Origin of the sequence: Rufibacter roseus (assembly GCF_001647285.1) — a bacterium.
Lineage (GTDB): Bacteria > Bacteroidota > Bacteroidia > Cytophagales > Hymenobacteraceae > Nibribacter > Nibribacter roseus.
In genome coordinates this window covers 172,744-230,414 of sequence record NZ_LRML01000009.1, presented here as the reverse complement: position 1 = coordinate 230,414, position 57,671 = coordinate 172,744, and the positions used below count along the sequence as shown (strand labels likewise).

The window sequence follows — 57,671 nt, the reverse complement described above, 5'->3', positions numbered from 1 at the left end:
TTGACTGGTAAATTGGCTGAGAACACGTTGATCAAAGCAGACATCACCATCAACAAAAACATGGTGCCCTTTGATGACAAGTCTCCGTTTGTTACGTCAGGTATCCGGATTGGCTCGGCGGCTGTAACTACCCGTGGATTAAAAGAACAAGACATGGACCGAGTTGTAGAGTACATTGACCGCGTGCTTATGAACCACGACAATGAGACCATCATTTCTGACACGCGTAAAGAAATTAACCGCTGGATGCAGGAATTCCCGCTGTTCAGCTATTAAGCAACATAACCATACATGGCACAACGTTCTGAAGGGGTGACAGTGAATAGCGGCGAAGAACATGAAATGACCTTTTTGGACCATCTTGAAATTTTAAGATGGCACATTATCCGTTCTGTTATTGCCATAGTTGTTTTTACTGCCTTGGCCCTGTCTAACAAGGAGCTTGTCTTCGGGCAAATAATCCTTGGGCCTTCCAAGACAAGTTTTTTTACCTACCGTAAGCTCTGCGAGATTGGGGCTGCTATCAACTCGCCGGGCTTATGTATACAAGATTTACCTTTTACCCTGCAAAGCCGGGAGCTGTCTGCGCAGTTTACCATGCACTTGACAAGCTCTTTGGTAGTGGGGTTAGTTTTAGGTTTCCCTTATATGTTCTGGGAAATCTGGCGCTTTATAAAACCAGGCTTGTACCCAAGGGAGCAGAAAAACTCAAGAGGAGCTGTCTTCTTTGTATCATTCCTGTTTCTGCTGGGCGCTGTGTTTGGATACTTTATTGTTTCGCCGCTGTCAATTAACTTTTTAGCTTCATATCAGGTAGACCCCAGTATTAAGAATGACATTGATTTGTCTTCTTACGTGTCTATGTTGGTGACGCTGGTGCTTTCTTGTGGTTTAATGTTTGAGCTGCCCATGGTGGTGTTCTTTCTGTCTAGGGTGGGCATAGTTACACCTGAGCTTATGAAACTGTACCGCAAGCATGCTATTGTGGCCATAGCGCTAGTGGCAGCCATACTGTCACCGCCCGATGTACTGAGTATGACGCTGATGGGTATTCCGCTGCTCCTGCTCTATGAGGTAAGTATTCACATCTCCTGGATGGTGCGCAAGCGAGATTTAGCCCGTTTAAATGAACAAGCTTCTGAAGAAATAAGTCAACCATGAAAATAGCTTTAGGCGGCGACCACGCCGGATACCAATACAAAGAAGTACTGAAATCACAGTTAGAGCAGCTAGGTCATGAAATCAATGACTTTGGCCCTTTCTCTGAGACCTCGGTAGACTATCCTGATTTTGTACACCCACTCTCTACCGCCGTAGAAAAGAAAGAGTATGACTTTGGCATATTGATTTGCGGCAGCGGTAACGGAGTAGCTATTACCGCTAACAAGCATGCTGGGGTTAGGGCCGCCTTGTGCTGGAATGCTGAGCTGGCTGGCCTGGCCCGTTCTCACAACAATGCCAATGTACTGTGCATACCAGCTCGTTTTGTTTCAGATCAAGTAGCCCAAGACATGGTTGCCACTTTCCTGACCACTGAGTTTGAGGGTGGCCGTCACCAAAATAGAGTAGACAAAATAGCTTGCCGCTAGCCTTAGGCTGATTCTGCTGAAGAGCAAGAAATCTGTTTTTGGGTCTGTTTTGCTGAAAACAGGCCCAAAACAGATTTCTTGTTTACTATAATTCCAGTTAGTTTTTACCTTCTTCCATAGATTTCCTCTGGCGCAAGCGTCCGCTTGTGTCCGCACGCCTTTTAAATCAGGAATTCCTAAGGACACAAGCGGACGCTTGCGCCAGAAAGTTCTTCATTTTGGAAGGCTCTTTTTACTAGTTATCATAAGGGAATGGTTAAAAGCTTTTTGCTCTAGCGCGGAAGTTACTTCCGTGCCTTGCAAATCAGTAGCCGTTAGTCACGGAAGTAACTTCCGCGCCATAGAAATTCTACAAAAGCCGCTTTAGCCCTGTTTTCAGAAAAACAGAGCTAAAACATATCATTCATTGAGCTACCGTACTCTTTTGTAAAATGGCCCGTCATCTACTTTCTCATAGCGGTTAAAGACAATAGGAAGCTTGTATTGAAGTTCGGGCATGAGATTGACCTGATCTACAATGTAGGCAGGAGGATTTTTCCGGAGATCTTGGAAAATGGTGAAGAGAGAGTGGTATCGGTTTAACCGGCCAAAATAAGGCTGAGCTAGGTCCCAGCGTAGGTATGGTGAGCCCAAATGGTTTCGCTGGTAGAAATTCACGTCAGGACCCAGTACCAAAAGCTGTTTGTTTTGCAAAACCCTGTACTGCGGGGCATCTTTCACTTGTATTGCTTCAGGAGAAATACCTATAGAGGGATAGACCAAATTCAATGGGTTATACCGCATTACTACCACTCCGGCCACAATTACCAGAAAGAATATTTCGGCAATCCAGATCTTCTTGCTTTGCCATGAGAACAGGAACACCCCAAAATATGCCAGAAGCGGCAGCAGCATGATCAGTGTTTTGGCGGAACCATCGTGGCCGCTTAACAACACCAACCCAACTACCAACAACCAAATGAGCATGAACTGCAAAAATCGAGCTTGGTAATTAATGCCCAGGTTCACAAAAGGCAAACTCAGGAATGACAAAAACAGCACTCCCAACGGAATAGCCGCAATCTTCATTACCTGCCAGAACGGAAGCACAAAAGTAAACTTAAACTGCCACGACCATGCCAGACCAAATTCCAAGAACGGTACCAAGGCATCTTGATACATAAAAACAGTAAGCACCACTGAAAACGGGAAGGCAAAACCCGTCAGCATCAGCAAAACGCTTCGGAAGGCGCCGGAGGCAAAAAAGATAATAGCAAAAAAGCCCAGCACCAGAAACCACACCCACGGCAAGTAAAACAGAGCCGCCAAGCCCAACATAAAGCCGGCATTAAACAGACGCCTCACGTTAGAGGCCTCTTTAGAAATAGCGGTTAGAAAGTATACCGCCTGAATAATGAACGTGTAGCCCATAAGTAGCGGCGACAGCACATCCATTTCAAAAAAAATGCTGCCAAAAAGCATGTACAGCAAAGCCGGAACAAAACTTCTCTGGGCAAATACCTGATTCCGGTTGAAAATAGAATTGAGCAGGAATGCCTGGTACATCACCAGAAAAGTGGCAAGCAAGCGATAGGTAAGATAAGAACGGCCAAATAGCGCATCTACGAGCCAATACACCGCCCCTGAGAGCGGAGCCGTGGTGTCATACACATCACGGTAGAGCACAAAACCCTCTTGCAGGCGCTCACCCAGCAGAGCGTAGTGCAATTCTGAGAGCGTGGTGGGCATACCCAACCAAAGGAGCGGAAGCCGGATTAAGAGAAACAGCAGCACCAACACCACCCACCTGGACGGAAACAAACTGCGGAAGAATCGTATCAAAGGAGAACGCGGCTTAGCCACCACTTAAGGCAAAAGACCTAATCAGATGAACCAGTGTAGGCCTCAGCGGCTTTACACAAGCCTATCTGCAAAGTGCGCGGCGGTTTGTGGGGTAAAAATGTGAAATTAATGCGATATTTGCTGAACCATGGATAGTAAACGCCAACAAAAATTCTCTCGTCTTATTCAAAAGGAACTTGCTGAGATCTTTCAGCGTGAGTGTTCCCATTTGTTTCAGAGCACCTATATATCAGTAAGTGGAGTACGCGTGTCGCCAGACTTAGGGGTGGCCAAAGTGCATTTAAGCCTGTTGCTGAGTCCTCAGGGCCGCGATCTGCTCAAAGAAGTTCAGGTACATACCAAGACCATTCGGCATGAGCTGGCTAAGCGCATCAAGAACCAGGTGCGTGTTATTCCGGAGCTAATCTTTTATTTAGACGATACAGCCGAGTACGCCGCCAAAATGGATAAAATTATCTCTGAGCTAGATATTCCCGCCGAATCTAAAGAAGACCCCAGCAACCCGTTTAACCGTGCCGAAGAGGAAGACCTGCCAGAAGAGGAAGATTTTGGAAATGAAGAAGAGGAGGACGAAGACGAAGAAGATTTTCGCCGCCGCCGTTAGCCTTAACAAAGTCCGCTACTAAACCCACACATGCAATACGACCCTATTAAACGCGTATTGGGCGAAGCGTTCAACAAAACGCCTTTCCTGCGCAAGCTCTTTTACAACCTGCTAGACCTGTTGCTGCTGCGTACGTGGCATATTCACAAAGAGCTAAGAGCCTGGGCCAAAGGCAAGCGCCAGCAGCCTATGAGAATATTAGACGCTGGCTCTGGCTTCGGGCAATATTCTTACTACCTCTCTGGCATGAGCAAGCAATGGCGCGTGCTGGCCGTTGACGTAAAAGAAGAACAGATAGAAGACTGCACCAACTTCTTCCGGAAGATTGACCGCCACAACGTGCAGTTCCAGATTGCTGATTTGGTGCGGTTCCAGACACCTGAGCCGGTTGATTTAGTGCTGAGTGTAGACGTAATGGAGCATATTTTGGAAGACGTGGAAGTGTTCAAAAACTTTTATGCCTCTATGAACCCCGGCGGCATGGTATTGATTTCCACACCCTCTGACCAAGGTGGTTCTGACGTACACGGCGACGAGGAGAGTTCGTTCATTGAAGAGCACGTTCGCGACGGCTACAACATTCAGGAAATTCAGGACAAGCTGAAAAGCGCCGGCTTTAGCCGCACCGAAGCTCATTACTCCTACGGCACTCCTGGTAAAATCTCTTGGCGCCTGAGCATGAAGTACCCTATTTTGATGCTGGGGACTTCAAAATTATTTTTTGTGCTTTTGCCATTCTACTACCTAATTACGTATCCGTTCTGTTTGTTGCTGAACTACCTTGACACCCACGGCAAACACGCCACCGGCACAGGGCTTATTGTGAAAGCCTGGAAATAAAGGAAGAGCAGACAGAGCTTCAGCAGGAAATATAGCGTTTTAGGCATGTTTTCTGAAAACTAGGCTGGAAACGAATCTTGTTTTTCAGATATTTACTGGCATTAAAGATCACGCTCCTGGTCTGATAATATTTGTTTGCTTCATGTCTTATACCCATTTTCCATGATAGAGCTAATCAGAACAGATTCTACCCATCATGATTTTACTGAGCTGGTCATGCTGTTAGACGCCGACTTGCATGTGAGAGACGGAGATGACCACTCGTTCTTTGCGCAGTTCAACAAAGTGGATAGCATAAAGCACGTAGTAGTGGCCTATTACAAAGAGTGTGCGGCAGGTTGTGGGGCTATCAAAGCTTATGCAGAAGGCGTAGCCGAAGTAAAAAGAATGTTTGTGCTTCCTGAATTCAGGGGGCAGGGGGTTGCAAACCGTGTCTTGGCTGAACTGGAAGCTTGGGCTGCTGAGTTGAACTTCCAGAACTTGATACTTGAAACCGGAAAGGCAATGCCCGAGGCAATAAGGTTGTACACCAAAAACGGCTATCAGATCATACCCAACTACGGACAGTACAAGAACATTGAGACCAGTATCTGCATGACGAAAGCAGTAGAATCAGAGAAAGTACTGGAGCAGTAGTAGCATACTATTCTTGCCTCCTGCGCCTGCTCTTTCTCAGAAAACATAACCCTTTCGCCACAGAACAGTAAACCGAACCTGACGAATGGCTGGAGCGGAATTCATTCATCCACCCATTCACTCCATTACTCATTCACTCATTTGTATAGATGAACGTTGCCCTATTAATAGCCAAACGGTATTTCTTCTCTAAAAAGAAGCGCAACATCATCAATATCATCTCTGTTATTGCCATGATTGGCGTGGGCGTGGGTTCCATGGCTTTAATTGTGGTACTGTCAGTATTCAACGGTCTGGAGGATCTGATTAAATCTTTGTACGGCAAGTTCGATCCCGAAATCAAAATCACTGCTGTTGAGGGAAAATCTTTTGAAACCGACAGCGTTTTTCTGGCTAGAATAAGAAATACGCCGGGAGTTGCCCTGCTTACCGAGGTGATAGAAGACAATGCCCTGCTGCGCTACAACGACCGCCAGATGGTGGTGAAGGTAAAAGGCGTAAGCGACAATTTCTTTCAGCAGAACCAGATTGACTCTGCTATAGTAGACGGTCATTACCTGCTCAAGCGTAACGGGCAGCAGTACGCCCTTATTGGGCGCGGAGTGCAGTATCAACTTTCTATCCGGCCCGAGAACCCTTTTTCACCCCTACAGTTTCTTTACCCAAAGGCGGGCACCAAAACCATTATTAATCCAGAGAATGCATTCAGGCAGTTGGGCATACAGGCAGGTGGCGTATTTGCCATTGAACGCCAGTATGATGACCAATATGTGTTTGTGCCCATTGCTTTTGCGCAGGAGTTGCTGGGCTATGAGAACCGACGCACTGCCCTTGAGGTGAAAACCGAGAACCAAAAAAATATAGACAAGGTTAAAGCAGCGCTTCAAAAAACATTGGGCCAAGATTTTCAGGTGCTGAACAGTGAAGAACAGCACGTAAGCCTTTTAAGGGCAGTGAAAGTAGAAAAGCTGTTCGTTTTTGTCACCTTCACGTTTGTGCTGCTCATTGCCTCTATCAATATCTTCTTCTCGCTTTCTATGCTGGTGCTAGACAAGCAAAAAGACATTGCTATTCTAGCCTCATTGGGAGCTGACAGTAATACCATCCGGCGTATTTTCTTAACCGAAGGAGCCATCATAGCTTTTACCGGCGCTTTTGTAGGGCTAGCCTTAGGGGGAACCATTTGTTGGGTGCAGCAGACCTTTGGCTTAGTGTCAATGGGTATGTCTACCTCAGTTGTAGAAGCTTACCCCGTGCTCATGCGCCCATCAGATTTTCTGCTGACCGGGGCAGCCATTATTCTTATTACGCTTATTGTATCTATTCGCCCCGCCAGCCGGGCTGCCTCACTCTCAGTTAGAGATCATATCTAGCCGCAACTACCTATTGCACAACAGCGCAAGCTTTCTTCTCTAAACGCAAATGAACAAAAGTGGTAACTAAAACATAATGTTAGCGCTTTTAGGCTGATTTGCAGAAAACAAGGCTAAAACAGTAGGCATGGCAACGTGTGGCAGCTAATAATTTTACTATTTTTTTCGTGGGGTAAGGATTTTGTCGTATTTTCAAAGTTGCGTTAGAATTCCTGCAACATGAAAGTTTATACCACACAGCCTTTTCAAGTCATTTATTCTCTTTTTGAGCATGAATACTTGGGCTATCTGTTTGAGTCTTTTGTGGTTCAGGTAAATTCTAAAAAACAACTCACGCTCCAGCACCAGAACATCTCCAGCAAAAACGCTGATGAATTCGCCAGCCGCCTAGACAAAACTGATTATAAGCTGATTGTTCTCATAGATGAAATTCAGCAAGATGCGGTATTCAAGAAATTTGCGGTAAAAAAGTCTACTCTCTCTGAGTTCTTTTTCAAAACCTATGATCCTTTAAAAGGAGATAAAGCGCTGCAAGAGAACATTAGCCACTACATACAAGTGCGTATGGCTAAAATTCTGGAGCTGCTTAAGGGCAAGTACACCTTTATCATGGGTAAGGATGGCGAGCCCACCTGGAAGAGAATACACGTAGCCGAAGAAAGAGCTACCGTTTTGTTTCATTTCCGGCGTAACGATGACAATACCCACTATTTCCCTACCATTAAATATCAGGGCGAAAAACTGGAGTTCCAGTACCAGAACGCAGTGCTGGTTTGTATGGAACCTGCCTGGCTGCTCCTAAATGACAATCTCTATAGTTTTGAGAAGCAGGTAGACGGTAAAAAGCTGCAGCCTTTCCTGAACAAGAAGTTCATTATGGTGCCCCGCAACGTAGAGGAAAGCTATTACCGTAAATTTGTGGCGCCGCTGGTAGAACAGTTTGATGTGCATGCCAAAGGCTTCGAGATAAAAACAGAAAGGTACGCACCCCAACCGCAACTGCAGTTCTCAGAATTGCCCCTGTCAGAGCCATCGCCTGCGCTTTTTGCTACTAACAGCAGAGAAGCGGAAGAGGAGCCTGAACTACGAGCTCCCTCAGATGCTGATAAAATCGTATTCAAGCTGCATTTCAACTACGGTGATTTTACCGTGGGCGCGCAAGAGTCTAAAAAGATCAGCGTGAACGTGGAGAAAACACCAGACTCCTACGTTTTCCACCGCCTGCACCGCGATTTAGACCAAGAGAAGTTTTTCTTGAAAGAGCTGGCCAGCCGCGGCTTGGAAATCCGGAATGGCAAGGCTGTTCTGGACAAGCCCAATGCCTTTGGGTGGCTGAACAACTACGCCAAAGCCTTGGAAGAATTGGGCTTTACGTTGCTGCAGAACCAGTCTGAAAAGAACTATTTCATTGGCGAAACATCCGTAACCGTTGGCATCAACGAAACCAACGACTGGTTTGACATTTACGGTACCGTGCGCTTCGGACCTTATGAGATTCCGTTCATCAAGCTCCGGAACCACATTCTCACCAAGCAGCGCGAGTACAAATTGCCCAACGGCCAAATCGCCATCATTCCGGAAGAATGGTTTACGCAGTACCTGGAGCTCTTTGCTTTCTCTGAAGGCGATGATGAGCTGAAGCTGCGCAAGCACCACCTATCGCTGGTCAGTGACCTGCAGAACGGCAACTTGGCCAGCGTGACCATGAGCCGTAAATTGGAGAAGCTGCGCGAGTTTGAAACCGTAGAAGACAAACCCCTGCCCGCCGGTTTTAAAGGTGAATTGCGCCCGTACCAGAAGGCTGGTTATAATTGGCTGCATTTTGTGCAGGAGTTCCACTTCGGCGGCTGCCTAGCAGATGACATGGGTTTAGGGAAAACCGTACAGACGCTGGCCATGCTGCAGCACCGCAAAGAGAACGGTGCCCAAAGCGCCTCCTTGCTGGTCATGCCTACTTCTTTGATTTATAACTGGCTCGCCGAGGCTCAGAAGTTCACGCCGCAGCTGCGCATATTAACCTACACCGGTACGTACCGCAACAAAACCGTGTCGCAGTTCAAGCATTATGACCTGGTGCTGACCAGCTACGGCATTGTGCGCCTGGACCATGAAATTCTGAAGCGGTACATGTTTGACTACGTGATTCTGGATGAGAGTCAGGCCATCAAGAACCCTAACTCCAACACATCAAACTCCATCAGAGAACTGAATTCAAAGCATAGGCTAATCTTAACGGGTACGCCCGTAGAGAACAGCACTCTGGATCTTTGGAGTCAGATGTCGTTTATAAACCCAGGCTTGCTGGGCACCCAAAATTTCTTCAAAAAGGAGTTCCTGCGGCCCATTGAGAAACTGAAAGACGAGCATAAAACCAAAAGGCTCCACGCGCTCATCAAGCCCTTTATTTTGCGCCGCCATAAAAGTCAGGTGGCCACCGAACTGCCCGAGAAAATTGAGCATGTAACCTACTGCAAAATGACTGAGGAGCAGGAGCATGCCTATGAAGAAACCAAATCTTATTACCGCAACAAGATTCTGAAGAACATTGAGGAGCACGGGGCCGCTAAATCACAGTTCATGCTTTTGCAGGGCCTCATGAAACTGCGCCAAATTGCCAACCACCCCCGCATGGCCGATCCTACCTATGAGGCCGAATCGGGAAAGCTGGGAGAGGTGCTGCGCCTGACGAAGACCGTTGTCAATGAAGGACACAAAGTTTTAATCTTTAGCCAGTTTGTGAAGCACCTGGACATTGTTCGCGCCGCCCTGGATGAACGCAAAATTACATACGCTTACCTAGACGGTTCCACCAAAGACCGGCAGGCACAGGTGGAGCGCTTCCAGAAAGACCCAAATCTGCCCGTGTTCCTGATCAGCTTGAAAGCCGGTGGCGTAGGCCTCAATTTAACCGCCGCCGACTACGTGTTCATTCTGGACCCTTGGTGGAACCCCGCCGTAGAGGCCCAAGCTGTAGACCGTGCGCACCGCATTGGTCAGCAGAATACCGTGTTCACCTATAAATTCATTACCAAGAACAGCGTGGAAGAGAAGATTCTGGCCCTACAAAGCAAGAAACTCCAGCTGGTGACCGAACTCATCTCTACCGACGAAGCCGTGATCAAAAGCCTGACCAAAGAAGATATTGAGAGCTTGTTGAGTTAATGCGTTTTCATGCTGTTTTTGAGAAAGTAAGCGGGAAACGCAATAGCGGTTTGGCTAAAGCCGATAAAGGGGGTGAATCTTTAAAAATGGGTTGAAACCCATTCCTATTCAAATTGTACAGAATCACTACTATCTAATAGTGTTTTTGTGCTTTAACTGTGTCTGCTGCAAATTTCAATAGAGTGTAATTCATGAATAGAAATGGGTTTCAACCCATCAAAAGATTTGTATTTATATCCGGCTTTAGCCAAACAAAATCTTTACTAAATTCAGTTTTCAAATGCCGTTTATAAAGGTATATGTTCACTTTGTGTGGGGCACCAAAAACCGAGAGCCTCTGCTCGACAATAAAGATGTACGGCTAAAAGTTTGGAACCACATAAGAGAAAATGCTCAAGAAAAGGGAATCTTTATTGACTTCATCAACGGCCATGCAGATCACTGCCATTGTCTGATTTCATTAGGAGCAGACCAAACTATCCAAAAAGTGATGCAATTAATTAAAGGAGAGTCATCTTTTTGGATTAATAAGCATCAACTAATCTCATCAAGATTTGAATGGCAAGATGAATATTATGCCGTTTCTGTATCTGAATCTATGCTGGACAAAGTGCGTGAATACATTAAAAAGCAAGAGGAACACCACACCAGAAAAACATTCATGGAAGAGTGTGAGGAACTAATCTTAAGACACGGGTTTGTAAAAATACGTGATAACTAAATTTTTAAATTATTCGGCTAAAGCCTTTATTTCCACAATCTCCTAAATGGGTTGAAACCCATTTCTACTTATAAATATTTTCAACTATACATTGTAAAACGAATAGGAATCAATATAACATTAAATGAGTTTAGGTTCACTTTGGAAGTTCCTCTTTGGTATTACTAATTGCATCATCTCTTATAGAAGAAAAACCATTCATTGCATCTTAATCTGAAGCAACAACTTCTGTCAAAGCAAATAATAACCGCCTGTTTTAGCCCTCTTTTCCAGAAAACAGGGCTAAAACAGGCGGTTGTGGTAGAAACAAGGCTATTCCTCTTTCTTCCGGCCAATGGTAATCAGTTTGGGCAGCACCTCTTTGAAGTTTGGCACGCCAACTACCTGCCAATAATCACCTTTGTCAATCATTCTAAGATCTACCATGATAGACTCTGTCTGATTCACTGGCCTAACTTTTAAGCTGACTATAGCTACTGAGTCATCTTTCTCTACGTTTTCAATGCCCTCAAATTCAAGCTTAGGCAATGTTTTCTCATTGATCACTTTGCTGACCGGCAGGTGCTTTACCAAGTCTGACAGCTCAGGCACCTTTTGATCTGTGGCGGTTTCAAACCCGTTGATCAATTCCTGCCGCACGGCGGTAGTTACGCTACGGCGTAGTTTCAAGCCTTTCCCAATCAAGGAAACTGGGCCGCGCAATGCCTCTGGCAGAAAATCCAGCACCATGTTCTGGCTCTCTTCCACAATGCTTTGCGAGGTGCGCTTAAAGTCAATGTACTTCTGCAGCTTTTCGGTGTCACGGGCTTCCAGAGCTTCCCTTATTTGCAGAAGAGAGGCCTCTGGGCTTGTTTTAGAAAGTTGATAGTACCAGTAGCCGCCTGCCACCAAACCCACCAGTATTAATAGAAAAACAATTTTTTTCATAGGTTTTTTGAGTCAAGAAATTACTAAAATAAACTTAAAAGATCTTCCTGCTTTACCGCGGCACCTTTGCCTGTAGCTGGCCTGAGCGGTGTACGTGCCAAACAGCAATTTGTGCTACTTGCATGCAGGCCTACTATTAGAAAAAGGAACAGCTGCCAATAATAATTGACAGCTGTTCCTTTTTCTTTTGGCTTAATAAACGTTGTTATGCCTTAAGTCTTCTGTAAGGAAACTTCTTGGAAGCTTTGCGCATAATAGTGTTGATAATGCTGTTCGTATCACTTCCTAACCCTCTAGAGAGCGTTTTCTCGTACTTCCACAACAATTCTCCGGTGGCGCCATCATAAATGTTAATACCTGTTTTACCAGAGTTTGTAGCTCCGTAGAAGCCTACTGCCAAACCCAAAGCCAAGGCAGCACCATCAGACATTGGTTTGTCTGTACTGAAGGTACCCATAATCACACCGTCTACGCCTAAAAGTTTGGCTAACTCTGCCGGAGTAAAAGACTTTATAGTTTCAGCGGTAACATTGTTCTTTAACAGAATAGCGTTGGTAGTGTTGGCATCCTGAAAATTCACGAAGTAATCATCTTTGGAGCTAACTTTCAGAAAGTAAGTCTGCAGAGCGCTCTGCACCGCTAAACCTTCGTTTTTTTCCATTTCTTTTAGCCGCTCCGGGCTCATGTTCTTCATTTGGTTAGGTCTCAAGCCAATAGAAGCATCAAACGGAAGAATTGCCAATGTTTTGTGTTCTTTCGCCAGAGTATTGAAAGATGGATTGGTGTAAATTTCTCTGGTTTGGGCAAAGCCGGATACACTAATGAACAACGCCACTAGAAGTAGAAATGCGCCTCTGTTTTTCATAAATAATAAAGTTATAAAGGGTTTGTATGGAAAAGAATGTTTATGCGGTAATGCTAGAGCTAACAAACTAAGACACTGATCTTAACACCTGATCTGTTTTTCTTAAAGATAAAATAGCTCCTGCACCAAAAATAAAATAAAAAAGGATTTAATTGTTCTATTGAGCGAAATATAACTAAGCCTTCATCTTAGCATAAGGTATTTTTCTGGTGGCTTTACGGGTGATAGCCCTTACAATAGTATCTGTGTTGCTTCCCAAGCCTCTAGACAGTCTCTTGTCATAACTCCAAAGTAAGCTACCGGTGGCGCCGTCAAATATTTTTAAGGTAGCGTTACCGGCATTAGTAGGGCCGCCGTTGCTTATGCCGGAAGTGAAGAAGAAGGTGTACATCATCATGGCCATGGCAGCACCGTTAGACAAGGGCTTTTCAGTCACCATAGTGCCCGTAATTACAGCATCAACCCCAAGTAAATGGGCTAGCTCAGTGGGCGTGTGCTGAATTATCTCTTCGGGCGTAATCCCTTTCTCCTCCAACAGTGCATTGGTTACACGTACATCCTGCACAGTCACTACTTCCTCTTCACTGTTGATCTTGTTCAGAAAATGAACATGAAGCGAACTTTGCATAGCTCGGCCGTGGCTTTGCTCTAATTCAGCGTGCTGCTTGGGTGTCAGCCTCTCCATTTCCTTCGGCCGAAGGCCTAACCGTACATCAAAAGGCAGAATGGCAATAGTTTTATGTTGCTTGGCCACCACACCGAATGACCTACTGGTATAGATATGCCTTGATGCATGGTTGCAGCTTTGTAAGCTTGAAGCGAGTACAGCAACCATAATTAATAGAAAACTGGTGAACTTCATATGAGGTAATAATGAGTTGTTTCTACTACTTGATACAAAGGCGCTGCAAGTGGTTGCTTAGGCGTAAAAACTTTTCAGCCTGACCTTGCTACTTCTTTATAAAGTTTTGTTGTAGACCTGCATTACCTATGTTTACCCCTACTGAATTTTATTATTTTTCCAGAGCAGCTAAGCAAGAGAAGCCCTGAGGAAGGAACAGTGTACAAACCCAAAGCAGAGCTACCTGTTTCAGGCTTATTTTTCTAAAAACAGGCCTAAAATAAGTGCTCTGTATCTAGAAATGGCAAAACAATTATAGCTTAACAGAAGTTAAGTACCCAAAACAGTATGAATCTGTGTAGATTGGCACATGGCAAAAGCAGCAGTAATAGGTTCAGGCATAGGCGGAATAGCAGCAGCCATCAGGTTAGCAGTGAAAGGGTATGAGGTCACTGTGTTTGAGGCAAATGCAACGTTTGGCGGTAAAATGACGCAGTTCACGCTGCCCGGCGGTTACCGTTTTGATGCCGGCCCATCTTTGTTCACACTGCCGCACTTGGTAGACGAGCTTTTCTCTTTAGCAGGCCGCAATCCGCAGCAATATTTCCGATACCAAAAGCTACCCGTAGTCACGCAATATTTCTGGCCAGACGGTACACAGCTTACAGCCTATGCCAATGCCCAGGATTTTGCGCAGGAAGCAGAACAGAAACTGAAAGTACGCAAAGAGCACTTACTCCGTCACCTACAGAAAGTAGCGCGCCTCTACCACGCCACTGCCGATACCTTTCTCCACAAATCGTTGCACAGAGTAGGTACCTACCTTAGCTCAGATGTCTTGAAAACTTTGCCTGCCTTGCCGGAACTGGGGCTTATGACCACCATGCACGCGGCCAATGCTCAGGCTTTTGAAGATCCCAGGCTGGTACAGCTTTTAGACCGTTATGCCACCTACAACGGCTCTGACCCATACCAGGCGCCCGGCACCCTTAATCTTATCCCGCACCTGGAGTTCAACATTGGTGCGTTTTATCCTGAGGGAGGCATATACGCCATTGCCAAAAGTCTGGTAAAACTGGCGGAGGAGCTAGGGGTGAAGTTCAGATACCAGGAGCCCGTTCTGGAAATAGTTATCAGCGAAAAGAAAGCAGTAGCAGTTAAGACTCCCAAAGGAGATTTCCCTGCTGAGGTAGTAGTCAGCAACATGGACATTGTGCCTACCTACCGGAAGCTGATACCCACTCAACCAGCCCCCAAGAAAACATTGAACCAGCCCCGCAGCAGTTCTGCCCTCATTTTTTACTGGGGAATTGCGCGTGCATTCCCGGAGCTGGATTTACACAATATCTTCTTCAGCCAAGATTACTGGCAAGAGTTTGAGCATATTTTCAAGAAGAACACAGTTGCAGATGACCCTACGGTGTATGTCAACATCACCTCCAAATTAAGCCCCGCTGACGCACCAGCTGGACACGAAAACTGGTTTGTGATGGTGAACGTACCCCATAACAGCGGGCAAGACTGGGGAAAGCTTATTCAGCAAACACGGCAAAGCGTACTCAAAAAAGTGAGTAAAGTGTTAGGCACTGACGTAGAACAGCTCATCACAACAGAACGGGTATGGGATCCAAAAGGTATTGAGGCCGATACCTCTTCGTTTGCAGGCGCTTTGTACGGCAGCAGCTCTAATAACCGCATGGCCGCTTTTCTGCGCCACCCAAACTTTTCGGGTAAGATAAAGGGGTTGTATTTTGTAGGCGGAAGCGTGCACCCTGGGGGTGGTATTCCGCTCTGTCTGCTTTCCGCTAAAATAATGGGCGATTTAGTACCCAAGGTTCCAACAACAGTTTCAGCATGAGGTTAACGGCGTTTCCCGCTTCTTCTGACGTTCCATCCAGACACAGGTATTTGCCTTTGGCCATTGGGGTGTTACTTCTTTTTTATAGCGTTGGTTTTTGGGGCTTGGGTTTTAGCAGTTATAAAGCTTGGTTTCAGGCCTTAGTTCCGTTCAATCTGCTGTTGACCTACACGCTGCTGTTTCTTTTTCACCGAAGCTGGAACCGCAGCTTTTACTTATTTGCCGCCACCGCCTGGTTGGCAGGTATGGCCTTTGAGTGGGTGGGGGTACATACAGGGCTTATGTTCGGCGAATACGTTTATGGGTCTACCTTAGGCTGGCAACTGTGGGCGGTACCATTGCTGATTGGTGTTAATTGGCTTATGTTAGTGTACAGCTCGGGGCATTTATTAAAACGATTAAATATTCATTGGTTTTTCCGTGCCATTTTGGGTGCCGGTTTAATGGTGCTTTTAGATTATTTCATGGAGCCCGTGGCCGTTCATTTTGACTTTTGGCAGTGGCACCATGAGGTGATTCCCTTCTCCAACTTTATTGGGTGGTTTTTAGTGGCGTTATTATTACAAATCCACTTCCATAAAGCGAGCTTCCGGAAAAACAATGCCATAGCCCACTGGGTTTTTCTGGTACAGCTACTCTTCTTTGCCGGGCTCCACCTTCGCCTTTTAAGTTTATAGGCTCTCTTTGCTTTTATTATCTGGTTCTATCCTAGGTGCTGAATTGTATATTTTATACAATGAATCATATTTTTAACGGAATCCTCTACTTAACATAAGTGCGGTTAATACTGATTTTTAAATCATTGCCAGTAGAATAGCAGCTCTTTTCAAAAAAATATTATATTTGTTTAGAGGCTAGTGGATGGTATATGGAACAGGAACTGACACGGGAATCACTGCTGCGCGAGGCCATGGCAGTGTTCTGCACAAATGGGGTCAAAGATCTGACTGAACGGAGAATTATGCAGGAATTCAATCTGCTTCCGGCAGAGTTCCATGCTTGGTTTTCTGACAAGGAAGATTTTATCCGGCAGGCGGTAAGTTTATATTTAGAAGAGCAAAAGTCGGTTCAACTGTCGTTACTGGAACAAGCTAAACACCCCATTGCAGAGCTCATGCATGTGATTAAACACCACACCTCGCAGCTGCAGAAAATCAACCCCAACTTCTTTGTTCAAATTCAATACCTGTACCCGCGGGTCTGGACTCTGTACCTGCGCCACATCCAGATGCACTCATACCACTTGTTCTATGAGTTACTCAACAAAGGCATACGGCACGGCATCTTTCGCCCAGATTTGAATATTGAGATAGTGACCAAGGTTCTGCTGGAGCAGATAAATGTACTGCTGAACCACTCATTGTTCCCGCCTCAACGGTACAACATGGCAGAGGTCTTTAGAGGCATCTTTCTGTATTATCTGAAAGGTATCTCCACAAACCGGGGTGATATGGAACTCGAAAACTTCTTTTCTGATTTCTCTATGTAACTGGGCCCTGTGGGCAGGCGCAGCTATGTCAATTGGCAGCAGACGCTAAATTTTTCAATAATAAAAACTACTTTAGCCTTCTTTAGTAAAGAAAGGGAAGGGCAAAAACAGACGCAATGACTTTTAAACAAACGGTTTTACAGGAATTACTGACTCTTTTCAGGAAGGAGGGGCTTGCTCATTTCACTGAGCAGCAGGTTATTAACCGTGTTGATATTTCTTCGGCCACATTCAAGGAGTTCTTCAAAAACATGGAGGACTTAGTAGGCCAAGTGGTTCTGTATGACATTGAAGTTAGGAAGCAGGAGCATGAACTCCTTTTCAGCAAAGAGTCCAGCCCCTTAAGAAAGCTGTTGCTGATAGTGAAGGTAGGCTTGGAGAACCTGAGTAATTCTCAGCCTACGCTGCTCAAAGAGATGATGGAGACGTACCCCAAGGTATGGAACATGTATTGGGAGCGTTCCAACACCTACACCGTACAACTGGTGCATGAGCTGTTGAATGATGGCGTAGTGCAGGGCGAACTGCGCAGGGACATTAACATTCAGTTAGTGACCAAAATCATGATTGAGCAACTGTCACTGGTGGTGAACCCTAACATTTTTCCGCCGGAAAAATATAATATTGCTGAAGTCTTCAGAAGTATTTTTTTGTACTACATCAGAGGTCTTTGCGCCGACAAGGGCATGAAGATAGCCGAGGACTTCTTCGCTTCTCTTAAATAACTCTTCTTGCCTGTTGGTGTTTTAGGGCTATTTTTGGCAAAACAGGTGTAAAACAGAAAGCGCCTGCCATTATACATGGCAGCGCTTTCTGTTTTAAAGAGGCTTGAGTTCTAGCTGATAGATACTCTTACTTTTTGGGTGAACTCGCGCAGAGCGGTTTTGAAATCAGTGTTGTGGTCACCCATGTGGTTCAGAATCCAGATAGCCCCGAACACGTGGGTCAGTTTTTCGCCTTCATCGGCGCCTTCAATTTCAAAAGCAGTGGGTTCTTCATTGATCAATTGCTCTTCGGCTTCGCGAAGGCTGTCAATGGTTTGGGTTTCCACCAGTTTTTTGATAGCGGGTATTTTCATGAAATAATTTCTAGCTTAATTTACGAACCATGTCTTGCACGTACTCTTCTTTGCTGGTGGCAGTACCTTCTACCAATTCTCCGTTTTTAAACACGGCAAAGAAAGGAAGGTTGGTTACACCAGCCAGCTTGCGGGTCTCGGGGCTTGTTTCTGCGTTTACATCCACAAAAGCCACGCCGGCAAACTCCTCGTTCTCTGACATGCGCTTAAACTTTGGAGAGAAAAGGCGGCAATTGCCACACCAGTCTGCAAAATATTTTACCACTACGCGCTCGTTGTTCTGAAGCACACTCTGAAAATCTGCATCGGTTGCTTGTATAACAGCCATAGGAATATTCTTTTAAGTTAAATTTTACTTCAAAAATTTCTGGGTGCAAAGGTAACGTTTTTGGCGCACTTTCTCGAAAACAGGCCTAAAACAGCACTAGTTCAATTTTGAAAAAGCCGCCCCTCAACCTAATACTACCTTCGTTATTTTTTGTTGACAGAATCTGGATTGCTCCCGAAAAAGCCGCCTCTGCCTCTTCTAGATACTTTCGTCTTTAGGGTAATCTGCTCCACTACTTTTTTTTTGGGAAAAGAAATTTGCCATACGCCAGCAATCTGACCTTCTTCATAACCATTGGGTTTGCCCTGTGCCGAGAAAACCCGCAGTTTCTCCAGGCTTGGTGCCGAAAAATCCAGCAGGCTTGGCTCATCACAACTCGCACAGTTACGGCGCTTGATAACAATTGGTCGCTGGTATAAAAACTCCTGATCTCGTACCGAAAGCTGCACATTAGCCTTAGGTGCCCCCTTCATATCAGATAGGTTGTGCTGGGAGAGGTATTGCTTGGCTTCAGCTTCCGTGGCAAATTTTAGGCGTGTAAGCTGGGCGTTGTAGCGCTGCAGAATCTTCTGCACCATTGGCAGCTTAGCGGGATCACCCACAAACAATTCCTGCTCTTTGGGCTGCGCCTCGGCTAGCTGCAGAAAAGCTCCTTCAATGAGACCGACAATAGTGTCACCGGCGGCTAGAGCGCGGGCCTCCATATCTTCCTGGGTAATGCGTTTTACTTTGTGTCGTTCTGCTTCTACGGCCATTTCTTTGCCACGCTCCAGCTTCTCTGGCTCACAGGCCGCCAACAAAAAGCCAAAACCTACTATTCCTAAAACCACTTTCCTTTTGCTCATAGCCATTTGTTTATTCTTCGCGCGCAGAATTATGTACTGCAAAGATGCCACTCCCAAGGGTATTTGTCAATTAACCGGTGCCTCCCGTTTCTGTTTTGGGCTTTTTTTGAGAAAAACAGATCTAAAACGGAAGTCAAAAGAAAAGCCCGCTGTTTTACAACGGGCTTTTACTACACAACAACTAATGTACTTTAAAATTAAGTTCTTGTTTTAGGCCTGTTTTTCAGAAAAGAGACCTAAAACACAAAATCTTGCTCATGAGCCGACATTCGTTTTGCCTGTGAGAACATCAGAGCCATCAGGTTAAGGGACTAACATCCCTTTGAATAGCCTTCACCAAGCCAAAGGCTATTATGCTTGTTGGTGAGAACACCAACAAGGGCGGCAGTTTATTAGCATCATCCTCAATACAAGGAATCATTTCACCTCCAACACTACCGGCTCTCCTAACCCCAAGCTCTTAAGACCAGCCAACTGAGTTTTGGCATCGCCTACCACTACATAAATCATTTTGTTAGGATCAATATAGTTGGAGATCAGGTTTTTGGCCTGGGCATAGCTTAAGTTCTGGATCATGGTTTCGTTCTGCTTCAGGTAATCAGTAGGCAAGTTGTAGGTGTCAATGGTTTCCAGCAGGTTTACCAGTGAGCCTAAAGTTTCATAGCCTAAGGCAGTCTCACGAAGCAAGGCACCTTTTGAGGTGTTTAAGTCTTCTTCAGTGTAGGTGGCGCCGTAGCTTTTCAGAATTTCCTCAATGGTTTGCAAAGACTCTTTGGTCACGTTGGTACGCACGCTGGTGGATGCCACAAACGTACCCGGTCCGCTTGGCCGGCGCGAGAAGCCAGAAAAGGCTCCGTACGTATAGCCTTTCTGCAGACGCAGCACATTGAACAGGGTAGAAGCCGAACCTGCACCAAGCTTGTGGTTAATGGCTTGCATTACCGGATACTCTTTTGAACCCACCGGTACCGCTACGTAACCCGCATAAATCACCGACTGCTTAGCTTCTGGCTGATCAATGAAGTACAGACGCGCTTTTGGTTTAGTAGTAGTAGTTACGGGCGTAGGCAAGGTCACTGGCTTGGCGGCCCACTTCTGCTCCAGGCTTTTTAAGGCGTTGGAAACTTCTGCCTGATTTACCGCACCGGCCACCATAAAGCTGGAGATGCTAGGCGAGAAGTTCTTCTGGTAGTACTCTTTCAGGTCTTGCAGCGTCACGTTCTGGGCAGTCTCCAAGCTACCGGTGGTAGGGTAGGCAAAGCGGCTGTTCTCACCGTACAGCACTTTATTGAAGGCCAGCGAGGCAATGGCTGTTGGGTTGGCATACGTTTGCTTTATACGGTTAATAGCGGCTTGCTTGGCTTTGGCGAACTCAGCTTCATCCCAACGGGGCTCCAGCAGAATTTCCTCTACCAGCTTTAGTACTTCAGGGAAGTTACGTGCCAATGTATTACCTGAAATAGTAATGTCCTCTGAAGAAGAGCTAACGCTGATGAACGCACCCAACTGGCCAATGGCTTCTTCCAGCTGCTGCGGCGTTTTGTTTTTGGTGCCTTCCATGAGCATGGCATCCAATAAGCTGGCCGTACCAATTTTGTTTGGCTCATCTAGCTGCATTCCGCCTTTAATTCTGATGCTGAAGTTGACCAGCGGCAGCTCGTTCTGCTCAATGCCGTACACCTTCATGCCGTTCTTTAACTGCGAAGTCCAGATAGCAGGAGGGGTGTAGGAGAAGCTGTTGCTCAACTCTGGCATTTTGCTGCGGTCAATTTGAGACGGCGTTTTGGGGAACGAGGTAGGTTCTTTTGCGGTGTTGGCCCCTTCGGCCCCAGCCACTATTTTCTCTTCCACCACATCAGCTTTTTGTGCTCCAGCCAAGGCTAATTCTTCCTGACCTCTGGGCACAAAGCTGGTAGCAACGTACGGTTTGCCTTTAATGTACTTGCGGTACACGTTCATGATGTCTTCGGCGGTTACCGCCTGCGTCATTTCCACATCTCTCTTAGCGAAACCAGGGTCACCGGCAAACTCGTTGTACTGAGCCAGCTGGAATGCTTTGTTCAACAGACTGGCAATGCCGTTGTACAGCGCTGTCTCCTGCCGAATTTTCAGGCGCTCCAGCTCTTTGGGGTTAACGCCATCACGCTCAAACTTATCTAGGGCGGCGAAAACAGCAGCCTGCACCGAATCTAGGTCTTTGTTATCAAAGGCACGCACTCTAATGCGGAACGTACCGGCTATTTCAGCGGAGGTCTGGCCAGCAGAGGCACCCGGAGCCAACTTACGCTCTTCCACAATCACTTTCTCAAACGGAGAGTTTTTGCCATCGGCCAGTAGACTACCTAGCATGTCAAGGGCATAAGAATCTTTGTGGTACTGCTCTACGGTTGGGTACACCATGGTCAGCTCCGGCAGATTTGCGAAGTTATCAACATGGTAAAGAGACTTTGTAGATGAAAGCGACACTGGCATGGGCTTCAGTGGCTCCGGCTCTGGCTTCTTCTTCAGCTCTCCAAAGTATTTTTCAATCAGCGCTTTGGCTTCATCGGTTTCAAAATCGCCGGTGAGCACTAAGGTGGCGTTGCTGGCGCCGTACCATTTCTCGTAGAATTCTTTTACATCGGCTAGGGTAGCGGCCTGTAGATCATCCAAGCTGCCAATTACGTCCCAGTTGTAGGGGTGGCTTTCTGGGTACAGGTTTTTCAGAATCACGTAGTTGGTGTGGCCGTACGGTTGGTTGTCTACGCGCTGGCGCTTTTCATTTTTCACCACCTGCTTCTCGTTCTCCAGTCCCCACTCGCTCACGGTGTTTATGAAGAAACCCATCCGGTCAGACTCCATCCAGAGCACCCGCTCCAGCGCGTCTTTCGGCACTACCTCGTAGTAAACAGTTCCGTCAGTAAACGTACCGCCATTAAACGAGCCGCCAATCTGGTTGATGTTCTTGATAAAGTTGCCCTTGCCTACGTTCTCTGAGTTCTGGAACAGCATATGCTCAAAGAAGTGGGCAAAGCCAGTGCGGCCTGGTTTCTCGCGGCTGGAACCTACGTGGTACATAATAGCTACCGCCACTTTAGGGTCTGATTTGTCTTGGTGTAGCACCACATCCAGACCATTGTCTAGCTGATATTTGGTGTAGGGCAGGTTGAACTGATCTGCCGCTGAGGCAGCATTGGTAGAAGCCGGTGCTTTGGCTGTCTCGTTGCTGCGCGAAGTCTTACAGGAACTGAGCCCCACGCTGCCAATGAGCAAAGCAAGGCCGGCGGTTCTAAGCGTTTTATTCATGGTAGAAATGAAATTTTTATTCAATGGCTGGCTTTTCTGCCAAACATTAGTTTATGAGTCGGAGAAAGTTACCAATAATTACACCTAACCCCAAAGTGGCACATCAATGGTACTGTGAAGAACTCAACTTCTGATGCACTTTTATCTAGCCAGCTCAGGGCACAAATTCGTACTCTACCACTGTTTTAGGCCTACTTTTTAAAAATAAGGGCAAAAACACTTATCTTAGATTCTTATTGACCTGCAGCAAATGCCTGCCACTGCTCCTCGTTACATGAAAAACCGAAAACTAGTTTTCATACTTTTTACCATAGCCGCCTTTCTAGCTTTTGTCTCTTTAAGTATTACTTACTACACTACAGGCCGCATTGAATGGCTGAGACTTCTAACTTTTATGATCTCCGGTATTCTGGCTTATGTGGTCTATCAAAGAAAATGAAAAAGTTCTGCCTTGCGCTCCTGCTGTTTTGGAGTATAGCCGCCGCCAGTGCCCAAACTAAATCGGCACTTTATATTCCGAAAAACAAATACGGCCTACCCGTCATTACTTCGGTAGAACTATACCGCCAGCACGTGGCGCAAAACCCCAGCCATGAGTTGGTGGAACTAAAATCTTATATTCCAAGTCTGGTGCTGGATATAAAATATGCTACCTCAGATAACCTGGTAAAGGAGCCGGTGTACAAATTAGCCACTGCCTATGCCCGTAAACCAGTAGCCGACGCCTTGAAAAAGATACAGGCAGAATTAAAGCCGCTGGGGCTGGGCCTAAAAATTTACGATGGCTACCGGCCTTATAAAGTAACCGAGATTTTCTTCAGAAAAGTGAAGAAGAAGGCGTACGTAGCTAATCCCAAAGACGGCTCCAGGCATAACCGCGGCTGCGCTGTTGACTTGACTTTGATAGACCTTAAAACCGGCAAAGAGCTGGAAATGCCCACCCCGTATGATGCTACCGTGGTGCAGTCACACCCCAACTACCCACACGTTACGGCAGAAGCTAAGAAAAACCGCGCCTTGCTCATTAAAGTAATGGAGCGAAACGGCTTCAAAGTATTCCACACAGAATGGTGGCACTATGACTTTAATGATTGGAAAAGTTACCCATTGATGGACATTTCTTTTGAGGAGCTAAAAAAGAGTTAGGCATTTTTTTTACTTACAGCAGCCACTTTATAAAATTTAATTAAAAAATAGGAGCTGAAGGTTGTAACAGTCTTAGAAAGGACTTTACTTAAAGGTCTATTCCACTAAACCTTCACCTACTTATGATGCACCTTTCTAGAGCACGGGCAGTTCTATTGTCCTTACTGCTTTTCGTTCTGCTCTCTCTTTCCTCCACTGCCCAAGTAGCGCCTAAACGTGAGTTCAGAGGCGTCTGGATTGCTACCGTGGCTAACATTGACTGGCCCAGCCAACAGGGGCTTTCGCCGGTAACGCAAATGGAAGAGTTCCGCTACATTCTGGACGAGCACCAGAAAACGGGCATCAACGCTGTTATTGTGCAGGTTCGCCCTACTACTGATGCCCTGTACCGCAGCAACAAAGAACTTTGGTCGCACTGGCTTTCTGGTAAGCAAGGGCAGGCACCAAATCCTCCGTATGACCCGCTGGCATTTCAGATTGAGGAGGCCCACAAGCGCGGCATGGAATTTCATGCCTGGTTTAACCCCTACCGCGCCACCCATGACACCATCAGCGAGAAAATACATAAAGACCATATCACCAAAACAAAGCCTGACTGGTTTATCACCTACGGTGGAAAGAAATACTTTAAGCCGGGCCTGCCTGAAGTGCAGCAATACATTGTAGGCGTGATCATGGACGTGGTGCGCCGTTATGATGTTGATGCCATTCATTTTGACGATTACTTTTACCCGTACCCCACCAAAGACCCGTTCCCCGACGATGAAGACTTTGCCAACTACGGAACCGGCTTCACAGATAAAGCTGACTGGCGGCGCCATAATGTAGATGTAGTTATAAAAGCCTTAAGTGACAGCATCAAAGCCGAGAAACCTTACGTAAAATTCGGCATCAGTCCGTTTGCCATTTGGCGCAATCAAAGCCAAGACCCCCGCGGCTCAGACACCAAAGGCGGTATCAACAACTATGACGATTTATATGCGGACGTGCGGGGCTGGATGGAGAAAGGCTGGATTGACTATAACGTGCCGCAGCTGTACTTCCACATTGGCTACCCTGTCGCTGATTATGCCAAAATGCTGAACTGGTGGGCTAAGAATAGCTTTGGCAAGCATAACTACATTGGGCAGGGTACCTACCGCGTCAATACCGATGCTCGTTTTACCGAATGGCATGATCCATTGGAATCTGGTAGGCAGTTGCGCCTGAACCGTTCTACGGAAGGCGTGCACGGCAGCGTGTACTTCAGTTCTAAATCAGTCATGAACAACCCGCTGGGCGTGCAAGACAGCCTTCGGCAGAACTTTTACCGCATGCCGGCCCTCATACCTACCATGCCATGGCTGGATAGCATACCTCCAGTGGCTCCTAAAAAAGTAAAGGCTACGGCTACCAAAGAGTGCGTGGCGCTCACGTGGCAGGCTCCAGAAAAAGCGTCAGACGGAGATACCGCCCGCTACTATGTTATTTACCGCGTGCCTCAGGGTCACCTCATCAACAAAGAAAATCCGGCACACATTCTTACGCTACACTACGGCCAAGAAACCGGCTACTCAGACAAAACCGCAAAGCCAGGTGAGCGCTACACCTACGCCGTTGCCGCTGTTGACCGCCTGCACAACGAAAGCCCCCTCTCTGAAACCTCCAACGGAAGAAGAAAGAAGTAATGTTTAATGTGATAATGACTAAATGTGTTGATGTGCTAATGATTTCCGGTCATCCCGAGCGATAGCCGAGGGATCTAACGAGGAGATAGTTCTGAAAAGGAGTCTCTATTCTTAGCAACTGTATTAAAATAGGCTTTAAAGAAACAACTAAGCCTGTTTCTGTTGGAGTTTGTGAGATCCCTCGGCTACCGTCCGGAAGGCATGCAGATAGGGCAGAAGCTTGAACTTGACATTTTAAATCATGGTGAGTCTGTTGAATATGAAGCTGTTTCTGACCTAATTTCCAGAAAACAGGCCAAAAACGGGAAGCTAAGTTGCTTCCCGTTTTTTTGTGAATTATTGCGTAGTTTTGAGGCATCTGATGTATTAATCCATATTCTTAAAAGACATGAGCGTACGCATAGAGAAAGACACCATGGGACCTGTTGAGGTACCCGCCGATAAATATTGGGGCGCCCAAACCCAACGTTCCAAAGAAAACTTCACCATTGGTGGCCAGTTAATGCCCACTGAAGTAATTGAGGCCTTTGCTATTTTAAAGAAAGCCGCCGCCTACACCAACGCCGAATTGGGAGTACTAGCTCAAGACAAAGCGGAGATCATTGGCCGTGTGTGCGATGAGATTTTGGCAGGTGACCTGGCTGACCAATTCCCGCTGGTAGTGTGGCAAACCGGCTCCGGCACCCAAAGCAACATGAACGTGAACGAAGTGGTAGCCAACCGCGCGCACGTACTATTGGGGGGTGACTTGCTGGATGAAAAGAAGAAAATTCACCCGAACGATGATGTAAACAAGTCACAGTCTTCTAACGACACCTTCCCGACGGCCATGCACATTGCGGCCTATAAAATTGTGACCGATCATACCCTGCCGTTGGTAAAGAAACTGCGTGATACCCTGCACAGCAAATCGCAGGAGTTCATGCACGTGGTGAAGATTGGCCGTACCCACTTAATGGATGCCACTCCGCTTACCTTGGGCCAAGAGCTTTCTGGCTACGTCTCGCAGTTAGACCATGGCATGAAAGCCCTGAGAAATACTTTAGACCACTTAAGCGAGTTGGCTTTGGGTGGTTCAGCCGTTGGTACTGGTTTGAACACTCCACAAGGGTATGCTGAACTGGTAGCCCAAAAGATTGCCGAATTCTCTGGTTTGCCATTGAAGACAGCTGAAAACAAGTTTGAGTCTTTGGCCGCGCATGACGCTATTGTTGAAACGCACGGTGCTCTGAAGCAATTAGCCGTGAGCTTGATGAAAATAGCCAATGACATTCGTTTGCTGGCTTCTGGGCCACGTTCTGGTATTGGTGAAATTATCATTCCGGAAAACGAGCCAGGTTCTTCTATCATGCCAGGCAAAGTAAACCCAACCCAAGCAGAAGCCATGACCATGGTGTGTGCTCAGGTAATGGGCAATGATGTAGCCGTGTCAGTAGGAGGAATGAACGGTCACTTTGAGCTGAACGTGTTCAAGCCAGTGATGATCTTTAACCTGCTCATGAGCGCCCGCCTGATTGGTGACGCCTGCGATTCTTTTGACAAACACTGCGCCGTTGGCATTGAACCAAACCACGAAGTAATTAAGCGCCAGCTGGAGAACTCGCTCATGCTGGTAACTGCTTTGAACCCACACGTTGGGTATGACAACGCCGCCAAAATTGCCAAGAAAGCCCATAAGGAAGGTACCACCCTTCGCCAAGCCGCTCTAGACTTAGATCTCTTAACTGATGAGCAATTTACTGAGTGGGTTAAACCAGAAGAAATGATTGGCTCCTTAAAGAAGTAAGAATATGTTTTCAGGCTGTTTTTTAGAAAATAGCTCTATAAAAGAAAAGCCCCTCTGCCTTGCGGCGGAGGGGCTTTTTGTTTCTACTCCATTTCAATTGGTACACACTTGTAAAGAAAAAGCGCATGAGCAGTAAAGAAGGTCGCTAAACATTGCTGTACTTATGGCATGCAGTAGAACCTTGATACATATGAGTAGCTATGTTTTTCTGGTAACATGGACTTGTTCCCAAATAATGCCTCTACACAGTCAACAGATGCATTAATAGAAGAGAGGCATAAAAACAGAGCATAGAACAGACTAAAAAATTCAACAAAGGCTCTGAAAAAATAAATCCCCTCTGAGCAAAGGCTCAGAGGGGATTTAAAATATCTTCTGTTACTCTAGAAGATTACTGCTCCCAACCTGGATTTTGAGCTAACTCATACCCAAGTGAAGAGTACAGGTTAATTTGGTTCAATGGTAATGGGAACAGGTAATATTTGTCATTGTTGAATATTCTGGCACCAGTAGCAGCAAAAGATGGTACAACATAACCTTCTCTTATTGTTCTACTTGGCGGAGTAGTTTCATTTGGAGAAAGTTGAATAGCAGCAGAAATTTTATAGTCAGGGTGATCTCTGCTTACCCAGGCACCTCTGTTGATTTCTGGTTTAGCTTCTGTGTCAACGTACTCCAATTTCTTCCATCTTCTAAGATCATCGAAACGGAAACCTTCAAACACAAGCTCCACACGGCGCTCTCTGCGGATCTCCCAGATCATTGCAGGCACAGATGAATCTCTTTCTGGATCTTCAATTTGTACACCGCTGGCATATGGCAAACCACCTACTACCTGTAGAGGAGCTACACCAACACCTGGACGGCTTCTCAACACATTTACAGATTTATCTAAATCAGCTTGAGTAAGAGCCGCACCACCTAAGGTTGCCAACTCAGCGGCAGCCTCTGCATAGTTGATTAGAACCTCACCGTAACGGATAATAGGAGCATCTGTCACGTTCAGGTTGTTGTTGCCAAGTGGCTCAGTTTTGTTAGCTTCATTCAGGAATTTGTGAGATACATATCCAGACGAAGAATAATTATAAACTGGCTTGCCGTTGTAGGTCATACCTAACAATCTTACTGAATCAACAAATGTTTCAGTAAGGCGTGGGTCTCTGTTAGCAACAACATTTTCCATTCCACGGTCACCTTGGTACTGGTCATTTCCTGGCTGGCGTACCGGCAAACCGTTTTTGGTCACATAAGCTTCAATCAGATCTTTAGATGCACCAGATTGCGCTTCTCTGTTGTTAAGGCTTTGGGTAGAATGCTGCAAAATACCATCTTCATACTGGCGGAACATAATCACCTCCGGATTGTTGCTCAGATCTAAAGAAGTAAATACATCTCTGTAGTCACCTAAGCTGTATCTGCCTGAAGCAATTACTTCGTTAGCAGCCCATTTGGCAGCATTAAGGTATTCTTGAGCTTTAGCAGTGTTGTTCAAGTGGTATTTCTGCCAGGTACCTTCAAACAAGAACACCCGTGACATGTAAGCCAGCACCACATCTCTGTTAACAGTTAAGCCTTTAGCGCCATCAGTAAGACGAACGTTTTCAGCGGCATATTGGAAATCTTCCAACACTTTATCCATTACCATAGTGCGTGAATCACGGGGCTTATACAGCTGAGGAAGGTCACTGGTTTCTGGAACATAGTCATAGTAAGGAACATCACCAAAGCGTCTTACCAGATCATGATACTCTAAGCCACGGAAAAAACGACCTATACCTACCCAGTGTGCTTTAGCATCAGTACTCAGCACGCTCATGTCCTGAACTCTTTCAATGAAAATGTTAGCTTTTCTAACGTAAGAGAAAGTCCAACCTCCACCAGAAGCAGGCGGGTTTAAAGTAAAAATCGCAGGGGTGGTAGGAGCCACGTCATCACTCAGCACCTGGTTGTTCCCTGTCCAGTATCTTCCAATACCATAGCCACTGCTGTATCCGGTAAAGTAATCAGAGTAGAATCCGTAAGAAAAGGTTCTTACATTACTCTCACTAGACCAGTAGGTATCGTCAGTCAGGGCATCTAACGGCGGCTTCTCAAGAAAATCGTCATCACAGCTAAAAGCCGTAAGTGCAACGAGTATAAAAGCAAATAATTTATTTTTCATCGGAAATTAATTTAGATGTTAAAGGGTAATCTGCACACCAACTGAGTAAGAGGTTCTGTACGGATACACACGACCAACACCAGTTTGGTCATTCAGGTTTGCCGAAGTCACGTTGATTTCTGGGTCAATTGGCACACCGTTCAAATTGTCAAAAGTAAACACGTTCTCACCGCTCAAATACACTCTCAAACGCTGAATTTTAGCCTTAGTGGTGATCACTTTTGGTATGGTGTAACCTAACTGAACGTTTTTAACACGCAGGTAAGAAAGATCCAACAAATACTTAGTCTGAGGCTGGAAGTTGAAAACGCTAGCCTCTGTCATTTGCGTTGGTCTTGGATAGAAAGCGTTCGGATTCTCTGGAGTCCAGTAATCTAACTGGTGAGTATACCATGCCTCATGTGCTCTCCAACCTGGCAAGTACATTTGGCCAGTAGCCCAGTAGTCACGGGCACCCACACCTTGTAAGAACATGCTAAAATCTATGCCTTTGAAATCAGCACCTAAACGCAAGCTGTATTGGTAACGAGGAGTGGTGTTACCTATCACTTTTTTGTCACCTGGGTTATCAATAGAGTTGTCGCCTTGGTCAATTTTACCGTCACCGTTCAAGTCTTTGTACTTCACATCGCCGGGGCCGAATCTAAGTGCACCACTCTGCAAGAAAGTTTGGTCTGGAATACCATCTATTAATTGTGGCACACCTCTTACCGTGATAATGTTACCATCAGCATCTTTCTGGAAATCATCTTCAGTAAAGAAACGATCAGTCTCATAACCCCAAATCTCACCTAAAGTTCTGCCTTCATAGTTGTTCGTGATCAATCTGCCGGCAGGGTAAGAAATAATTTTCTCCTGAAAGTCTGACAATACAGCGGTAGCATTAATGTTCAGGCCATTACCAAATGCGTGCTTAAAGTCAACTGCAAATTCCCAACCCTGCGTTCTCAACTCACCGAAATTACGTCTTGGAGCCGTGGTCCCGAAGGTAGATGGCATTTCAAGACCTGGAGCAAACATATCAGAAGTAGTTCTTCTGTACCAGTCAAAACCAATACCGAATCTATCGTTGAAGAAACGGGTATCTAAACCAAAGTCAAGGGTTGTGACAGTTTCCCAAGTAAGAGCGGCATCAAAAGGCTGAGGTGTACCCGCGGTTGGCTGGTTAACTCCTGCTATCAACCAACCTGAGTTAACTTTTGGCATGATAGAATAGATGTTTCCAACTGAAGTGTTTTCATTACCGATTGAACCCCAAGAACCTCTCACTTTTAAGAAAGAAAGCACAGGGCGGGCAAACTCCATGAATGGCTCCTCTGTAAGAACATAACCAGCAGACATAGATGGGAAGAAGCCCCATCTTGTAGTTGGTGACAAACGTGAAGAACCGTCATAACGAGCGTTTAGCTCTAACAGATATTTGTTTTTGAATGCGTAGTTGAAACGACCAAAAGTACCTAAGGTAGCCCAGTTGCCATGCGCTCCACCAATAATAGGAGTGGTGCCATTGGTCAAGCTTAACTCACCAGCGTTAGGATCCATCAATCCTGTATTTCTGGCATGCAGGTACCAGTTCTCATACTGCTCCACATCACCGCCAAGTATAAACTTGAACGCATGTTGGTTAACATCTACTGAATAAGTAGCAAATGCTCTCCCTGTATGTCTGTTGTTCCACCAGTTTGAGTAACTTACTCTATCAAAGGCAGAGCTGGTATAGGTCTGGTAAGCAATTTCGTTGCTCTGTGTAATACCATTCCAGTGGTTTAAAGCTGTGATAGACCCACCTACTTGTTTGTCATCATCATTCTTTCTGCCGTAGGTATAATCAACATCTACCGTCAATCCTTTAACTGGTTTGAAGGTGGCGCCAACATTTATCCGGTTAAAGTTTTCGTTCGTCTCGTTCATTTTGGCTTGCTGCACCTCAGTAATGGCATTTCTAAATGGTCTGCCATTGATGGTACCGTAAGGCGAGATAGCTGGCCAGCGGTACAGGTAATGCCAATAGTCATAAGTGGCCGATGAGAACATGAAAGGAGCAGTGAGGGTTGTTCTTGAGTACAAGAACTTACCACGTATGTCTAACCAATCAGTTACAGAGGTATTAACCCCCATATTAATGGTGTAACGTTTAAAGTTATCTGGGTTTACTTTATATACCCCTTGCTGACCTAAATAACTTGCGCTTAAGTTGTAGTTGGTTTTATCACTTCCGCCAGAAACAGAAAGATTATGGGTTTGCTGTGGAGCCCACTCTTTAATGAACAGATCATTCACATCCCAAGGACGGTAGAAGAAGACACCTCCTTCTCTGATTTCATAATCACGGCCTTCTACCATTTCTAATCCGAACTGGCTACCGTCGCCGTACTGCTCACGGTATTCCCGCATTTTCTGGATAGCTGTTTCATCTACCCTTACACCTGCCGCGCTGATTAATGTGGCAGATGGGTCAACTCTTCTTCTGGCCAAAAACGCTACTTCGGCACCCTCTACAGAAGGAGCGATTTCAGGGATTTGGGTTGGCTTGCTCCAAGAGAAGTTGTTTGAATACGTAACTCTGGCTGGAGCTCCTCTTTTACCTGATTTAGTTGTAATCAAAATCACACCCCAAGCGCCTCTGGCTCCATAGATAGAAGAAGAAGCCGCATCTTTCAATACTGAAATTGACTCAATATCATCTGGGTTGATCATTTGCAGATCCGGAATCTCAACGTTGTCTACCAAGATAAGAGGCTGGGCTCCGCCGGTTCCTGTTAGAGTACCGGTAAAGGCTCTTAGCTTGATACTTGGTGTAGCTCCAATTTGACCACTAGCCGTAGTAATGGTCAAACCTGGCACCGTACCCTGTAACCCACGGGCTACATCTGGCACAGGTCTAGAATCTAACACCGCCGGATCAACTGTAGAAATAGCACCTGTTACATTACTCTTCATTTGAGTACCGTAACCTACTACCACTACTTCTTCCATTACTTTGGCATCTGAACGCATAGCCACGTTGATAGTGCTACCTGTTCCAACGGTTTGCTCCTGCGGGAGCATACCAATATAGCTAAACACCAAAGTGCTGCCTTGGGCAGCCTCAATAGAATAGCCTCCGTTCACGTCGGTAGAAGCACCATTGGTAGTGCCTTTCACCACCACGCTTACTCCTATCAGCGGAGAGCCGTCATCTGCAGAGGTAACCCTCCCGGTAATGGTTTTGCTTTGGGCAAAACCCGCTTGAGCTATTAGAAAGCTCATAGCAAATAGCATAAGCCGTAATACTACTTTCATAGATAAGGATTTAGGGAAACTTGATTGTAATTAGTGAAAGATGTTAAAGCAACAAGGCAAAGGGGGCGAGGATCATTACATAGGCTTCGTTTTAAAGTCTGGTTTATAATTAAAACTTTCAATGCTTTCAACCCTTGAACACTGCTTAAATTTAGAGGCTAAAATGAACAGTACTCATGGCATATGAACTGAAAATAGTTTAGCGCAAACAATAGCCTGAACTAGCATTTGCAAAACCAATATCTTATCCAGTTCTAAAATGATTTTTCTTAGTGCCAATAATTTATAATAAATTTTAAGAACTAATTTAAAGAAAAAATCATCCTATCAAATATTTCTTATATAAAAAAGAAATTTACAAGGAATACCTGAAGCCGAGCTGATACACCACTTCTACTGATCAGAAGTTCATCTCTTGATCTGCCCATTCCATTCTAAATCAACAATAGCTGTAAGAATGAGCTAACTGCTTTAATACTGGCACTCATTCTTAATAAGTGCCAGCTGATTTTTATTGTTCAGAACCTTAGTTCCTTCTGAGGGAATCTTGGCCTCATTAGTTGTACTAGAGTTCTGAAGAACATGCAAGGTATATGAAAAAAACCTTACAGACCAATGCGCCAATATGAATTCTTTATTTTTATTTCTATTAAGCACAAGTTTAATATTTTATTTAATAAATCATTTCCCATTATTTGCTAAGTTGGTAATGATTGCTAAACTTGACTTAGAAGCACCTCATTAGAAGAGGATGTGAAGAGCGTTGAAAGCTAAAATTTACTAAATTTTGTCTATTGAAGCAACAAGCTGTTGGCTTTGCTACTCTGTTCAAGTAGCTTAAATGGTGTTTCTGCTCTCAAAAGCTGTACAAGATTTACACCTTATTATTTATACTGCCGTGCAAACTACTACCTCACCACCCCCGCCACAAGATAAAACCACGTTAGGTACTGCCTCGGCCACTACCACAGCTCCACGATTACGCTCGCTAGATGTTTTCAGAGGCATTACTGTTTTAGCCATGATTTTGGTAAATAACCCCGGAAACTGGGGCAAGATTTATCCACCGCTTAAACATGCGGCGTGGCATGGCTGCACCCCCACCGATCTGGTGTTTCCGTTCTTTCTGTTTATAGTAGGGGTTTCTATTGCCTATGCTTTATCAGGCAAAAAACTACAGCCCGAAACACACAATAAAACGCTCCTCCGGATTGTGCGCAGAGGCCTTACCTTGTTCGCTCTGGGCTTATTCCTGGCATTATTTCCCACTTTCGATTTTACTACTGTACGCATACCAGGGGTACTGCAGCGAATAGGGGTAGTGTTTATCATAGCAGCCGCTCTCTTTCTTAAAACAGAGCGGAAAACTCAAATCACAGTGTTAGCGGTGCTTCTGGTGGGGTATTGGCTTTTGATGATGTTTGTTCCAGTTCCTGGAATAGGGGAGGCTAATCTACAGCCTACTACTAATATGGCCGCATGGGTTGATAACTCCCTGCTGCCTGGCCACCTTTGGAAATTTTCTAAGGTGTGGGATCCTGAAGGAGTGCTAAGTACTTTACCGGCTGTAGCCACGGCTCTGATAGGCGTACTGGTGGGACAGTGGCTCAAGAAGATAGGCGACGCAGGAAACAAAATAGCTTGGCTAATGGTGTGGGGAGTAATCTGCACCTGCGCCGGACTGATATGGGATCTACATTTCCCTATCAACAAAAGCCTTTGGACCAGCTCATTTGTGTTATACACTGCGGGTTTAGCCATGCTAGGGCTTGGGCTCTGCTACTGGCTCATAGATGTGAAGGGATACCGCAGGTTTACCACTCCTTTTTTAGTGTATGGTGTCAACGCTATTACAGTTTTCTTTTTGTCAGGCCTCATACCGCGTATAATGGCCATGATCAAGGTTGACACGCCTACCGGAGAGGTAGACAGTAAAACATGGCTGTATGAGACTTTCTACACGCCAGCCTTGTCACCTTACAATGCATCATTGGCCTGGGCACTTACTTGGATAGCCTTCTGGATGGTTATTCTGTACATTATGTACAGGAAGAACATCATTATTAAAGTGTAGAAACTATTACTTATAAGTTGAGCATTAAAATGAAAAGCCACTAAAATGTGGCTTTTCATTTTAAAAGAAGTGCACCAGACAAGATAGATACAGGCAACTGACTTTTTACGTAAGTACAAGTTGTTAATTTGCCAGCATGAAAAGCAGCCAACCTCCCTTTTTCAGAAGAAGACTAAACAGCTTTGGGTATGCCTTAAAAGGAATCAAGGCAGCCTTTAGAACTGAGTTCAACTTAAGATGGCACTGTCTTTCAACTGTTTTAGTCATCGCCACAGGCTTCTTTCTGCAAATTACCCGAGTTGACTGGATATTTGTTTTCGTGGCTGTTGGCTTGGTCTGGATGGCGGAGTTGTTTAATACAGCCATTGAAGTGGTAGTAAACTTGGTTTCACCGGAACCTCACCCTTTAGCAGGCAAGGCTAAAGACATTGCAGCAGGGGCTGTGTTGATTATTTCAATGTGCGCAGTACTAATTGGCGCGCTAGTTTTTATGCCTTACTTAGAACTATTAGTGCAAAAGCTTGGCTAAACATTCGTTCTAAAGCCTGCGTTTACTACTTTTGCCCGGTTCTAAGGCCTAGGCCTTTGTTTTACATCAAGCTACAAAAACATGACATCTAACGACGTACTTAAAAACCTTGCGGAATATAACGTGTGGGCTAACGGCCGAATACTTAAAAGCCTGGACAATATCAATGGAGAACTGCCGGAATATTCGCAGTTGATGTTCAGCCACCTGCTAAATGCCCAAGCCATCTGGATTGCCCGTATTACCGGCACCAAAAGCCCTGTGACTGTTCTGCAGGTACACTCGCTGGAGGAATTGCACAAGTTGCATGAGCAGACCTCACCTAAATTAGTTGAATTATACACACAGGCAGATGAAGCTGAACTGAACCGCACCATAGAGTATACCAATACCCAAGGCAAACAATATTCCACCAAAGTACGTGATATTTTAACCCACGCTATTAACCACGCCACCTACCACCGTGGGCAAGTAACCAGACATATCAGATTGGCCGGTCATGAGCCTATCAACTCTGACTATGTCACTTACGTGCGCATTCAGTACGGACAAGATCTGGAATTATAGTCTCCTGTTTTAGGCTTATTTTTCACAAAGCAGCCCTAAAACAGATATTTATCCACATGAAAAAGGCGCAGATGCTGTATAGCAACTGCGCCTTTTTCATGTGGATAACAAAATTATAATTTAGTTGAGATCAACAGTAGGTACTTGCGTTATTTGGTCATTAGTAACTACTACACTGGTCACTTCTTTATTCTGGTACGGAGCTACTGTTGAGAACTGTACCTTGTAAGTACCAGCCGGCACCCCTTTAATAAGGTAATTCCCGTTGCTGTCGGCAAAGCCCCCGATAGTGTCATTGGCGGCGGAAATTACCAAAATACCAGGTTTAGCGGCAGCCGGAGTAACAGTACCTTTTATACCGCCGGCCACTGCTTTAGTTATTGTTCTGATAACGGGCTTTAAATTGTATTGCCCACTGTTCCCGCGGGGAACCACTGATTTTGGCGCATCAAAATCCAGTAGCACCACATAAGTCACGTCAGCCTCTAAATCGGCATTGATCTGCAGCTTCACACCTGAAGTCTGTCCGCTAGGTGTATTAAGCGGGCGGGTAGTGTTTTCCCCTTTTAGTTTTAGTGAGTTGTTATTGCCTAACACCAGTCTTATCTGGGAAATACGACCAACAGGCAAATTCGCTGAAGCTAACAAGGTATCTTTTCCGTTGGCAAAGTCCAGTAAGTTATACACGCCAGGTCTTATATTGTCTAGGGTTACCCAGCCAGACTCATCATCATTGGCATTTCTGTGAACCTGCACTGACTGTATATCCACATTTACTTCTTGGTAATCACCGGGAGCGTCGGTCATTCTTACTTCCATTCTGGCAGATCCGGCAGCATCTTCATCAGAAGAACAGGCGGTAAAGCCAGCAGCTGCGAAAAGCAACATCCCAAACAAAAAATTCTTTTTCATAAGTAAGCATAAGGTAAAACAACATGCTGCAAGGCAGCAAATCTTATACTGTTCTCCTCTAATATAGTTTTAGGCAATTAGTAAAGTTGATTTCTAGATGAGTTAAAGAAGATAAACCACCTCTGCTGGTTATTTGCAAAGGAAAATGTAGCTGTACTTTATGTAGAAGAAATAGGAGAGTAATTGGAGGATAGGAACTTGTGAGACGGCAACCAAAGTGAACTGGTAAAATACCTTCAGAAAAATTACCTGAGGAAAATTGTGGCCTCATTGGAGGAAGTAAGCACTCTGCACTCCGATAAACTTAAAAGCACTAATCCTACGCTAACTCTATCAGTTGCACCTAAAATTAAAGCCGCTGTTTTGCTCTTTTTAGAAAAGGAGCCCGAAAACAGCGGCTTTAATAGTATAATAAGTACCTAAGCTCTTACAACTTACTGTTTCTTAGTAGTATCCGGAGCGGTGGTGGCAGGCTTATTTCGGTTAAATAGTTTGTTGAGTTGACCCTGAGCCTCTTGTCTTAATTTCTGCTCTGCCTCAGCCCGCTTTTTCTCCAGCTCTTGCTTTGCTCTAAGCTCTGCTTCTTGCTGCCTTTTAGCCAGTTCTGCCTTAATGCTGTCTGTGTTAGTAGGCAAATTAATACCTGCTTTGTCTTTCACTACTTCTTCAAGCTTGTTTGTGACCACCTGCTTCACAATATTAGAAGCTTCTGCTTTGAGGCTACTTCCTTTTAGCGCAACCGTTGGGCTTTTAAAATCACCGGTAACGCCAAGTTGTAATGTTACCCGCTCTAGTCCCTCTAAATTCTGAACTCCTGAAAGGCTGGTTAGTTTTGTAGCAAGGGCATTACCTACTTTTCCAGATGGCACATCCATGGCGACTACATAATCAATATTTCCGCTCAGGTTGTTGGTGCCGCCAACTGTCATTTTAATGTTGTTTACATCAAAATCGAAAGGCTTCACTACCAGGTTACCATTCAGTATTTCTGCGGCGAAGCCTTTATTCTTCACAACAAAGTTCTGCACGTCCTGCAGGTTAGTTACGTCACTGATCTTTTTGATAGCAGTAATGTTGCTCACCAAAGCTTCCACCACTTCTACCACACCCTTACCTGTAAGCGAACTCATCACTGGCATCATGTCGGCACCTAACTCACCATTAATGTTAAACTTAGTGGAAAACTTTCCTTTTAGCAGATTAGCAATAGGAGCATATTGCTGAACAGTGCTGAAAGAGTTAAAGGCATTTTGGAAATCAAGGTTTTTGATGTCAAGACCAAACGCAAAGGTGGGGTGAATCAAGTCTCTGGAGTCATAGGTACCAGTTGTGGAAAACTGAGCTCCTAATGTGGTAAATGTTACATCTTCCAGCTTAGCTATTTGGTCTTTGAGGCTAACCTTCCCTTGCAGATTCTGCAGTTTCAGGTTATCATATATCACCGTTCCAGCTTGGGTTATCAACACCATATCTAAGTCTGCCGGTATCTGTACTACGCCTTGCGCCTCTTGCGTAGAAGCAGGAACAGGTTCACCCGTATGTTCTTCCACCATCCACTCGTTCACATTAAAAGAGTTAGACTTTAGGTTGAACTGCCCCCGCAGCGGTTGGTTTTTGCCAAACAGGTAGCCCATGTAGTTAGCTACATAGCCGTTCATTTGCACATCGCTTTTACCTAATGCTCCATCTAGCTGCTGTAGGTTTACCCGCTCATTGTTGAAAACTGCCTGTGCTGAATTTATTTTCATGCCCTGAGGCAAATCTGTACTCTTATAGTTCAGCTGCGCTATTTGCACCGTTCCGCTGGCGTTCACATTATCATAGCGGCCGGCATCAACATCGGTCATATTGCCTTTAGCCTGTATGTTTCCAGTTAATCTTCCGCTAAGGGTGGTGCCCTCAATAGGAAATATTTTAGTAAGCTTTGTCAGGTCTAACACACCGTTGATAACTGCGTCAAACTTTGGCCGAGAGATGTCTTGAATAGAGACTCTGCCTTCTAACGGCTCCTTGTCTAAGAGCATTTTGAAGCTAGAGATTTGCACATCGGTATCGGCAGCGTTTCCGGTATTGTTGGTAATGGTAGAAACCACAGTCACCTGTTCAAGTGGAGCCGGAAAATCTGCTGATTTCACATAGCCATTGGTAAGGTTTAATTTAGCCGTCACCATAGGCATGTACTTCTCAAAGTAAACTCCCCTAGCCTTGGCATCTACTGCTAACAGTCCGCGCAGGGTAGTGCCTTCTATAGGAACTACTTTCGTAATTTCAGCCAAATCTAGCTTGGCCTGCAGATTACCGTCTATTTTCATAGGGGAGAAACCTTCAATGAGAACACGGCCATCAATAGGGTTCTTGCCTAGTTCAAGATGTAGCTTTCTGATGTCTACCACGGTGTGGTCCATATTGCCATCAGCGTTTTTCACGCTCATGTCAACATTTATATTTTTGGCAGCCTGGGGCAGGTCAGGATACTTAAAAGTTCCTTCTGATACTTTTAAATCTACTCCAAAACCAGGCATGGTTGTTTCGTTGTACACACCTTTTACATAACCGTTGAAGGCTATTTTACCGTCAGTGTTCACATCTTTGAAATCATCTTTGAACACGCCCGGTACTAAAGAGAATAAATTCCTGAAATCAGTTTCCAGTGCTTTAAAGGTAAGATCAAGGGCAATATCATCTGTTGGCATGCCAATTGAGCCTGCCATACCCAACACAAATTCATTCAGCTTAAAGTTGTTGTCTTTAAACGTGTAAATAGATTTGTTCAAATCCATGGCCATGGTTACATCGGCCGCCAGTTTCTTTTTCTCAATGTAGTTGATGCCATCATAAGACATGGTAAAACTCTCAGCCTGGGTGTGGGTTTCCATGTCAAACACATCTTGGGCTAGATCACCACTGCCGGTATGGTTCACGTTGTACATGGTTACTCCAAATGGAATACTCAAGTCACGGTACACCAACTGTCCGTTATTGATTTTCCACTGATCAATTCCCATTTTAAAATCAGTAGTGTCAGTTTCAGTAGTGGCCTGTGTGGAGTCTGAAATAAAAATATCCCAGTTGGCTATACCACTTTTCAACACCAAAAGCTTTATTCTGGGCTGTTCCATCAGCACAGACTTCACTACCATTTCATCTCCGGTGACCACGCTCATTAGGTCTAGCCCCAGAGCAAAGTCAGGCAAGTAGGCCAGTGTATCTCTCTGAAAGGAGTCTTTTCCTACAATGGTCAGGTCCTTAATGCTTAAGGCAAGATTAGGGAATGTGCGAAAAAGGGATAAACTAACGTTATCTGTTTCGTATAAAACCTGAGCGTTTATATTCTTAGCTATTTCTTTATCTAGTCGCTCTTTGATTTTATCTTTGAACAGAACGGGCACCAGTGCCGCTAAGGCCACCAGCACTACAAAGAAAACTGCTACCCCTATTAATACTTTTTTCATAATGGTATATGCTGTGCTTTCAGCTTGTAAGTTTACTTATTTAAAAATTATTTCGGGCTTGGCTAAGCGCTTGCAATTTACGTGCCGTCCTTATTTTTTTAATAAATGGGCTACGCCACTCTTATTTTTACCCGCTTCAGCACTTTTTTTATTCTCTAAGCCTGCCACGGCGCAGTCAAACCCACCGGTGCAGCAGTACGCCCATCGCCTATTTCTAAACCCCGCCTTCACTGGTTTATTGTCTGACTACAGTGTTACCGCTGGCCATCGGTCACAGTGGACCGGAATAGAAGACGGTTTTAGTACCCAATGGTTGAGCGGGGAGTACCGTTTCCAAAAAAATAAAAATGCAGTAGGAGCCACCATCTTGAATGATAGGAGTATTGGCGTTGGTTACTCCCGAATTCAAGTAGGCGCAACGTATGCTTACCACACTAAGTTAAGGCAAAATCTTGACCTTAGTGCAGGCGTGCAGGTAGGGTACGGTTTCTTACGTCCAGGTTATGGAAGCCTAATGTTTGAAGATCAGCTGGGAGGCAATGGCCAGGTACAACAACCTACCGCCGAACCTCTTACTCAGGAAAGGTCTTCTTATCTTACATTGGCAACTGGCTTTCTTCTTTTCACTGATCAGTTTTGGGCAGGTGCGTCAGTACAACAGTTAAATAATCCTTCTGTAGGCGAGTCTTCTGGCAACACCGTTTCCCCCTTGTTACAGGTGCATACCGGCTACCGGTTTTACGCAAGGAACTATTTCGATCAAAATTCATTTAAAGAAATCAGCTTTACCCCCACAGTTTCATACATGCAGCAAAGTGGGTATAAAAGGGTAGATGGCGCTATGTACATGGTTGTCACTCCTTTTACTATAGGCTTGAGCCACAGTTATTTACCTACTTTTAAAAATAATGCTCCGGCAAGTACTATAAGTGGCATAGCGGGCGTTACACATAAAGGATTAAAATTAGGATACGGCTACAGGCATTCTTTATCTGGTAATGCAATTTCTATAGGCCCAACCCATGAGATTTCGTTATCATTTGAAAAAGTTGATTACCTCCAGATATTCAAGCGGTTGGGGGCAGACAAAAATTATAACAGGATAGCTTGTCCAGCATTCTAATTTTCTATAATATTGTAAGTTAAAAGGTATACTAAAGATAAGAATACAATTTTACCTGGTTTTTGCCAATTTTTATGAGAGTGTCTAAACAATTTATGTTCGTTGTGGCTGCAGGGATAATTGCATTATCCTCCTGCTCCAAGGGTGATCATCCTACAAGCCGTAAACCTGGTAGCGTAAGTACTGCTACAGGGGTAGAGTATGATGAGGGAGATGATGGTACAGGATTCACTGTAGCTGACTACAGCGACCTTCCACAAGGACCGGGTTTGGTGTTTATTGAAGGGGGAAGAACTACCTTAGGCTCCGCTGAAGAAGATGTGGCCTTGACACGTGATAATATTGAACGTACGGTTACTGTTGCTTCTTTCTTTATGGATGAAGCCGAGGTAGCCAACATTCACTGGTTAGAGTACCTTCACTACATGCGTGACTCATCAGAGGTATTGTATAAGGCTGCTTTGCCAGATACCTTGGTTTGGGAACGTGAACTTTCTTTCAACGACCCTTACGTAAATTATTACCTGCGTTACCCAGGTTTCCGCTTTTACCCTGTAGTAGGAGTTAGCTGGAGACAAGCCAACGACTACTGCGTATGGCGTACACAAATGGTTAACAAGGTTTTAGCCGAAGATTATGATGGAGATCTTGACCCAAGCGCAGGACTTCCTATTGAATCAGGAGCCGTGTTGCCGAACTACCGTCTCCCAACAGAGGCAGAGTGGGAATATGCTGCTCAAGCTCTAATTGGCACCCAGTTAGATGAAGAAGAAAACCAGCTTAACAAGCGTATCTATCCATGGGATGGCCACCAGGTTCGTAACCCTTACGGAAGAAACATGGGTCAGTTCCTGGCTAACTTCAAACGTGGCCGCGGTGACTATGCCGGTATTGCTGGTTCTTTGAATGATGGCGCTATGATCACTGAGTACATTTACGCTTACCCGCCAAATGACTTCGGTTTATATAACATGGCCGGTAACGTGAATGAGTGGGTGCAAGACGTGTATCGTCCGTTGTCTTTCCAAGATATGGAAGATTTGAACCCAGTACGTAGAAACGGAGCATTAGATGACTCTTCTATGTATGCTGCTTCTGAATTTCAGTCTTTGATCACTAACACAGTACGTGTTTACAAAGGTGGATCTTGGAAAGATGTTGCTTACTGGTTATCTCCTGGTACTCGTCGTTTCTTAGAGCAAGATTCAGCAACTTCTACCATAGGTTTCCGTTGCGCCATGATCAACACTGGATCAAGCAAGTAAGACTAAATTTCATATTTTATAAAAAAAGAAGAGGACCAGTTTTCTGGTCCTCTTCTTTTTTTATATAGGCCTTCAAACCTTAAAAGCAGTTTGCTCTATCTACTTAAACTAGGTAACGGCACAACTGCTTTTACAAAGTATACGCTATGGCGCCTACGCTCACCGCACTGGCACCAGCCTGTAATAAAGCATCAGCACACGCTTCAACAGTGGCACCGGTAGTTACCACATCATCTAACAAGAGCACATGCTTTCCATGCACTAATTCAGCTTTATGAATGCTGTATAGTAAGCGCATAGATTCCCAGCGCTCTTGCCTGTTCTTCTTTGTTTGGGTACGGATCAACTTATTTTTTCTCAGAGCATCATCCGCTACAGGTACCTCTAATGCAGCCGCTACAGCCTTAGCATAACTTGCTACTTGATTGTATCCCCTCTGCCTCAATTTACTTTTATGTAGCGGCACTGGAACAACAACTTCAACAGAAGAGAAATCGGGTTGTACTTTCAGAGCTGCACCATGCCACCTGCCTAGTACTTCACCTACTTCTTCCTGACCCTTGTACTTGAGTTGGTGCAAGAGCCGCTGCACTCTTCCTTTTTCCTGAAATAAAAGAAAAGCAGTAGCCAACTGAATAGGCACTCTTCCCCAAAACACTTGGTGCAAAAGATTGTCTTTGGGGTGTAGGTGAAAATCAGTGAAAGGAAGTTTTATGCGGCAGTGGCTACAGATAACTTCCTCGCCCATGGCCAATTCTCCGCCGCAGGCACGGCAGTGCTCCGGATAAATCAGCGCCAAAAAATCATGTACCAAGCTCTGTAAACCTGTGAGTACGGCAGCCATAGACTCTTGCGGATTTTGGTGTAACTTTACATAAGGAGCAATGATGCCCCTGTTAATTCCGCACAACAATGAGCTTAATAAAAGAATTCAACGACTACCGTTCCCGCATGAACGAAAAAATCATGGCGGCCGACAATAAAGTAATCAAACGCTTTTTCAATTTAGATACTAATGCCTACGCTGAAGGGGCCTTGGATGTGAAGACCAAAGAGATGCTGGGTCTGGCGTGCTCCATGGTATTGCGCTGCGATGACTGCATTAAATACCATCTGGGCAAGTGCTTTGAATGCGGCCTAACAGACGAAGAGGTGTATGAGGTTTTTGCCATAGCCAACTTAATCGGTGGTTCTATTGTGATTCCGCACTTCCGCCGCGCAGTGGAGTATTGGGAGGAACTAAAGACTGAACAACAGGTTTAATAAAAGTGAGAACAAAAGCTGTTTTAGGCTTGTTTTCGCTAAAACAGGTCTAAAACAGCCTTTACAACAAGAATTGATGAAGGATCAAAGAAACATCCTTCATTCAATTCATTACTTATTCACTCTTTAAATACCCATGGAGAACGAGGAAGACTTTGATGTCCGGTGGGCAGCTTTGCGTCAAGACCTGAAACAGAAATTCGGCAAGAAGCCAGACTTGAACGCCATACTATTCTTAGTTGGTATTCAGGAATTGGGGCAGGGGCTACGGGAATTCACAAAGGAAGAAAAGCAGGATTTGATGCACATAGCTACCTGCAAACTATTGAGCCTTTCGGGTTATTATCAACTGGAAGGCACTGACCAAGACGGATGGCCGCACTGGAAATCGGTGAAGCCGCTGCCGGCATGTAATTTAAAAGAACAGGAGCGGATGCTGAAATGGCATGCCGTTGAATATTTCGATCAGCTGTAGTACATGAAAATCATCAGTTATAATGTAAATGGCATCAGGTCCGCCATTTCAAAAGGATTTGTAGATTGGGTAAGAGCCGCTAATCCAGACGTGCTGTGCCTGCAGGAGATAAAGGCTGACGAAACTAAGTTTGACAAAGCTCCCTTTGAGGAACTTGGGTATAAAGTTTACCTACACCCAGCAGTAAAGAAAGGCTACAGCGGCGTGGCTATCTTATCTAAGGTAGAACCAAAGAACGTATGCATTGGCTGTGGCATTGAACAGTACGACCAAGAAGGCAGAGTTATCCGCGCCGACTATGCAGGCTATTCAGTGTTGAACGTGTACATGCCGTCTGGGTCTAGTGGTGATTTGCGGCAGGCGTTTAAGATGGAATGGCTCCGCGATTTTCAACAGTATATTCAAGGTTTAAAGGCTACAGTGCCTAATTTAGTTATCTGCGGCGACTATAATATTTGCCATCAAGCCATAGATATCCACAATCCGAAATCAAATGCTAAAAGCTCTGGCTTTCTGCCTGAAGAACGAAATTGGTTCAGCGGCTTTCTGCAAGATGGCTTTGTTGATTCGTTCCGCCACTTCAACTCTGAGCCGCACCAATATACTTGGTGGAGCTACCGTGCTAATGTACGTGAGAAGAACTTGGGCTGGCGTATTGATTACCTGTTGGTGTCAGAGCAGTTGAAGCCTCAGATGAAACGTGCCGCTATTTTGCCAGAGGCTAAACATTCTGACCACTGCCCCGTTCTGCTGGAGATGCATCCGGTAGAAGGGTAGGGATAAGCTGTACAACCTGTTTTAAAGACACAGCTAAACAGAACAACTGTACCAGCAATAATCTGGAAGAACTTCTGTCGTTTTTGGTCTGTTTTCTAAAAAGCAGGCCAAAAACGCAGCTCTTTTCTTTCCTTTGTTCTTATTTATACTAAACTTGTCTTAAAAAGAGTTAATATTCTACTGATCAATTACGTATGATTACTGTGAAACAGCCTTAGCAGGAGAATTCTGTTCGCGGCTGTTTTGGGGCTACTTTTCTCATTCTAAACAAAAAGTATGCGGGCTGCCGGATCTTTACAAACTGTATTACAGCAGCTTCAGGCGTTTAAACGCAAGTTCTACCTGAATCTGCTTTTCAAAGGAACGTTGCTGGCTACAGGTTTGCTGTTGTCTTCGTTCCTGCTCATGACGCTTCTGGAGTATTTCTTTTACTTTCAGCCAGAGGTCAGAGCGTTTCTGCTCTTCTCTTTTTTAGGCCTCAGCGCATTTGCCGTTATCCGTTGGCTCTGGACCCCGCTCATGGCCTTGGCCAATCTTAAGAAACTTCTCTCAGACGAACAGGCGGCTCAACAAGTATCCCACTACTTCCCCGAAATACAAGATAGGCTCCTGAACCTGCTCCAACTTCGCAATGCCGCCCAAGAGAATGATCTAATTGCCGCCAGCGTGGAGCAACGCTCTGAAGAATTGTCTGGCTACCAGTTTCCGGAGCGAATCAAGATTACCCAAAACAACAAGTCGTACTTTAAATACCTGGCACTTCCTTTGGTGTTGGTATTGGTACTGGCATTTATTTACCCTGCGTTGTTCGTGCAAGGTACCCGCCGCATAATTGATTTTAAGACCCATTACGCCCCTGAAGCTCCTTTTCAATTTGTGGTGCAGAACAAATCATTGCGAGCTTTCAAAGGCGAAAATTTCAAACTGGAAGTAGCCATTGAAGGAAGATCAATTCCGGAGGAAGTGGCCGTGGTAATAAATGGCCGTGAAATACCTCTGAGAAAAGGGAAAGGGCAAACCTACGTGCACGAATTCCAGCAGGTGCAAGAATCAGTTGATTTCCAGTTTACCGGCGCTGGCTTTTACTCAAAGCCTAACACGTTAACTGTGGTACCTCGCCCAGTGCTGCGCCAGCTCAAAGCAGAACTAAATTACCCCAAATACCTGCGCAAGCCCAATGAAATACTAGACAACACTGGTGATTTAACCATTCCGGAAGGTACCAAGGTAACTTGGCGCTTCGCCGCCGATGACGCTGATTCTATTTGGCTGCAGTTTCAGGAGCCTGCCCAGAAGCTGAAAGCACAGGCCCAGGGAGAAGAGTTTGTATTAAACAAAACCTTTATGCAGAGCCAGCGCTTCAGCATGCACCTGCGTAACCGGTACTCTGAGAACAAAGAAAAGATCTCCCACCAAGTTACTGTCATTCCAGATCGTCACCCTGAAATCACTCTAGAGCAGTTCCGTGATTCAGTGCTGTACTCTTACTTAGTGGTGGGCGGCACTATTTCTGATGACTACGGCTTCAGTAGGTTGGCCTTGCACTACCGCGTGGTGAAAGACAATCAACCGGCACCAAGTTTTAAGGCGATGGCCATGCCTTACAACCCTACCATTCCTACCCAGTCATATTTTTACCAATTCAACCTGAAGCCGCTGCAGCTCAAACAAGGGGAGAAGCTGGAGTATTTTGTACAGGTAACCGACAACGACCAGGTGCCCCAGCCAAAAAGCGCCCGCACTTCTACCTTCACCTTTAAATTCCCAGACCTTAACGAGGCGCAGAAATCAATTGAAGAATCTTCGCAACAGGTAGAATCACAGCTGAAGTCTTCTTTAAGCAAAGCCGAGGAATTACAAAAGTCGCTGGAGCAGAACGAAGAAAAAACGAAAGTAAAGAAAGAACTGAGCTGGCAAGACAAAAAAGCGCTGCAAGAGCTTGCCGAGAAGAAAAAGGCCCTGCAGGAAGAGTTGAACACGCTGCAGAAAATGAACGAGCAGCTAAACCAGCAGCAAGAGCGTTTTTCGCCTCAAAATGAAAAACTAGCCGAAAAACGCGACCAGCTTAAAAAGCTCATGGACGAGTTGCTGGACGACGAAACCAAAAAGCTGTATGAAGAGCTGGAGAAACTGCTGCAACAAAAACAGCCAGACCCAGCTAAGATTCAGCCGCTGCTAGACAAGCTGAACCAGCAAGAAGATAACCTTCAGAAAGAACTAGACCGCCTGCTAGAGCTCTTTAAACAGCTGGAGGTAGAGCAAAAGCTTGAAAATGCAATGCAGAAGCTAGATGAACTGGCTAAAAAACAGGAAGACCTTGCTCAGAAAACCGAAGGACAAAAGCAGCCTGATAAGAATCTGCAGCAAAACCTGCAGGAAGAGCAAAAGAAACTGCAAGAGGAGTTCAAAAAGACGCAGGAACAGCTGAATGAAGCAGAGAAAATGAACGAACAGCTAGAGCACCCTGAGTCTTTGCCTGACACAGACCAAATGGAAGAGCAGATTGAGCAAGACCAGCAGGATGCGCAGGAGAATCTGGACAAAGGCAAAAACCAAAAGGCAAGCCAATCACAAAAATCGGCTGCCCAAAAAATGAAGCAGATGTCTGAGCAAATGCAGAGCATGTCAATGGAATCAGACATGCAACAGATGCAGGAAAACTTAGACCATCTGCGTGATATTCTGGAGAACTTGGTAACGCTCTCTTTTGACCAGGAGAAGCTGATGAAAGATTTCCGGAACGTACACCAATCAGACCCTCGGTTCATTGCCCTGGCCCAGCAGCAGCTCAAACTGTCTGACGATGCCAAGATCATTGAAGACAGCCTACTTTCCTTGGCCAAACGCGTAGCTCAGATTCAGTCATTTGTGACACGTGAGGTCGGGGCTATGGAAGAGGAGATGAAGCGCAGTTCTGAGTCTATTAAGGACCGGAATCTGGGCAAAACCGGAACGCATCAGCAACTGGCCATGACGTCAATGAACAATCTGGCGCTAATGCTTAGCGATGTGCAGCAGCAAATGCAGGCCGCCATGATGGCCGCCCAACAAAGTGGCCCTGGCAAAAAGAAGGGCAAAGGAAAAGGAAAGGGTCAGAGCCCCGGCGCACTAGGGCAAATGCAGCAGCAGCTAAACGAACAAATCCAGCAACTAAAGCAAAGTGGGCAATCTGGTAAGGCTTTGTCGGAATCTTTGGCCCGTTTGGCGGCGCAGCAGGAAATGCTTCGGAACGCCATGAAAGAACTGGCTCCGCCTTCTACACAACCAGGGGGCAAAGAAGGAGGAGAGAATCTAAGTAATTTGCGCAAACTGATGGAACAAACCGAAACTGATCTCGTTAATAAACGTCTTACGGAGCAGACAATCATGCGCCAGAAAGAAATTTTGACCAGATTGTTGCAGGCTGAGAAGGCGGCCAATGAACGAGATTTAGATGAGAAAAGAGAGGCAAATACCGCTAAGGAACTGCCTGCCCGTATTCCGCCGTCTCTTCAGAAGTACCAGGCTCAGCAAAAACAGCAGACGGAGACGCTCCGGCAGAACCTTCCTGCTTTAACTCCTTATTATAAAAAGCAGGTAGATGCTTATTTTAAAAAAATAGGTTATTAGATTTGCAGACATTTCAGATATAGGTTACATATTATGAATCAAGTAAAAATTCAGATTCCTTCTATCATTGAGAACATCCGCATAGTGGAGAGCTTTATTGACAACTCCAGAGAGAAGTTCCAGATTGAGGATGATATCTATGGTAACATCATGGTTGCTGTAACGGAATCTGTGAATAACGCCATCAGACACGGCAACAAGTTTGACAAGGATAAGAACGTCTATCTTTCTCTCTATGTAGAGCCTAAAAAACTGCGGTTTGAAGTAGAAGATGAAGGAAACGGTTTTGATCCTGAGTCTCTCTCTGACCCTACTGCCCCTGAAAACCTGGAGAACCCTGGAGGACGTGGTATCTTTTTAATGCGCAATCTTTGTGACGAGGTAGAATTCAGCAACGACGGCAAAACGGTATCGTTAACATTTAATATTGAAAATGCCTGAGTTACCCATTGAATTCTTTGCCGAGGATGTGGAGTTTGAAGTAAAAGATGAGGCAAAGATTAAGGAATGGCTTTTTGAAATTATCTCAAAATATTCCTTCGAGTTAGAATCTTTAAACTACATTTTTTGTTCTGATGAATATCTTCATCAGATGAATGTAGAATACTTAGAGCATGACACGCTCACTGATGTCATCACCTTTGATAATTCCGACATAGAAGGAGTTATTGAAGGTGATGTTTTCATTAGTATAGACCGTATTGTTGATAATGCCGCTGCTTTCAACATAACTCCAGAAGTGGAGCTTCATAGAGTAATGGCGCACGGTCTACTCCATTTACTTGGTTATGAAGACAAATCAGAAGAAAAACAAGCTCTAATGCGTTCTAAGGAAGATGAGTGTTTAGAAATGCTTCAGTTATAAACACCGCTTTCTATAGTTTTACCTCAGTTATCAACAATGTTCACGTGAAACATAATAGTAATCCACACAATGTTCACAAGTTATGATGTAGTAGTTGTAGGGGCGGGACATGCCGGATGTGAAGCAGCACATGCGGCCGCCACCATGGGATCGAAAGTATTACTCGTTACCATGAACATGAATACAATTGCGCAAATGTCATGTAACCCAGCTATGGGCGGCGTGGCAAAAGGGCAAATAGTAAGAGAAGTGGATGCCTTGGGCGGCATGAGCGGAATCATTACCGACAAAACAATGATTCAGTTCAGAATGCTGAACATGAGCAAAGGCCCTGCTATGTGGAGCCCAAGGGCTCAGAGCGACCGAATGCGTTTTGCTGAAGAGTGGAGAATAGCTCTTGAGCAAACACCAAATGTAGATTTCTGGCAAGAAATGGTGTCAGAGATAATAGTGGAAGATGGTAAAGCAGTAGGAGTAAAAACTAGCCTAGGCTTAGAAATAAGAGCCAAAGCGGTGGTACTCACAAACGGTACATTCCTGAACGGCATTATCCATATTGGCGAGAAAAGATTAGGAGGCGGAAGGGCCGCAGAGAAATCTGCTAAAGGTATAACTGAGCAGCTGGTGTCGTTAGGCTTTGAGGCAGGGCGAATGAAAACCGGAACACCGCCAAGAGTGGATGGTCGCAGCCTGAACTACGAAGCTATGGAAGAGCAGAAAGGAGATGAAAATCCTAATAAGTTCTCTTACACTGATACGCAAGCTTTATCAAACCAAAGAAGCTGCTACATTACCTATACCAATTCTAAAGTTCACGAGATTCTTAAAACAGGGTTTGAAAAATCACCTATGTTTCAAGGACGAATTCAAGGTTTAGGCCCACGCTATTGCCCATCTATCGAAGATAAAATCAACCGATTTGCAGAACGCGACCGTCACCAGATATTTGTAGAGCCAGAAGGATGGAATACGGTAGAGGTGTATGTAAATGGTTTCTCTAGCTCATTGCCGGAAGATGTGCAGTTTAAAGCGCTTCGTGAGATACCAGGTTTCGAAAATGCAAAGATGTTCCGCCCTGGTTATGCCATAGAGTATGACTTCTTCCCGCCAACCCAATTGAACCTAACATTGGAAACCAAGCTTGTGGATAACCTTTACTTTGCAGGTCAAATCAATGGTACCACTGGTTACGAAGAAGCGGCTTGCCAAGGTCTTATGGCGGGAATTAACGCCCATAATAAGGTGCATAACGCAGAGCCGTTTGTTTTGAAAAGATCAGAGGCGTATATAGGCGTATTGATAGATGATTTGGTGAACAAAGGTACCAATGAGCCTTACCGAATGTTTACCTCGCGTGCTGAGCACAGGATTCTTTTGCGTCAAGACAATGCAGATCTTCGCTTAACTGAAAAAGGCTATAATTTAGGATTAGCTTCAGAAGAGCGTCTGCAGAAGGTAAATCGCAAAAAACAGGAAACGCAGGAAGTACTGGCATATCTACAGCAGAAAGGAATTGAGCCGGAGGAGGTAAATGCAATGCTGCTTTCTCTGGATTCCGCGCCAATCAGCGAAAGAGCCAAAGCGGGTAATCTGTTAAAGCGGCCAAACGTGGAGTTGGAGCATTTATTGGCCTCTTCTGAAAGCCTGAATCTATACCTGAGTAAATATTTACCAGAAAGTTTAGAGCAGGCGGTTATTCTTTTAAAATACGCCAGCTATATTGAGAAGGAAAACCAGATGGCCTCTAAAATGGAGGAACTGGAGAATTATCGCATTAAAGACCGGCTAGACTATAAAGCTATTACCGCGCTTTCAAATGAGGCACGTGAAAAGTTACTGAAAGTACAGCCAGAAACCTTAGGACAAGCATCACGCATCAGTGGCGTATCTCCGGCAGATATCTCCATTTTGATGGTGTATTTAGGAAAATAGAATGAGCTACGAACGGCTAGACCTTTGCCCCATTTGTTCCAAAACAGATTTTAAGAATTTTCTAGTAGTAAAAGACAAAAGTGTAAGCCAGGAAAGCTTTGTGATAGTACAGTGCGAGAACTGCGGCTTAAAGTTTACTAATCCGCGACCGAATGAAGAGAGCATAGGACCCTACTATGAATCTGAAGGATATATTTCGCACTCAGACACTAGCAAAGGTCTTTTAAACAAAACTTACCGCTTGGTTAGATCAATGGCAGTACGGCGGAAAGTGGAGTTGATAAACCGTTTAGGAAACAAAGGATCCATTTTAGATTATGGATGCGGAGTGGGGTACTTTCTACAGGCATGCCAAAAACAAGACTGGAAAGTTGAAGGGATTGAGCCCAATGAAGTGGCTAGACAGCAAACTGAAGAAAAATTAGGAAAGCCGCTGTACCGAGGCAAACTTGAGGAATTAGAAACAGAAAGCTTTGAGGTAGTGACCCTATGGCATGTTTTAGAACACGTGCACACGTTGAATGAAACGCTTCAAGCTCTCATAAAAGCAACAAAAAAGGGAGGGCATTTGATCATTGCTGTCCCTAATGCTGATTCTTACGATGCCAAAAAATATGGAGCAGATTGGGCGGCATATGATGTACCCCGCCACCTTTACCACTTTAATAAAGCAAGTATGCAGCGTTTATTTAAAAAACATAAACTGCACTTGAAAGAAGTACTTCCAATGAAATGGGATGCTTACTACGTAAGTATACTAAGCGAAAAGTACCGCCACGGGCAAACAAAAATGCTGGGTTCATTCTTTACTGGGTTCAGGTCAAATCTGTACGGTGCTAAGAACGATAACTCTTACTCAAGCCAAATTTTTATTGCAGAGAAAAGATAAAAGTAAAACACACTAAGTACAATGACCTTATAGTTTAGGCTATAAGGTCATTTCCATTTTAAAGCAAAAAATGAAAAATCAGGTAATAAACGCATGTATAGGCATATGCTTATTGATTATATACGGCTGCGCAAGCATTGGAAGCCCAGATGGAGGGCCAAGGGATTTAGAGCCACCAAAATTGGTAATGTCAAATCCTAAGAATGGAACAACCAATGTAAACCCGGAAAAAATAGTGCTCGTTTTTGATGAAGCCATTCAGGCACCTGATCTGGCGCGTCAGTTATTGATAGCTCCTTTCACTGATAATACCTATAAAACAAAAATAAAAGACGGTACCGTTGAACTTACTTTTGCTAAACCTTGGCAAGAAAACACCACCTATAGTCTTAACTTCAGAAAAAGCATAACCGACATTACAGAGAAAAATGCAGCAAAAGGTGTTGTATTAACCTTTAGTACCGGTAATTTTTTAGATTCTGGCCAGGTTAGCGGGAAAGTTAGTTATGTATTCAATGCAACGCCACCTAAGGAGGCAAGCGTCTTGTTATATCCAGCTAGTGATACAGGTCAGGTTAAAAGAGGTAAACCACTTTATGTTACTCAAACAGACTCTAGTGGTGTATTCCAGTTCAACTACGTGAAGCGAGGAAATTACTACATCTATGCATTAACTGAAATAAACAATAACCTGCAGTATGACAATGAAAAGGAAGCCATTGCCTTCACACAAGATTCAATTGCAATAGAGCCTACCGTAACAGATGTCGACTTAAAACTGCATTACCAAGACAAGACAAAGCCAATAGCTTTAAGCAGAAAAAGTTATGCTGACGCGTATGATATAGAATACACTGAAGGAATAGCCAGAGTGAGCATAAATAAGATAAATCCAGAAAATACAACTGAGCTAAAATGGTTGCTGGTTAACTCAGGTAAAACATTGCGTCTCTTTCCAAATTCCGCAGATGAAAATAGATGGCTTATTGAAGCTCAAGACAGTGCCGGCAACACTAAAATAGATACCGTAGGAATAAGATTGGCAGGAAACAGATTAGGAAGATCAATAAAAAGCTTCCAGATAAGCAATGGAACCTCCATAGTTCCAGGTGATACACTAAAATTAAGATTTGAAGTTCCAGCCACATTAGTCAATACAGAAGGGGCAGTTACCATCATTGCAGACTCCGCAACAACAATCACAACAAAGAGTGCAGAACAGCTGAAGTTCAACCAAGACCAAACAGAACTGAGCATATTAATGCCTCTAACGGCTGCAAAAGAAATGAAAGTGCAGATTGACACAACTAAAATTGTGCCCTTTAGCGGACTTCCTTTTAATGCCTCTACACAAACAATACAGGTAGCAGATAGGGCAAATGTGGGTAGTCTAAAAATTAATTTGAAAACTGAAGAAACAAGTTTCAATGTACAGCTACTAAAAGACAATAAAATAGTAAGGGAAACAAGAAATAAGAAAACGGTGAAGTGGGACAACCTACAGCCAGGAACGTATCAAGTTCGTATACTGGTAGACAAAAACAACAATGGTGTCTGGGACAACGGAGATCTAGCCAAACGCCAATTACCAGAACCAGTTATTCTACACCCAGCAAAATTTGAGATCAGAAGCAATTGGGAAATAGTAGAAGATAACCCTATCAGCTTCTAGAATAAAAATAGAAAGCCAAAAAAAGAGAGGTCTCCACAACAAGTGGAAACAACGTGGATAAATGTGGAGAAAGTTCGGGAAAACAAGGGCAAAAGTCTGATAACACAAGAACCATTAAGGCTCAACAACCGGAGCGAGAGTCAAAATGTGAGAAAAGGTGAATAAGATTCACAAAAATGAAGAGTTATGCACGTGCTCATAAGTTTGGAGCTTTATACACCAAGCCAAATGTGAAAAAGTGGAAATCACAGATAACTCATTGATCAATAAAGAAGAAGAATCCACATAAAAATTAAGGAATGTGAATGTATATGCTTTTTATAAACAGAAGCGGGGATAAAGTTTCATCTGATCCACTTATCCACTTGTGCACAGGCCTAATGATGAAAAAGATTCTTTTTAAGAAAAATTGATTTATAATAGATATCAAGTGGACTTCGTGGAAAAGTGGGAAAAGCCGCCCAAATCAAGCAAGAGAAAGGGGAGCTGGGGCGCGAGTGAAAAATGAAGCAGCGCGTTTAGTCAGATTTAATGTTGATTAAAATCTATTTTTGACTAGTTTTATAAAAATCATGTCAAAAACAGACGAAAGAGCAATTACCATGGAATTAGAAAAACAGCAATTTGATAATGAAATACAGCTCGGCCGCGGGATAGGGGACTTGACCTTTGGGTTAAGCATGGAGCAGGTAGAAGACATCATGGGAGAGCCTGAGGAAATTGAAGAGTCTAGCGAGGAAGATGAGTTTGAGCACAAGGCGTTCAACTACTGGGACACCGGCTTCTCTTTTTACTTTGACAAAGAAGATGATTACCGCTTGAGCTGCATAGAAACGGCAAACCCTAACGTAACCCTGTGGGGAAAGAAGATCTTTGAATTAAGCCTGCAGGAAGTAGAAGACTTGTTCAAAGCCAATGGAGTTCAGTCGGTAGAAAAAGAGAAGATTGAAAACAACGTTACCTGCCTTTCTTACGAAAAAGAAATGATTGACCTTTATTTTGAAGAAGGGAAGCTGTTAGCTGTCAATTTTGGCGTACACATGGATGATAATCTGGAGGTGCTGTGGCCAGCAGGCAGCTAAGCTGAAAGATTAATTATAATCACTATAAAAGAAAAGGCCGCTACTGCGGCCTTTTCTTTTATAGTGATCAACCTGTTGTTTTAAGAGTTTTTATTTAAAAACCTTAAAAAAGAAAGAGCCCGCTGCAAATACAGCGGGCTCTTTCTTTTTAAGAAGCTAACCTCTATTCATCGAAGAGGAAAGCTTTTATTTCTGCCTGAATAGCTGGGTTGATGGCAATGGCTAGAATTACTGAAATAATTAAACCTATAGAAACTGAAAAGATATCGCGTCCAATCAATTTAAAGGTCTTAGAGAATTTTGAGGTAGATTCTCTTGATCTGATGCGAATTCCGAGTTCTCTACCCGCTAACAGACCCACAAACACCCATGTTGTACTCATAGGAATGTTGTTTATCTCTTTGAAGTAGTAAAGAATAATAGAATACACTAAGTCAATGATAGTAGCACTGCGTACGTCTCTTACCTCAGATTTCTCATTGATAATATTTTGGATTTTCTCTCCACGCATGTAGAACAGGTATGCCAACCCGAAGAAAATAAAGCTTGCGAAGGCTACAAATTCCCAAACGTTCAACTGACGGGGCAGATATACCGCAATGTTGGCCAAGTCCTGAGCCAGCCATGTATGCCACAAGAAGCCACTGATAATCCACTGAGCCCAGATCCAGGCATTGTGAGCCTGGCCTTTAACAAGCCTCTTCAAGACCTTTGAAAGAAGCAGATAGATAAGTAAAGCAGCTACAAACGCAGCCACATAACCCATCAAGCTCTTATTCACCATGCTAAATATCGCACCTGAGTCAATGGTGAATACACTCAAAAGCATGAAAGTGGTAGATACAGGTATTCTGAAGCGTGTAAGCAGCAAAAGAATAACTGGGGCAGCCAACTGCAGATACACAAAGTTCTCTGGGGTATCTGCAAACCCTTTAGAGGCTAAACGCTGGTAGGTAACATCTCCGTTAAAGACATACCAGCTGTAAAAAACAGTAGCCAGAAAAATACCGCCCATAAAGAGCCACTGCCAGTACCACTTCTTGTCTTCATTGGAAACTATGAAAGTACCAATGGTCTGAATACTGTCATTGGCAATGGCTGAGTAGCCGGCAAATGCAAAACCTACCCACATAGCCACAGGAGTATACGGATAAATAATACCAGACAGAATAAGGGCAAAGGCAATGAAATACAGGAAGGGCTTTTCTTTTCGGAGCACGATATCCAGCAAACCAGTCCGTTTCCTGAATTTGTAGGGTTGGGCGGGTACTAATGAACCCTTTCCCTTTCTTCTTTTAGCCATTAAATGAGTGAGTTAGAATTTTTGTTCCTGCAAAATTACTATAAGATAATGGTCCTAATGTTACGGTAATGTTAAGTACATACGCTAAAAGTTTAGCCTCGGTAAAGCTCTATTGACACAATGATGAAATAAATCTCTAAATGAATGTCTCAATACATAATGAAATATATTTAAGAGAAAAGAAGTAGCAATTGGAAGTGCAGATCATTAATAAATAAGGCTAACAAAAATGCCCCTGTAGGAACACAGGGGCATTTTTATGATGATTATGTAAGATTATAGCTAATCAAGAAGCCACCTGAAAATAAAGAAAAGGCTCCCTGACAAAAACATTGAAACGGGTAACGTAAGAAACCAAGCTAAAGTGATGTTTCGTACTGTTTCAAGATTTAAATTTTTCATTCCTTTGTTTGCCACCATACTACCGGCCACTCCCGAAGAAAGTATATGTGTTGTGCTAACCGGTAACTTAAAGATAAGTGTAGAAAAACCAATTACACTGGCTGCCATAAATTCGGCAGAGGCTCCTTGGGCGTATGTCAGGTGCTCCTTGCCAATTCTTTCACCAACAGTTTTAACAATTCTTTTCCAGCCAACCATAGTACCAAGACCCAACGAAAGAGCGACCATCATCAACACCCAATCAGGTGCGTATTCAGTGAATGAACGCATTTCAGTAACTCCTTCTCTTAGCAACTGTGTTTCTTCTTTACTCAACATAGCATTTGGGTTATTCAGAAACTTATCTGCTCTGGTTGAAATAACAAGAATATTGCGTCTTAACTTAAAAGGAGAATCTTCAGCTAGAGAAGGCATGTCAGAGGAAGCAGCAAAAAGATCCATCATTTTATGAACTTCTTCCTTTAACTGGTCTAACTGCTGTGCATTAGCCGCAGACAATGAATTACGATCTATTCTGTTCAAGCCTTTCTCTACTTTAACAATAGACTGCTGCATCTCAAACGGATTTCTGGTGTGGTCCAGAGCAAAGTAGGAAGGAACAATGGCTATCAAAATAAGCATGACCAAACCAACTCCTTTTTGACCGTCATTAGAGCCATGGAAAAAAGAAACCAGGGTGCAGGTAATAATTAGAATTAACCGAATCCAGAGGGGAGGGGGCTTGCGTTTGTGAGGTTGCTTGAAAATGGTCTTGTTTTTCACATACCGCTTTAACACAAACATTAGCAAAATGGTCAAAGAAAAACCAAGAATAGGAGAGACAATTAAAGACAAACCTGTTCTGGATGCTTCTGACCAAGCAAAAGTGGCTTCAGTAGTGCTTGGTAAAAGAGAGTATCCGATACCTAATCCTAATATAGACCCAATCAAAGTGTGCGAACTTGACGAAGGCAAGCCTAAATACCAGGTTCCAAGGTTCCAAAATATGGCGCTGAACAAAAGAGCACCTATCATAGCCACTCCGTGCCAAACATCTTGGTCTATCAGGGTTTCAATAGGTAACAGATATACAATGCCCATGGCCACTCCAATACCTCCAGCAAAAACACCAATAAAATTCCAGAAGCCAGACCATATAACCGCGGCCCAAGGACG

46 protein-coding genes (2 of these 46 only partly in view) are annotated in these 57,671 nt (G+C 44.5%); 31 read left to right on the top strand and 15 right to left on the bottom strand.

Going from position 1 to position 57,671, the window contains the following annotated elements; genetic code table 11:
• The 3 genes in view from A8O23_RS14895 to rpiB are tightly spaced (at most 15 nt apart) and all read left to right on the top strand, a layout consistent with a single transcriptional unit that may run on beyond the window.
• Positions 1-276: the end of a serine hydroxymethyltransferase gene (locus A8O23_RS14895; protein WP_066622604.1), read on the top strand. The gene continues 999 nt to the left of window position 1, outside the view; the window shows 276 of its 1,275 coding nt (coding positions 1,000-1,275); its start codon lies beyond the left edge, outside the window; it ends in the stop codon at positions 274-276.
• 15 nt (positions 277-291) lie between these two features.
• On the top strand, positions 292-1,161 hold the full coding sequence (gene tatC / locus A8O23_RS14890) for a twin-arginine translocase subunit TatC (protein WP_066622602.1): 870 nt from the start codon (positions 292-294) through the stop codon (positions 1,159-1,161).
• On the top strand, positions 1,158-1,589 hold the full coding sequence (rpiB, locus tag A8O23_RS14885) for a ribose 5-phosphate isomerase B (protein ID WP_066622601.1): 432 nt from the start codon (positions 1,158-1,160) through the stop codon (positions 1,587-1,589). The genes tatC and rpiB overlap by 4 nt, the downstream gene beginning before the upstream one ends.
• Positions 1,590-2,000: 411 nt before the next feature.
• Here the strand turns inward: rpiB and A8O23_RS14880 are convergent, their stop codons facing one another.
• Entirely contained in the window at positions 2,001-3,410 is a 1,410-nt protein-coding gene (locus A8O23_RS14880; RefSeq protein WP_153042223.1) for a hypothetical protein, read from the bottom strand.
• Between the two features lie 148 nt (positions 3,411-3,558).
• Between A8O23_RS14880 and rbfA the strand changes: the two genes are divergently transcribed.
• The 6 genes from rbfA (at position 3,559) to tnpA (ending at position 10,767) form a co-directional block, all read left to right on the top strand.
• The gene (rbfA, locus tag A8O23_RS14875) at positions 3,559-4,035 is read left to right on the top strand and encodes a 30S ribosome-binding factor RbfA (RefSeq protein ID WP_082883085.1); all 477 of its coding nucleotides are present in this window, start codon (positions 3,559-3,561) and stop codon (positions 4,033-4,035) included.
• A 30-nt stretch (positions 4,036-4,065) separates the two neighbouring features.
• The gene (locus A8O23_RS14870; protein WP_066622598.1) at positions 4,066-4,875 is read left to right on the top strand and encodes a class I SAM-dependent methyltransferase; all 810 of its coding nucleotides are present in this window, start codon (positions 4,066-4,068) and stop codon (positions 4,873-4,875) included.
• Between the two features lie 162 nt (positions 4,876-5,037).
• Positions 5,038-5,511, top strand: coding sequence for a GNAT family N-acetyltransferase (locus A8O23_RS14865; protein WP_066622597.1), 474 nt, complete (start codon positions 5,038-5,040; stop codon positions 5,509-5,511).
• A 149-nt stretch (positions 5,512-5,660) separates the two neighbouring features.
• On the top strand, positions 5,661-6,884 hold the full coding sequence (locus tag A8O23_RS14860; protein ID WP_066622592.1) for an FtsX-like permease family protein: 1,224 nt from the start codon (positions 5,661-5,663) through the stop codon (positions 6,882-6,884).
• Between the two features lie 219 nt (positions 6,885-7,103).
• Entirely contained in the window at positions 7,104-10,046 is a 2,943-nt protein-coding gene (locus A8O23_RS14855) for a DEAD/DEAH box helicase (protein ID WP_066622591.1), read from the top strand.
• Positions 10,047-10,326: 280 nt separating this feature from the next.
• The gene (gene tnpA / locus A8O23_RS14850) at positions 10,327-10,767 is read left to right on the top strand and encodes an IS200/IS605 family transposase (protein WP_066622590.1); all 441 of its coding nucleotides are present in this window, start codon (positions 10,327-10,329) and stop codon (positions 10,765-10,767) included.
• A 312-nt stretch (positions 10,768-11,079) separates the two neighbouring features.
• Here tnpA and A8O23_RS14845 read toward each other — a convergent pair whose 3' ends face one another.
• The 3 genes from A8O23_RS14845 to A8O23_RS14835 form a co-directional block, all read right to left on the bottom strand.
• Positions 11,080-11,694, bottom strand: a complete 615-nt coding sequence (locus A8O23_RS14845; RefSeq protein WP_066622589.1) for a DUF2939 domain-containing protein — start codon at positions 11,692-11,694, stop codon at positions 11,080-11,082.
• Positions 11,695-11,899: 205 nt separating this feature from the next.
• The gene (locus A8O23_RS14840; RefSeq protein ID WP_066622588.1) at positions 11,900-12,559 is read right to left on the bottom strand and encodes a hypothetical protein; all 660 of its coding nucleotides are present in this window, start codon (positions 12,557-12,559) and stop codon (positions 11,900-11,902) included.
• Between the two features lie 175 nt (positions 12,560-12,734).
• Entirely contained in the window at positions 12,735-13,394 is a 660-nt protein-coding gene (locus A8O23_RS14835; RefSeq protein WP_153042222.1) for a hypothetical protein, read from the bottom strand.
• 376 nt (positions 13,395-13,770) lie between these two features.
• Between A8O23_RS14835 and crtD the strand changes: the two genes are divergently transcribed.
• The 4 genes from crtD (at position 13,771) to A8O23_RS14815 (ending at position 17,472) form a co-directional block, all read left to right on the top strand.
• Entirely contained in the window at positions 13,771-15,258 is a 1,488-nt protein-coding gene (crtD, locus tag A8O23_RS14830; protein ID WP_066622586.1) for a 1-hydroxycarotenoid 3,4-desaturase CrtD, read from the top strand.
• Positions 15,255-15,935, top strand: coding sequence for a carotenoid biosynthesis protein (locus A8O23_RS14825; protein ID WP_074988394.1), 681 nt, complete (start codon positions 15,255-15,257; stop codon positions 15,933-15,935). Before crtD ends, A8O23_RS14825 begins: the two co-directional genes overlap by 4 nt.
• A gap of 191 nt (positions 15,936-16,126) precedes the next feature.
• The gene (locus A8O23_RS14820) at positions 16,127-16,747 is read left to right on the top strand and encodes a TetR/AcrR family transcriptional regulator (RefSeq protein ID WP_066622585.1); all 621 of its coding nucleotides are present in this window, start codon (positions 16,127-16,129) and stop codon (positions 16,745-16,747) included.
• A gap of 116 nt (positions 16,748-16,863) precedes the next feature.
• Entirely contained in the window at positions 16,864-17,472 is a 609-nt protein-coding gene (locus tag A8O23_RS14815; protein WP_066622583.1) for a TetR/AcrR family transcriptional regulator, read from the top strand.
• Positions 17,473-17,582: 110 nt separating this feature from the next.
• Here the strand turns inward: A8O23_RS14815 and A8O23_RS14810 are convergent, their stop codons facing one another.
• From A8O23_RS14810 to A8O23_RS14795, 4 genes are all read right to left on the bottom strand, one after another.
• Complete coding sequence (locus tag A8O23_RS14810; protein WP_066622581.1) at positions 17,583-17,825, bottom strand: DUF6952 family protein; 243 nt, start codon at positions 17,823-17,825, stop codon at positions 17,583-17,585.
• Between the two features lie 10 nt (positions 17,826-17,835).
• The gene (locus A8O23_RS14805) at positions 17,836-18,153 is read right to left on the bottom strand and encodes a thioredoxin family protein (RefSeq protein ID WP_066622579.1); all 318 of its coding nucleotides are present in this window, start codon (positions 18,151-18,153) and stop codon (positions 17,836-17,838) included.
• A gap of 143 nt (positions 18,154-18,296) precedes the next feature.
• Complete coding sequence (locus A8O23_RS14800; protein ID WP_153042221.1) at positions 18,297-18,998, bottom strand: hypothetical protein; 702 nt, start codon at positions 18,996-18,998, stop codon at positions 18,297-18,299.
• A gap of 417 nt (positions 18,999-19,415) precedes the next feature.
• A complete protein-coding gene (locus tag A8O23_RS14795) occupies positions 19,416-22,283 on the bottom strand; it encodes a M16 family metallopeptidase (RefSeq protein WP_066622577.1) in 2,868 nt (955 codons plus the stop codon).
• Between the two features lie 435 nt (positions 22,284-22,718).
• Here A8O23_RS14795 and A8O23_RS14785 point away from each other — a divergent pair, with 435 nt between their 5' ends.
• From A8O23_RS14785 to fumC, 3 genes are all read left to right on the top strand, one after another.
• Positions 22,719-23,429, top strand: a complete 711-nt coding sequence (locus A8O23_RS14785; protein WP_066622575.1) for a M15 family metallopeptidase — start codon at positions 22,719-22,721, stop codon at positions 23,427-23,429.
• 122 nt (positions 23,430-23,551) lie between these two features.
• On the top strand, positions 23,552-25,096 hold the full coding sequence (locus A8O23_RS14780) for a glycoside hydrolase family 10 protein (RefSeq protein WP_239693418.1): 1,545 nt from the start codon (positions 23,552-23,554) through the stop codon (positions 25,094-25,096).
• Positions 25,097-25,484: 388 nt separating this feature from the next.
• Positions 25,485-26,882 (top strand): class II fumarate hydratase, encoded by a 1,398-nt coding sequence (gene fumC / locus A8O23_RS14775; protein ID WP_066622574.1) that lies wholly within the window; start codon positions 25,485-25,487, stop codon positions 26,880-26,882.
• Between the two features lie 391 nt (positions 26,883-27,273).
• On the opposite strand, the gene A8O23_RS14770 is transcribed toward fumC, so the two are convergent.
• Together A8O23_RS14770 and A8O23_RS14765 are read right to left on the bottom strand one after the other, a co-directional pair.
• Positions 27,274-29,043, bottom strand: coding sequence for a RagB/SusD family nutrient uptake outer membrane protein (locus A8O23_RS14770; protein WP_066622573.1), 1,770 nt, complete (start codon positions 29,041-29,043; stop codon positions 27,274-27,276).
• 18 nt (positions 29,044-29,061) lie between these two features.
• Positions 29,062-32,292 carry a SusC/RagA family TonB-linked outer membrane protein gene (locus A8O23_RS14765; protein ID WP_204377704.1) on the bottom strand — a complete coding sequence of 1,077 codons (3,231 nt, stop codon included), beginning with the start codon at positions 32,290-32,292 and terminating at the stop codon, positions 29,062-29,064.
• Positions 32,293-33,223: 931 nt separating this feature from the next.
• Between A8O23_RS14765 and A8O23_RS14760 the strand changes: the two genes are divergently transcribed.
• The 3 genes from A8O23_RS14760 (at position 33,224) to A8O23_RS14750 (ending at position 35,495) form a co-directional block, all read left to right on the top strand.
• Positions 33,224-34,399 (top strand): acyltransferase family protein, encoded by a 1,176-nt coding sequence (locus tag A8O23_RS14760; protein WP_074988400.1) that lies wholly within the window; start codon positions 33,224-33,226, stop codon positions 34,397-34,399.
• A 136-nt stretch (positions 34,400-34,535) separates the two neighbouring features.
• On the top strand, positions 34,536-34,928 hold the full coding sequence (locus A8O23_RS14755; protein WP_066622563.1) for a diacylglycerol kinase family protein: 393 nt from the start codon (positions 34,536-34,538) through the stop codon (positions 34,926-34,928).
• Between the two features lie 81 nt (positions 34,929-35,009).
• A complete protein-coding gene (locus A8O23_RS14750; RefSeq protein WP_066622561.1) occupies positions 35,010-35,495 on the top strand; it encodes a DinB family protein in 486 nt (161 codons plus the stop codon).
• A gap of 120 nt (positions 35,496-35,615) precedes the next feature.
• Here A8O23_RS14750 and A8O23_RS14745 read toward each other — a convergent pair whose 3' ends face one another.
• Complete coding sequence (locus A8O23_RS14745; protein ID WP_066622559.1) at positions 35,616-36,407, bottom strand: DUF4382 domain-containing protein; 792 nt, start codon at positions 36,405-36,407, stop codon at positions 35,616-35,618.
• A 434-nt stretch (positions 36,408-36,841) separates the two neighbouring features.
• Positions 36,842-39,859 (bottom strand): AsmA-like C-terminal region-containing protein, encoded by a 3,018-nt coding sequence (locus tag A8O23_RS14740; RefSeq protein WP_066622557.1) that lies wholly within the window; start codon positions 39,857-39,859, stop codon positions 36,842-36,844.
• Between the two features lie 70 nt (positions 39,860-39,929).
• On the opposite strand from A8O23_RS14740, the gene A8O23_RS14735 reads away from it, so the two are divergent.
• Complete coding sequence (locus tag A8O23_RS14735) at positions 39,930-40,982, top strand: PorP/SprF family type IX secretion system membrane protein (protein ID WP_161486747.1); 1,053 nt, start codon at positions 39,930-39,932, stop codon at positions 40,980-40,982.
• Positions 40,983-41,056: 74 nt separating this feature from the next.
• Positions 41,057-42,247 carry a gliding motility lipoprotein GldJ gene (gene gldJ / locus A8O23_RS14730; RefSeq protein ID WP_066622553.1) on the top strand — a complete coding sequence of 397 codons (1,191 nt, stop codon included), beginning with the start codon at positions 41,057-41,059 and terminating at the stop codon, positions 42,245-42,247.
• Positions 42,248-42,377: 130 nt separating this feature from the next.
• On the opposite strand, the gene A8O23_RS14725 is transcribed toward gldJ, so the two are convergent.
• The gene (locus A8O23_RS14725) at positions 42,378-43,091 is read right to left on the bottom strand and encodes a ComF family protein (RefSeq protein WP_066622647.1); all 714 of its coding nucleotides are present in this window, start codon (positions 43,089-43,091) and stop codon (positions 42,378-42,380) included.
• A 68-nt stretch (positions 43,092-43,159) separates the two neighbouring features.
• On the opposite strand from A8O23_RS14725, the gene A8O23_RS14720 reads away from it, so the two are divergent.
• The 10 genes from A8O23_RS14720 to A8O23_RS14675 all read left to right on the top strand — a co-directional run bounded on the left by A8O23_RS14720 (position 43,160) and on the right by A8O23_RS14675 (position 54,811).
• Entirely contained in the window at positions 43,160-43,510 is a 351-nt protein-coding gene (locus tag A8O23_RS14720; RefSeq protein ID WP_066622551.1) for a carboxymuconolactone decarboxylase family protein, read from the top strand.
• Between the two features lie 136 nt (positions 43,511-43,646).
• Positions 43,647-43,985: a hypothetical protein gene (locus A8O23_RS14715; RefSeq protein WP_066622546.1), complete on the top strand. Its 339-nt coding sequence runs from the start codon at positions 43,647-43,649 to the stop codon at positions 43,983-43,985.
• Between the two features lie 3 nt (positions 43,986-43,988).
• Positions 43,989-44,762, top strand: coding sequence for an exodeoxyribonuclease III (locus tag A8O23_RS14710; RefSeq protein ID WP_066622545.1), 774 nt, complete (start codon positions 43,989-43,991; stop codon positions 44,760-44,762).
• A 276-nt stretch (positions 44,763-45,038) separates the two neighbouring features.
• The gene (locus tag A8O23_RS14705; RefSeq protein ID WP_066622543.1) at positions 45,039-48,371 is read left to right on the top strand and encodes a DUF4175 family protein; all 3,333 of its coding nucleotides are present in this window, start codon (positions 45,039-45,041) and stop codon (positions 48,369-48,371) included.
• 33 nt (positions 48,372-48,404) lie between these two features.
• Positions 48,405-48,812 (top strand): ATP-binding protein, encoded by a 408-nt coding sequence (locus tag A8O23_RS14700; RefSeq protein ID WP_066622541.1) that lies wholly within the window; start codon positions 48,405-48,407, stop codon positions 48,810-48,812.
• Positions 48,805-49,236 (top strand): rRNA maturation RNase YbeY, encoded by a 432-nt coding sequence (gene ybeY / locus A8O23_RS14695; RefSeq protein WP_066622536.1) that lies wholly within the window; start codon positions 48,805-48,807, stop codon positions 49,234-49,236. Before A8O23_RS14700 ends, ybeY begins: the two co-directional genes overlap by 8 nt.
• Before the next feature lie 69 nt (positions 49,237-49,305).
• Positions 49,306-51,168 carry a tRNA uridine-5-carboxymethylaminomethyl(34) synthesis enzyme MnmG gene (gene mnmG / locus A8O23_RS14690; RefSeq protein ID WP_066622534.1) on the top strand — a complete coding sequence of 621 codons (1,863 nt, stop codon included), beginning with the start codon at positions 49,306-49,308 and terminating at the stop codon, positions 51,166-51,168.
• Between the two features lies 1 nt (position 51,169).
• Positions 51,170-52,057: a class I SAM-dependent methyltransferase gene (locus tag A8O23_RS14685; protein ID WP_066622532.1), complete on the top strand. Its 888-nt coding sequence runs from the start codon at positions 51,170-51,172 to the stop codon at positions 52,055-52,057.
• A gap of 70 nt (positions 52,058-52,127) precedes the next feature.
• Positions 52,128-53,729: an Ig-like domain-containing protein gene (locus A8O23_RS14680; protein ID WP_082883082.1), complete on the top strand. Its 1,602-nt coding sequence runs from the start codon at positions 52,128-52,130 to the stop codon at positions 53,727-53,729.
• Between the two features lie 572 nt (positions 53,730-54,301).
• On the top strand, positions 54,302-54,811 hold the full coding sequence (locus A8O23_RS14675; RefSeq protein ID WP_239693417.1) for a hypothetical protein: 510 nt from the start codon (positions 54,302-54,304) through the stop codon (positions 54,809-54,811).
• Between the two features lie 163 nt (positions 54,812-54,974).
• On the opposite strand, the gene A8O23_RS14670 is transcribed toward A8O23_RS14675, so the two are convergent.
• The gene (locus A8O23_RS14670) at positions 54,975-56,114 is read right to left on the bottom strand and encodes a hypothetical protein (RefSeq protein WP_066622528.1); all 1,140 of its coding nucleotides are present in this window, start codon (positions 56,112-56,114) and stop codon (positions 54,975-54,977) included.
• Positions 56,115-56,396: 282 nt separating this feature from the next.
• A protein-coding gene (locus A8O23_RS14665) for an inorganic phosphate transporter (protein WP_066622526.1) crosses the window boundary here: on the bottom strand, positions 56,397-57,671 show its 3' portion. It continues 132 nt past the right edge of the window; only the last 1,275 of its 1,407 coding nucleotides appear in the window; the start codon falls outside the window, past its right edge; it ends in the stop codon at positions 56,397-56,399.

Excerpts from the sequence above, each read along its gene's own strand:
- A8O23_RS14815 (WP_066622583.1), top strand. The coding sequence starts at position 16,864 with ATGACTTTTAAACAAACGGTTTTACAGGAATTACTGACTCTTTTCAGG.
- tatC (WP_066622602.1), top strand. The coding sequence starts at position 292 with ATGGCACAACGTTCTGAAGGGGTGACAGTGAATAGCGGCGAAGAACAT.
- A8O23_RS14785 (WP_066622575.1), top strand. The coding sequence starts at position 22,719 with ATGAAAAAGTTCTGCCTTGCGCTCCTGCTGTTTTGGAGTATAGCCGCC.
- A8O23_RS14745 (WP_066622559.1), bottom strand. The coding sequence starts at position 36,407 with ATGAAAAAGAATTTTTTGTTTGGGATGTTGCTTTTCGCAGCTGCTGGC.
- A8O23_RS14740 (WP_066622557.1), bottom strand. The coding sequence starts at position 39,859 with ATGAAAAAAGTATTAATAGGGGTAGCAGTTTTCTTTGTAGTGCTGGTG.
- ybeY (WP_066622536.1), top strand. The coding sequence starts at position 48,805 with ATGCCTGAGTTACCCATTGAATTCTTTGCCGAGGATGTGGAGTTTGAA.
- A8O23_RS14675 (WP_239693417.1), top strand. The coding sequence starts at position 54,302 with ATGTCAAAAACAGACGAAAGAGCAATTACCATGGAATTAGAAAAACAG.
- A8O23_RS14795 (WP_066622577.1), bottom strand. The coding sequence starts at position 22,283 with ATGAATAAAACGCTTAGAACCGCCGGCCTTGCTTTGCTCATTGGCAGC.
- A8O23_RS14865 (WP_066622597.1), top strand. The coding sequence starts at position 5,038 with ATGATAGAGCTAATCAGAACAGATTCTACCCATCATGATTTTACTGAG.
- A8O23_RS14725 (WP_066622647.1), bottom strand. The coding sequence starts at position 43,091 with ATGGCTGCCGTACTCACAGGTTTACAGAGCTTGGTACATGATTTTTTG.
- A8O23_RS14720 (WP_066622551.1), top strand. The coding sequence starts at position 43,160 with ATGAGCTTAATAAAAGAATTCAACGACTACCGTTCCCGCATGAACGAA.
- A8O23_RS14710 (WP_066622545.1), top strand. The coding sequence starts at position 43,989 with ATGAAAATCATCAGTTATAATGTAAATGGCATCAGGTCCGCCATTTCA.
- rpiB (WP_066622601.1), top strand. The coding sequence starts at position 1,158 with ATGAAAATAGCTTTAGGCGGCGACCACGCCGGATACCAATACAAAGAA.
- A8O23_RS14800 (WP_153042221.1), bottom strand. The coding sequence starts at position 18,998 with ATGAGCAAAAGGAAAGTGGTTTTAGGAATAGTAGGTTTTGGCTTTTTG.
- A8O23_RS14685 (WP_066622532.1), top strand. The coding sequence starts at position 51,170 with ATGAGCTACGAACGGCTAGACCTTTGCCCCATTTGTTCCAAAACAGAT.
- A8O23_RS14810 (WP_066622581.1), bottom strand. The coding sequence starts at position 17,825 with ATGAAAATACCCGCTATCAAAAAACTGGTGGAAACCCAAACCATTGAC.
- A8O23_RS14780 (WP_239693418.1), top strand. The coding sequence starts at position 23,552 with ATGATGCACCTTTCTAGAGCACGGGCAGTTCTATTGTCCTTACTGCTT.
- crtD (WP_066622586.1), top strand. The coding sequence starts at position 13,771 with ATGGCAAAAGCAGCAGTAATAGGTTCAGGCATAGGCGGAATAGCAGCA.
- A8O23_RS14870 (WP_066622598.1), top strand. The coding sequence starts at position 4,066 with ATGCAATACGACCCTATTAAACGCGTATTGGGCGAAGCGTTCAACAAA.
- fumC (WP_066622574.1), top strand. The coding sequence starts at position 25,485 with ATGAGCGTACGCATAGAGAAAGACACCATGGGACCTGTTGAGGTACCC.
- A8O23_RS14845 (WP_066622589.1), bottom strand. The coding sequence starts at position 11,694 with ATGAAAAAAATTGTTTTTCTATTAATACTGGTGGGTTTGGTGGCAGGC.
- A8O23_RS14805 (WP_066622579.1), bottom strand. The coding sequence starts at position 18,153 with ATGGCTGTTATACAAGCAACCGATGCAGATTTTCAGAGTGTGCTTCAG.
- A8O23_RS14700 (WP_066622541.1), top strand. The coding sequence starts at position 48,405 with ATGAATCAAGTAAAAATTCAGATTCCTTCTATCATTGAGAACATCCGC.
- A8O23_RS14705 (WP_066622543.1), top strand. The coding sequence starts at position 45,039 with ATGCGGGCTGCCGGATCTTTACAAACTGTATTACAGCAGCTTCAGGCG.
- A8O23_RS14670 (WP_066622528.1), bottom strand. The coding sequence starts at position 56,114 with ATGGCTAAAAGAAGAAAGGGAAAGGGTTCATTAGTACCCGCCCAACCC.
- A8O23_RS14765 (WP_204377704.1), bottom strand. The coding sequence starts at position 32,292 with ATGAGCTTTCTAATAGCTCAAGCGGGTTTTGCCCAAAGCAAAACCATT.
- A8O23_RS14835 (WP_153042222.1), bottom strand. The coding sequence starts at position 13,394 with ATGGTTGCTGTACTCGCTTCAAGCTTACAAAGCTGCAACCATGCATCA.
- mnmG (WP_066622534.1), top strand. The coding sequence starts at position 49,306 with ATGTTCACAAGTTATGATGTAGTAGTTGTAGGGGCGGGACATGCCGGA.
- A8O23_RS14840 (WP_066622588.1), bottom strand. The coding sequence starts at position 12,559 with ATGAAAAACAGAGGCGCATTTCTACTTCTAGTGGCGTTGTTCATTAGT.
- rbfA (WP_082883085.1), top strand. The coding sequence starts at position 3,559 with ATGGATAGTAAACGCCAACAAAAATTCTCTCGTCTTATTCAAAAGGAA.
- A8O23_RS14750 (WP_066622561.1), top strand. The coding sequence starts at position 35,010 with ATGACATCTAACGACGTACTTAAAAACCTTGCGGAATATAACGTGTGG.
- gldJ (WP_066622553.1), top strand. The coding sequence starts at position 41,057 with ATGAGAGTGTCTAAACAATTTATGTTCGTTGTGGCTGCAGGGATAATT.
- A8O23_RS14855 (WP_066622591.1), top strand. The coding sequence starts at position 7,104 with ATGAAAGTTTATACCACACAGCCTTTTCAAGTCATTTATTCTCTTTTT.
- tnpA (WP_066622590.1), top strand. The coding sequence starts at position 10,327 with ATGCCGTTTATAAAGGTATATGTTCACTTTGTGTGGGGCACCAAAAAC.
- A8O23_RS14820 (WP_066622585.1), top strand. The coding sequence starts at position 16,127 with ATGGAACAGGAACTGACACGGGAATCACTGCTGCGCGAGGCCATGGCA.
- A8O23_RS14715 (WP_066622546.1), top strand. The coding sequence starts at position 43,647 with ATGGAGAACGAGGAAGACTTTGATGTCCGGTGGGCAGCTTTGCGTCAA.
- A8O23_RS14680 (WP_082883082.1), top strand. The coding sequence starts at position 52,128 with ATGAAAAATCAGGTAATAAACGCATGTATAGGCATATGCTTATTGATT.
- A8O23_RS14860 (WP_066622592.1), top strand. The coding sequence starts at position 5,661 with ATGAACGTTGCCCTATTAATAGCCAAACGGTATTTCTTCTCTAAAAAG.
- A8O23_RS14770 (WP_066622573.1), bottom strand. The coding sequence starts at position 29,043 with ATGAAAAATAAATTATTTGCTTTTATACTCGTTGCACTTACGGCTTTT.
- A8O23_RS14825 (WP_074988394.1), top strand. The coding sequence starts at position 15,255 with ATGAGGTTAACGGCGTTTCCCGCTTCTTCTGACGTTCCATCCAGACAC.
- A8O23_RS14755 (WP_066622563.1), top strand. The coding sequence starts at position 34,536 with ATGAAAAGCAGCCAACCTCCCTTTTTCAGAAGAAGACTAAACAGCTTT.